The sequence below is a fragment of the Citrobacter sp. SX206 genome (assembly GCF_024181025.1).
Lineage (GTDB): Bacteria > Pseudomonadota > Gammaproteobacteria > Enterobacterales > Enterobacteriaceae > Citrobacter > Citrobacter youngae.
In genome coordinates, this window is the sequence record NZ_CP049738.1 from 230,686 (window position 1) to 287,159 (window position 56,474).

56 protein-coding genes (2 of these 56 only partly in view) are annotated in these 56,474 nt (G+C 53.8%); 24 read left to right on the forward strand and 32 right to left on the reverse strand.

Annotation, left to right across the window (positions count from 1 at the left end; all coding sequences use genetic code 11):
- On the forward strand, positions 1 to 333 hold the 3' portion of the coding sequence (locus G8S19_RS01085) for an NAD(P)/FAD-dependent oxidoreductase (RefSeq protein ID WP_115642721.1). The gene continues 861 nt to the left of window position 1, outside the view; the window shows 333 of its 1,194 coding nt (coding positions 862-1,194); its start codon lies beyond the left edge, outside the window; the stop codon is at positions 331 to 333.
- A gap of 143 nt (positions 334 to 476) precedes the next feature.
- Positions 477 to 1,148, forward strand: a complete 672-nt coding sequence (locus G8S19_RS01090; RefSeq protein ID WP_048213623.1) for a FadR/GntR family transcriptional regulator — start codon at positions 477 to 479, stop codon at positions 1,146 to 1,148.
- 10 nt (positions 1,149 to 1,158) lie between these two features.
- On the opposite strand, the gene G8S19_RS01095 is transcribed toward G8S19_RS01090, so the two are convergent.
- The 4 genes from G8S19_RS01095 to G8S19_RS01110 all read right to left on the reverse strand — a co-directional run bounded on the left by G8S19_RS01095 (position 1,159) and on the right by G8S19_RS01110 (position 6,228).
- Positions 1,159 to 2,631, reverse strand: a complete 1,473-nt coding sequence (locus G8S19_RS01095) for a fructuronate reductase (RefSeq protein WP_048213622.1) — start codon at positions 2,629 to 2,631, stop codon at positions 1,159 to 1,161.
- Positions 2,632 to 2,736: 105 nt separating this feature from the next.
- Entirely contained in the window at positions 2,737 to 3,921 is a 1,185-nt protein-coding gene (uxuA, locus tag G8S19_RS01100) for a mannonate dehydratase (protein ID WP_048213621.1), read from the reverse strand.
- Between the two features lie 20 nt (positions 3,922 to 3,941).
- Entirely contained in the window at positions 3,942 to 4,967 is a 1,026-nt protein-coding gene (locus G8S19_RS01105; protein ID WP_101742790.1) for a zinc-binding dehydrogenase, read from the reverse strand.
- Positions 4,939 to 6,228, reverse strand: a complete 1,290-nt coding sequence (locus G8S19_RS01110) for an MFS transporter (RefSeq protein ID WP_048213619.1) — start codon at positions 6,226 to 6,228, stop codon at positions 4,939 to 4,941. Before G8S19_RS01110 ends, G8S19_RS01105 begins: the two co-directional genes overlap by 29 nt.
- A 728-nt stretch (positions 6,229 to 6,956) precedes the next feature.
- Here G8S19_RS01110 and G8S19_RS01115 point away from each other — a divergent pair.
- From G8S19_RS01115 to G8S19_RS01160, 10 genes are all read left to right on the forward strand, one after another.
- Positions 6,957 to 8,255, forward strand: a complete 1,299-nt coding sequence (locus G8S19_RS01115; protein WP_231591589.1) for an MFS transporter — start codon at positions 6,957 to 6,959, stop codon at positions 8,253 to 8,255.
- Positions 8,252 to 9,796 carry an FGGY family carbohydrate kinase gene (locus G8S19_RS01120; RefSeq protein ID WP_126320135.1) on the forward strand — a complete coding sequence of 515 codons (1,545 nt, stop codon included), beginning with the start codon at positions 8,252 to 8,254 and terminating at the stop codon, positions 9,794 to 9,796. Before G8S19_RS01115 ends, G8S19_RS01120 begins: the two co-directional genes overlap by 4 nt.
- Positions 9,793 to 11,472 carry a glycerol-3-phosphate dehydrogenase/oxidase gene (locus G8S19_RS01125; RefSeq protein WP_253685959.1) on the forward strand — a complete coding sequence of 560 codons (1,680 nt, stop codon included), beginning with the start codon at positions 9,793 to 9,795 and terminating at the stop codon, positions 11,470 to 11,472. The genes G8S19_RS01120 and G8S19_RS01125 overlap by 4 nt, the downstream gene beginning before the upstream one ends.
- Entirely contained in the window at positions 11,469 to 13,025 is a 1,557-nt protein-coding gene (locus G8S19_RS01130; protein ID WP_253685961.1) for an FAD-binding oxidoreductase, read from the forward strand. Before G8S19_RS01125 ends, G8S19_RS01130 begins: the two co-directional genes overlap by 4 nt.
- On the forward strand, positions 13,025 to 13,600 hold the full coding sequence (locus G8S19_RS01135) for a glycerol-3-phosphate responsive antiterminator (protein WP_048213614.1): 576 nt from the start codon (positions 13,025 to 13,027) through the stop codon (positions 13,598 to 13,600). The genes G8S19_RS01130 and G8S19_RS01135 overlap by 1 nt, the downstream gene beginning before the upstream one ends.
- Positions 13,601 to 13,618: 18 nt before the next feature.
- Entirely contained in the window at positions 13,619 to 13,933 is a 315-nt protein-coding gene (locus G8S19_RS01140; protein WP_048213613.1) for a putative quinol monooxygenase, read from the forward strand.
- Between the two features lie 33 nt (positions 13,934 to 13,966).
- The gene (locus G8S19_RS01145; protein WP_061068771.1) at positions 13,967 to 15,133 is read left to right on the forward strand and encodes an iron-containing alcohol dehydrogenase; all 1,167 of its coding nucleotides are present in this window, start codon (positions 13,967 to 13,969) and stop codon (positions 15,131 to 15,133) included.
- A 362-nt stretch (positions 15,134 to 15,495) separates the two neighbouring features.
- Positions 15,496 to 16,563: an HlyD family secretion protein gene (locus G8S19_RS01150; RefSeq protein WP_253685963.1), complete on the forward strand. Its 1,068-nt coding sequence runs from the start codon at positions 15,496 to 15,498 to the stop codon at positions 16,561 to 16,563.
- A complete protein-coding gene (rbbA, locus tag G8S19_RS01155; protein ID WP_253685965.1) occupies positions 16,560 to 19,307 on the forward strand; it encodes a ribosome-associated ATPase/putative transporter RbbA in 2,748 nt (915 codons plus the stop codon). The genes G8S19_RS01150 and rbbA overlap by 4 nt, the downstream gene beginning before the upstream one ends.
- A complete protein-coding gene (locus tag G8S19_RS01160; RefSeq protein ID WP_048213609.1) occupies positions 19,307 to 20,431 on the forward strand; it encodes an ABC transporter permease in 1,125 nt (374 codons plus the stop codon). Before rbbA ends, G8S19_RS01160 begins: the two co-directional genes overlap by 1 nt.
- Positions 20,432 to 20,528: 97 nt before the next feature.
- Here the strand turns inward: G8S19_RS01160 and nikR are convergent, their stop codons facing one another.
- The 21 genes from nikR to G8S19_RS01265 form a co-directional block, all read right to left on the reverse strand.
- A complete protein-coding gene (gene nikR / locus G8S19_RS01165; protein ID WP_005121550.1) occupies positions 20,529 to 20,930 on the reverse strand; it encodes a nickel-responsive transcriptional regulator NikR in 402 nt (133 codons plus the stop codon).
- Positions 20,931 to 20,979: 49 nt separating this feature from the next.
- The gene (gene acpT / locus G8S19_RS01170; protein ID WP_048213608.1) at positions 20,980 to 21,558 is read right to left on the reverse strand and encodes a 4'-phosphopantetheinyl transferase AcpT; all 579 of its coding nucleotides are present in this window, start codon (positions 21,556 to 21,558) and stop codon (positions 20,980 to 20,982) included.
- A gap of 1 nt (position 21,559) precedes the next feature.
- Positions 21,560 to 22,789 carry a beta-ketoacyl-ACP synthase gene (locus G8S19_RS01175; protein ID WP_048213607.1) on the reverse strand — a complete coding sequence of 410 codons (1,230 nt, stop codon included), beginning with the start codon at positions 22,787 to 22,789 and terminating at the stop codon, positions 21,560 to 21,562.
- Entirely contained in the window at positions 22,786 to 23,517 is a 732-nt protein-coding gene (locus tag G8S19_RS01180; RefSeq protein ID WP_048213606.1) for a 3-ketoacyl-ACP reductase FabG2, read from the reverse strand. Before G8S19_RS01180 ends, G8S19_RS01175 begins: the two co-directional genes overlap by 4 nt.
- Complete coding sequence (locus G8S19_RS01185; RefSeq protein ID WP_048213605.1) at positions 23,514 to 23,990, reverse strand: 3-hydroxy-fatty acyl-ACP dehydratase; 477 nt, start codon at positions 23,988 to 23,990, stop codon at positions 23,514 to 23,516. Before G8S19_RS01185 ends, G8S19_RS01180 begins: the two co-directional genes overlap by 4 nt.
- On the reverse strand, positions 23,987 to 25,156 hold the full coding sequence (locus G8S19_RS01190; protein ID WP_124021974.1) for a beta-ketoacyl-[acyl-carrier-protein] synthase family protein: 1,170 nt from the start codon (positions 25,154 to 25,156) through the stop codon (positions 23,987 to 23,989). The genes G8S19_RS01185 and G8S19_RS01190 overlap by 4 nt, the downstream gene beginning before the upstream one ends.
- 1 nt (position 25,157) lies before the next feature.
- Positions 25,158 to 25,769, reverse strand: coding sequence for a DUF3261 domain-containing protein (locus G8S19_RS01195; protein ID WP_071887398.1), 612 nt, complete (start codon positions 25,767 to 25,769; stop codon positions 25,158 to 25,160).
- Positions 25,766 to 28,084, reverse strand: a complete 2,319-nt coding sequence (locus G8S19_RS01200; protein WP_253685967.1) for an MMPL family transporter — start codon at positions 28,082 to 28,084, stop codon at positions 25,766 to 25,768. Before G8S19_RS01200 ends, G8S19_RS01195 begins: the two co-directional genes overlap by 4 nt.
- The gene (locus G8S19_RS01205) at positions 28,053 to 28,658 is read right to left on the reverse strand and encodes an outer membrane lipoprotein carrier protein LolA (RefSeq protein WP_048213602.1); all 606 of its coding nucleotides are present in this window, start codon (positions 28,656 to 28,658) and stop codon (positions 28,053 to 28,055) included. Before G8S19_RS01205 ends, G8S19_RS01200 begins: the two co-directional genes overlap by 32 nt.
- Positions 28,655 to 29,077, reverse strand: a complete 423-nt coding sequence (locus G8S19_RS01210) for a thioesterase family protein (RefSeq protein WP_137346470.1) — start codon at positions 29,075 to 29,077, stop codon at positions 28,655 to 28,657. Before G8S19_RS01210 ends, G8S19_RS01205 begins: the two co-directional genes overlap by 4 nt.
- A gap of 3 nt (positions 29,078 to 29,080) precedes the next feature.
- A complete protein-coding gene (locus tag G8S19_RS01215; protein ID WP_061068762.1) occupies positions 29,081 to 30,772 on the reverse strand; it encodes a glycosyltransferase in 1,692 nt (563 codons plus the stop codon).
- Positions 30,763 to 31,116 (reverse strand): beta-hydroxyacyl-ACP dehydratase, encoded by a 354-nt coding sequence (locus G8S19_RS01220; protein WP_048213599.1) that lies wholly within the window; start codon positions 31,114 to 31,116, stop codon positions 30,763 to 30,765. The genes G8S19_RS01215 and G8S19_RS01220 overlap by 10 nt, the downstream gene beginning before the upstream one ends.
- Positions 31,103 to 32,464, reverse strand: a complete 1,362-nt coding sequence (locus G8S19_RS01225; protein ID WP_253685969.1) for an AMP-binding protein — start codon at positions 32,462 to 32,464, stop codon at positions 31,103 to 31,105. The genes G8S19_RS01220 and G8S19_RS01225 overlap by 14 nt, the downstream gene beginning before the upstream one ends.
- A complete protein-coding gene (locus tag G8S19_RS01230; protein ID WP_048213597.1) occupies positions 32,461 to 33,042 on the reverse strand; it encodes a hypothetical protein in 582 nt (193 codons plus the stop codon). Before G8S19_RS01230 ends, G8S19_RS01225 begins: the two co-directional genes overlap by 4 nt.
- A gap of 6 nt (positions 33,043 to 33,048) precedes the next feature.
- Positions 33,049 to 33,300 (reverse strand): acyl carrier protein, encoded by a 252-nt coding sequence (locus G8S19_RS01235; protein WP_005121566.1) that lies wholly within the window; start codon positions 33,298 to 33,300, stop codon positions 33,049 to 33,051.
- A 12-nt stretch (positions 33,301 to 33,312) separates the two neighbouring features.
- Positions 33,313 to 33,570 carry a phosphopantetheine-binding protein gene (locus G8S19_RS01240; RefSeq protein ID WP_048213596.1) on the reverse strand — a complete coding sequence of 86 codons (258 nt, stop codon included), beginning with the start codon at positions 33,568 to 33,570 and terminating at the stop codon, positions 33,313 to 33,315.
- Positions 33,551 to 34,366: a 1-acyl-sn-glycerol-3-phosphate acyltransferase gene (locus tag G8S19_RS01245; protein WP_061068760.1), complete on the reverse strand. Its 816-nt coding sequence runs from the start codon at positions 34,364 to 34,366 to the stop codon at positions 33,551 to 33,553. Before G8S19_RS01245 ends, G8S19_RS01240 begins: the two co-directional genes overlap by 20 nt.
- Positions 34,363 to 35,085, reverse strand: coding sequence for a beta-ketoacyl synthase chain length factor (locus G8S19_RS01250; RefSeq protein WP_048213594.1), 723 nt, complete (start codon positions 35,083 to 35,085; stop codon positions 34,363 to 34,365). Before G8S19_RS01250 ends, G8S19_RS01245 begins: the two co-directional genes overlap by 4 nt.
- 40 nt (positions 35,086 to 35,125) lie before the next feature.
- The gene (locus G8S19_RS01255; RefSeq protein WP_040231691.1) at positions 35,126 to 36,187 is read right to left on the reverse strand and encodes a class I SAM-dependent methyltransferase; all 1,062 of its coding nucleotides are present in this window, start codon (positions 36,185 to 36,187) and stop codon (positions 35,126 to 35,128) included.
- 68 nt (positions 36,188 to 36,255) lie between these two features.
- On the reverse strand, positions 36,256 to 36,633 hold the full coding sequence (locus G8S19_RS01260; RefSeq protein ID WP_122973906.1) for a hypothetical protein: 378 nt from the start codon (positions 36,631 to 36,633) through the stop codon (positions 36,256 to 36,258).
- 471 nt (positions 36,634 to 37,104) lie between these two features.
- A complete protein-coding gene (locus tag G8S19_RS01265) occupies positions 37,105 to 38,151 on the reverse strand; it encodes an AI-2E family transporter (RefSeq protein WP_048213592.1) in 1,047 nt (348 codons plus the stop codon).
- A gap of 133 nt (positions 38,152 to 38,284) precedes the next feature.
- Between G8S19_RS01265 and G8S19_RS01270 the strand changes: the two genes are divergently transcribed.
- Entirely contained in the window at positions 38,285 to 39,502 is a 1,218-nt protein-coding gene (locus G8S19_RS01270) for an MFS transporter (protein ID WP_003827545.1), read from the forward strand.
- Between the two features lie 3 nt (positions 39,503 to 39,505).
- On the opposite strand, the gene G8S19_RS01275 is transcribed toward G8S19_RS01270, so the two are convergent.
- Entirely contained in the window at positions 39,506 to 40,063 is a 558-nt protein-coding gene (locus tag G8S19_RS01275; RefSeq protein WP_003837816.1) for a DcrB family lipoprotein, read from the reverse strand.
- 72 nt (positions 40,064 to 40,135) lie between these two features.
- The gene (locus tag G8S19_RS01280; RefSeq protein ID WP_003837818.1) at positions 40,136 to 40,801 is read right to left on the reverse strand and encodes a 7-cyano-7-deazaguanine/7-aminomethyl-7-deazaguanine transporter; all 666 of its coding nucleotides are present in this window, start codon (positions 40,799 to 40,801) and stop codon (positions 40,136 to 40,138) included.
- Positions 40,802 to 40,969: 168 nt separating this feature from the next.
- Between G8S19_RS01280 and tusA the strand changes: the two genes are divergently transcribed.
- The gene (gene tusA / locus G8S19_RS01285; protein ID WP_003023404.1) at positions 40,970 to 41,215 is read left to right on the forward strand and encodes a sulfurtransferase TusA; all 246 of its coding nucleotides are present in this window, start codon (positions 40,970 to 40,972) and stop codon (positions 41,213 to 41,215) included.
- 93 nt (positions 41,216 to 41,308) lie between these two features.
- Here tusA and zntA read toward each other — a convergent pair whose 3' ends face one another.
- Positions 41,309 to 43,507 carry a Zn(II)/Cd(II)/Pb(II) translocating P-type ATPase ZntA gene (gene zntA, locus G8S19_RS01290; RefSeq protein WP_124021971.1) on the reverse strand — a complete coding sequence of 733 codons (2,199 nt, stop codon included), beginning with the start codon at positions 43,505 to 43,507 and terminating at the stop codon, positions 41,309 to 41,311.
- Between the two features lie 74 nt (positions 43,508 to 43,581).
- Positions 43,582 to 44,208 carry a lysoplasmalogenase gene (locus G8S19_RS01295; protein WP_124021970.1) on the reverse strand — a complete coding sequence of 209 codons (627 nt, stop codon included), beginning with the start codon at positions 44,206 to 44,208 and terminating at the stop codon, positions 43,582 to 43,584.
- 141 nt (positions 44,209 to 44,349) lie between these two features.
- Here G8S19_RS01295 and G8S19_RS01300 point away from each other — a divergent pair, with 141 nt between their 5' ends.
- Entirely contained in the window at positions 44,350 to 44,709 is a 360-nt protein-coding gene (locus tag G8S19_RS01300; protein ID WP_048213589.1) for a DUF2500 domain-containing protein, read from the forward strand.
- 100 nt (positions 44,710 to 44,809) lie between these two features.
- Here G8S19_RS01300 and G8S19_RS01305 read toward each other — a convergent pair whose 3' ends face one another.
- Positions 44,810 to 45,085: a DUF1145 family protein gene (locus G8S19_RS01305; RefSeq protein WP_048213588.1), complete on the reverse strand. Its 276-nt coding sequence runs from the start codon at positions 45,083 to 45,085 to the stop codon at positions 44,810 to 44,812.
- Entirely contained in the window at positions 45,075 to 45,671 is a 597-nt protein-coding gene (rsmD, locus tag G8S19_RS01310; protein WP_253685971.1) for a 16S rRNA (guanine(966)-N(2))-methyltransferase, read from the reverse strand. The genes G8S19_RS01305 and rsmD overlap by 11 nt, the downstream gene beginning before the upstream one ends.
- A 151-nt stretch (positions 45,672 to 45,822) precedes the next feature.
- Between rsmD and ftsY the strand changes: the two genes are divergently transcribed.
- The 5 genes from ftsY (at position 45,823) to livJ (ending at position 51,554) form a co-directional block, all read left to right on the forward strand.
- Positions 45,823 to 47,349 carry a signal recognition particle-docking protein FtsY gene (gene ftsY / locus G8S19_RS01315; RefSeq protein ID WP_124021968.1) on the forward strand — a complete coding sequence of 509 codons (1,527 nt, stop codon included), beginning with the start codon at positions 45,823 to 45,825 and terminating at the stop codon, positions 47,347 to 47,349.
- Positions 47,350 to 47,351: 2 nt separating this feature from the next.
- The gene (gene ftsE, locus G8S19_RS01320; protein WP_006687468.1) at positions 47,352 to 48,020 is read left to right on the forward strand and encodes a cell division ATP-binding protein FtsE; all 669 of its coding nucleotides are present in this window, start codon (positions 47,352 to 47,354) and stop codon (positions 48,018 to 48,020) included.
- Positions 48,013 to 49,071: a permease-like cell division protein FtsX gene (ftsX, locus tag G8S19_RS01325; RefSeq protein WP_253685973.1), complete on the forward strand. Its 1,059-nt coding sequence runs from the start codon at positions 48,013 to 48,015 to the stop codon at positions 49,069 to 49,071. Before ftsE ends, ftsX begins: the two co-directional genes overlap by 8 nt.
- A 253-nt stretch (positions 49,072 to 49,324) precedes the next feature.
- A complete protein-coding gene (rpoH, locus tag G8S19_RS01330) occupies positions 49,325 to 50,179 on the forward strand; it encodes an RNA polymerase sigma factor RpoH (protein WP_003023425.1) in 855 nt (284 codons plus the stop codon).
- A 271-nt stretch (positions 50,180 to 50,450) separates the two neighbouring features.
- Complete coding sequence (gene livJ, locus G8S19_RS01335) at positions 50,451 to 51,554, forward strand: branched chain amino acid ABC transporter substrate-binding protein LivJ (protein ID WP_140168316.1); 1,104 nt, start codon at positions 50,451 to 50,453, stop codon at positions 51,552 to 51,554.
- A gap of 158 nt (positions 51,555 to 51,712) precedes the next feature.
- Here the strand turns inward: livJ and panM are convergent, their stop codons facing one another.
- The gene (gene panM / locus G8S19_RS01340) at positions 51,713 to 52,096 is read right to left on the reverse strand and encodes an aspartate 1-decarboxylase autocleavage activator PanM (RefSeq protein WP_124021978.1); all 384 of its coding nucleotides are present in this window, start codon (positions 52,094 to 52,096) and stop codon (positions 51,713 to 51,715) included.
- A 423-nt stretch (positions 52,097 to 52,519) separates the two neighbouring features.
- On the opposite strand from panM, the gene livK reads away from it, so the two are divergent.
- The 4 genes from livK to livG all read left to right on the forward strand — a co-directional run.
- Positions 52,520 to 53,629, forward strand: a complete 1,110-nt coding sequence (livK, locus tag G8S19_RS01345) for a high-affinity branched-chain amino acid ABC transporter substrate-binding protein LivK (protein WP_061068756.1) — start codon at positions 52,520 to 52,522, stop codon at positions 53,627 to 53,629.
- Between the two features lie 61 nt (positions 53,630 to 53,690).
- On the forward strand, positions 53,691 to 54,617 hold the full coding sequence (livH, locus tag G8S19_RS01350; RefSeq protein ID WP_003023435.1) for a high-affinity branched-chain amino acid ABC transporter permease LivH: 927 nt from the start codon (positions 53,691 to 53,693) through the stop codon (positions 54,615 to 54,617).
- Positions 54,614 to 55,891, forward strand: a complete 1,278-nt coding sequence (gene livM, locus G8S19_RS01355) for a branched chain amino acid ABC transporter permease LivM (protein ID WP_253685975.1) — start codon at positions 54,614 to 54,616, stop codon at positions 55,889 to 55,891. Before livH ends, livM begins: the two co-directional genes overlap by 4 nt.
- A protein-coding gene (gene livG, locus G8S19_RS01360; protein ID WP_061068754.1) for a high-affinity branched-chain amino acid ABC transporter ATP-binding protein LivG crosses the window boundary here: on the forward strand, positions 55,888 to 56,474 show its 5' portion. The gene runs 181 nt beyond the window's last position; 587 of the gene's 768 nt are visible here — the first part of the coding sequence; its start codon is at positions 55,888 to 55,890; its stop codon lies beyond the right edge, outside the window. The genes livM and livG overlap by 4 nt, the downstream gene beginning before the upstream one ends.

Here is a 56,474-nt window from a genome sequence, read left to right on the forward strand (position 1 = left end):
CCGAAACGTCTGGTGGAATGCCTGCAGCAATTAGGGCAAATCCCGGATGTGACGCTGAAACAACTTAACGTGCGCGATCAGCAATCGCTGGTCGAAACGCTGACCGAATGGCGGGTGCAGCCGAACGGTACCGAAGGGTATCGCACAGCGGAAGTCACGCTGGGAGGCGTGGATACCAACGAACTGTCTTCGCGCACGATGGAAGCCCGCAAAGTGCCAGGGCTGTACTTTATTGGTGAAGTGATGGATGTCACCGGCTGGTTGGGTGGGTATAACTTCCAGTGGGCGTGGTCGAGCGCCTGGGCATGTGCACAGGATTTGGTGTCTGAATAAGTGAAAGACTCTGTCTGCACATAATAAGAAAAAATATCATAGTGATGTGTGATACATGAACTGACTCTGACGTGCGTTTCTTAACTCCAGGAATGATATGATAAATCAGTTAAAAATCGCACAGATAAGAGAACGGGAGACACATGGTTATTCCTGAGGTAAAACAGGAGCGGCTCTATCAAAAGATAGCCAATCTCATCATTAAGCTCATCAATGATGGTATTTTTCCGCCGGGAAGCTTCTTACCACCCGAACGTGAGCTGGCGAAGCAACTCGGTGTAAGTCGCGCATCGCTCAGAGAAGCGCTGATTGTGCTGGAGATTTCCGGATGGATCACCATCCAGTCAGGTAATGGTGTGATTGTTGCTGATAAAAAGCATTCCACCAGTGATTATACGATTGAAGAAATCCTCTATTCGCGTGAGTTGGTCGACAGCCATTGTGCGCGCCTTGCTGCTCAGGCCGGGAAAGAAGATCTAATTAGCCAGCTTGAAGCACTGCATCTCAGCATGGAAAAGGCCATTAGCGAAAACAATGTGCATGGTTTTTATTCCCTCGATAAGCAATTCCATCTAACAGTATCAGAAGCCAGCCAGAACCGCGTACTGCTTGATATGTCGCGAATGCTGTGGGAGCAGCGCGTTAACATCCCGTATGCCGGACTGGACAAACGTTCCGGCAATCGGGATGTATTAACCAGCATGAATACACAGCATAAAGCGATTGTGGATGCGATCCGCCAGGCTGATGCTGACGGTGCTTACCAAAAATCGCTGGAACATCTGGCCTATGTCAGACAGATCGTGGGTCTTTAATAACACCACGCTATTGGCTCAGAGCGGCTACCGCTGCACGTGCGCCTACGCTGTGCAATTGCTGACAGGCAGCGGTTACGCGTTCGATAAAGTCTGTGTTCTCGCAAAGGTCTCGCCCAAAGATAGTGTCAATTGCTAACAGCGCCCGGACACGTTCTTCTATTGATGGATACTGTTGATAAATAGCCTGATACTGTGCTGACAGCGGATCTATCACCTCAATCGGATGACCTTGTTCATCCACACCGCTGATGTAGCGCATCCAACCGGCGACTCCCAACATCAGATGGCGAGCATCTTCGCCTTTTTTCAGATGGAGTCGAATGGGGTCCAGCAAGCGTTGTGGTAGTTTCTGGCTGCCATCCATCGCAATTTGCCAGGTTCGGTGCTTCAGTGATGGATTAGTAAAGCGCGCAATCAGCAGCTCTGCATAAGCCGCAAGGTCTGTTCCTTCCGGCATTGACAGTGTCGGCGCTTGTTCATTGAGCATCAAAGCACGCGCAGCGTTGCGATACGCCGGGTTGGTCATCGTATCGGCAATCGTTTCATAACCGCCCAGATAACCAAGGTAGGCCAGGAAAGAGTGGCTGCCGTTGAGCATGCGTAACTTCATCATCTCAAATGGCACCACATCTGCTACAAACTGTACGCCCACGCGATCCCAGTCCGGGCGTCCATTGACAAAGTTATCTTCAATCACCCACTGACGGAACGGCTCACAGGCAATGGCACAGGGATCATCTACCCCCAGCTGTTCTGCGATTTGCGCTAACGTCTCTTCTGTCGCTGCCGGAACGATGCGGTCTACCATCGTGCATGGGAACGTTGCCTGTTCGGCAATCCACTCAGCCAGTTGCGGATCGCGCTCGGCGGCTAAACCCAGGACAGCGGTTTTTGCGACGTGGCCATTTTCTCGTACGTTATCGCAGGACAGCACAGTAAAAGCCTTCAATCCCTGCTGACGGCGTAGCGCGAGGGCTTCGACGATATAACCCATTGCTGATTTGGGGGACTGTGGGTGAGCAATGTCGTGCTGGATAAACGGATGATTCAGATCCAGCTCGCCGCTGGCGGCATCTGTGCAATATCCTTTTTCGGTGATGGTCAGCGAAACGATGGCCGTTTCGGGACGTGCCATTGCGTGGATAATGGCTTCACAGCCGTCAAATTCAGGATGCAGCGCTTCTTTCATCGCGCCAATGATTTTAAGCTCTGTCGTTTGTGCTCCGCGCTCGGCAACGGTGTACAGCAGATCCTGCGCCTTCAGGTTTTGAATCAGTGTGGCATCGTTTCCGGGCATCAGGTTGACCTCACAGATACCCCAGTCGCTGTCACTGCTTTCCAGCAAATGATGTGTATAGAGCGCCTGATGAGCGCGGTGAAAAGCGCCGCAACCAAGATGTACGATGCGCGAAACGAGGCGTGAACGATCCCAGCGTGGTCGTGGGGTGGAAATCTGGGCGGTGGCGAGATTCTTGTCCATGACAAACTCCTGTCATTGATGATCTTCTTTGATAATGCGCTATCAAAGACCGGTCCTGACTGAAAGTGAAAAACCGCATGGCAGGGATACCATGCGGCAATGTGGTTACTGATTGAAGAAGGCGCGTTGGATAGCCAGTTCAACGCCGCGTACTTCAGCCAGGCCCTTAAGGCGACCAATAGCGGAATACCCTGGGTTGGTTTTCTTTTTCAGATCATCAAGCATTTGATGACCATGGTCTGGTCGCATGGGGATAAGTGAGGCGTTGCCTTCAGCTTTACGTCGCTGTTCTTCTTCGACTATCGCTTTCACTACGCTGTACATATCGACATCCCCGGAGAGATGTGCCGCCTCATGGAAGGTTTTGGGATTCTCTTCACGTTGTGTGGAACGCAGGTGCGTAAAGTAAATCCGTGGGCCGAACTGTTTGATCATATCAACCAGATCGTTGTCTGCGCGTACGCCGTAAGAGCCTGTACACATCGTAAAACCGTTGGCTGTACTGTTTACGGTATCCACCATCCACTGCATATCTTCTACAGTAGAAACGATGCGCGGCAGGCCAAGAATTGGGCGCGGTGGATCGTCCGGATGAACCGCCATACGTACACCCACTTCTTCCGCTACCGGAATAATGGCTTTCAGGAACCAGGCGAAATTTTCCCGTAAGGCCGCTTTGTCGATATCTTTATAGGTTGCAAGGTGGCTACGGAATTGGTCCAGCGTATAGCCTTCCTCAGCACCTGGCAGACCTGCAATGATATTTCGCGTCAGCCGAGCTTTGTCCTCTTCGCTCATATTCACAAAACGCTGGTGCGCCTGTGCAATTTCCTCTGCGCTGTAGTCCGCTTCCGCACCGGGACGCTTGAGGATATGCAGTTCAAAGGCGGCAAACTCAATCTGGTCAAAGCGCAGAGCCTTTGAACCGTCGGGTAGCACATATTCCAGGTCGGTACGGGTCCAGTCCAGAACCGGCATGAAGTTGTAGCATACGGTAAAGATGCCGCATTGGGCGAGATTACGCAGCGTCTGCTGGTAATTCTTGATCCACAGATCGTACTGGCCCGTGTGGGTCTTGATGTCTTCATGGATCGGCACGCTTTCCACGACCGACCAGACCAGACCGGCTTTTTCCACGATCGCTTTGCGTTTGAGAATTTCTTCTACGGACCAGACTTCACCGTTTGGAATATGGTGCAGCGCAGTTACCACACCCGTTGCACCGGCTTGACGAACATCGGACAACGACACGGGATCATTCGGGCCATACCAACGCCAGGTTTGTTCCATCGCTTTATCTCCTGGAAAAATTAATGAAAGGTCACATTGATCTTCAGATAGCGTTCCGGGTATTGATCGAGTTCCTTCACGGCGTCAGGCACATCATCAATATTCACCACCTTGCTGACGACATCCGCAGGATTAATGTTCAGCGTAGCCAGCATCTGTAACGCTTCTTCGAATTCGCCAGCACTGGTACGTGATCCGCGCAGATCCAACTCTTTAAACGTGATCAGGTTAGTGGGTAACGATGTCTCCTGTTTTGGCCAGCCGGTGAAAGCAATACGACCCGCAAACGAAGCAAGATCCAGCGTTTCGCGAATTGCACTGTTGGCACCAGATGCTTCGACGACAACCTGTGCCATCGTCCCCTGTGTGATATCTTTTATCGCCTCAACAACCTGGGTGTTCGACGGATTGATGACGTAAGGCACGCCCAGCGATTTTGCGTACTGAAGTCGTTCGTCCACGATATCGATCAGAATTGGCGTCGCACCGTAGCGCAATGCGCTCAATGCTGCCATCAGACCAATCGCACCGGCTCCAATAATGGCGATATGCTCCCCGGCCGTCAGTTTGGCGCGATGTAGCGCATGCAGTGCGATAGTCAGTGGTTCAGCCAACGGAGCCATCTCAGTGGCGACGTCATCCGGGATTTTGTGAATCAAATGCGCGGGGTGAGCAACCACCTCCTGCATCGCACCATCAATATGTACGCCAATTACCTTCAGGTTTTCACAGCAATTTGTTCTCCCCACTGAACAGGGGTAGCAATGGCCACAATAAATATAAGGATCAACAATAACGCGGTCACCTTCCTTAATATTTGCTGGCATGCCATTGCCTTGTTTAATAACAATACCAGTGACTTCATGTCCAATAATACGTGGATAGGTCACCAGGGGATTAGTGCCGCGAAATGCACCTATATCAGAGCCACATATTCCAGCAGCATCAACTTTTATTAATACTTCATTATCTTTCTTTTCTGGATAATCAACCCAACGGGTTTCAATTTCACCAGGTTTATTGATGTAGACAGCTTTGACTTTCATTTGTTTTTAATCCTTTATTTTTGACAAATACGAATACCAGACAGCTGGAAACAATCGCAATAGCACCAGCCAGATAGAATGCGTAATCATATTTACCGCTGAACTGAACAATAAATCCGGTGACCAGAGGGCCAATGATTCCGGAGATATTTGCCAGCCCATGCATGGCGCCACCGACGCTACCCACTTTATCTTTGTGTACGACATCCTGAATAACTGCCCAATAAATAGGTCCAGTTAAATACAACAGGAATAACGAGACTGACATCAATCCAACGGCACTGCCGATAGTGGTAACTGTTCCAGAAACCGCTACACAGATTGCCGCTCCAGCCAGGCAAACACCGAGAATGAGACGGCGAGAAAGCAGGGCATTGCCCGTTACCCGATAGATAAAGTCAGAGCATACGCCACCCAATACCATGCCGATTGCACCAATCACCCAGGGGATCACCGTTGCAATACTGATTTCTTTAATATCAAGGTGTAGCGAGTGGTTCAGATAGCTTGGGAACCAGGTCAGGAAGAAAAAGAGTATGTAGTTATAGCTGAAGAAGGCCAGCGTCGTTGCCCACACCATCGGCTGCTTCATGTAGTAGCCGAGAGAAGGCATCGCTTTACCGTCATCCGCTAAAATGATGTCATCATGGTTTTCAAAATCGACACGTTCTTCCGGGGCGAGGTGTTTACTTTTTGAGGGTTTATCACTGGCAATGAAATACCAAAGTAATACCCAGGCTAAACCAAACAGGAAAATAATACCGAACGCCGGACGCCAGCCTAATGAAAGAGCCAGCAGGCCAACTACCGGACCGGAAATTGCGCCACCCAACGGCGAGCCAGCGCTGAAAATACCGATGGCAGTGGCAGATTCTTTACGCGAAATCCAGTTATTGATAATTTTATTACCTGCAGCACTGACCGGCCCTTCAGCCATGCCGAATAATACGCGGACAGCCAGCATAGTCCATAATCCAGTAACCAGACTGGTCATCCCACAAAATACTGACCAGAGTAACGCGGCGACCAGAAATACTGTTTTGGGACCAAATCGGTCACTGGCCCAGCCACCGATAAAGTTAAACAGTGCATAACCAACAAAGAATGCGCTGAATATCATACCCATCTCAGCAGCATTGAATCCTAATTCCTTTTCGATGAGTGGAGCGGTGATCGACAATGCTGAACGATCCATATAGTTAAGCATGTAAACTATAAAAAGAAGAAAAACGATAAGCCATCCCATTGTTTTTCTTTTCATGATATATCCTCTTATTGTGGTCTAGCGGCCTGACCACAATATTTAAAACCTATTTTAAGATCACCATTCTTTTGATGCGAATGTGATCAACATAACGAAAAATTAGTGCTTTAAATAATCACGATCAAATGTGTGTTAGCGTATATTTATGAATTTTAAGGTTTTTGTTGTGAGCGGTAAAATTTAGGATAAAAGCGAACTTGGTATTCAACACCTATTTTGGATGGATATTGCAATAGCGTCGTACAGGGAGAACGGCGAACGTTCAGCGCAAATCAGGCGGCTACGTACAGTCACAGTGGTATCCCACCCGCTGAGAACAGAAAAATGGCTCATAACGACCTCATTTTGTAATTATTCATTAACATTTGGGCTACATGTCACAGAATCAACGACGAGACTAAAAGTCGCTTTGACACGCTTTGGGTTACCTTCTAGAGTGGAAAAATACAGATTTTAGATAAGAGACTATCTGTGAAATTAAGATGGTCTCTTATTGCATTTTTTTAGCTAATGGCGACCTTCTTCCGAATATTATGAAGGGGAAAGCCATGTCCGCATGTTCATTCTCAAATCCGATAAAAATCCGCGGTGTAGATGATGTCATTAATTGCATCGATGCCAGGGGAAAAATCAGTGGCAGAGCTGGCGTTATTTGGTGGTTGGCACTAGGCGGCCTTTTTCTTGATGCTTTTTCAAATTCAGCTCTCAGTGCTGGATTAAACCCAATGACCCGCAATTTAAATCTTACTGCGACCGAAGTTGCACTGCTTACCTCATTTTCATCCTGGGTCGCCATATTATTTAACCCGATTGGCGGCTGGATAGCCGATCGCTGGGGTCGTGTGCCACCGCTGATCATTGCCAAAATAATGGCGGTGATTGGTGCTTTGTTGGTGATGTCATCCTCCAGTTTTAGCACGATAATCGTGGGTCGCTTCTTTGTTGGCGTCTCTTACGGGATGGACTTTGCTGTGGCAATGGCCATGCTGGCAGAGTTCACGCCTGTGAAACTCAAAAGCCGTCTAAATACCTGGCAGGGTGTCTGGTATGTTGCCGTTTGTTTAAATTTGGTATTAGCGCTGATGTTTTACTCATGGGACGTAGGTGATGCCATCTGGCGTTATTCCATTGCTGTAACGGCGTTATGTGGAATCATCGTTCTGTTTTTCCAGTTCCGTTATTTAGTGGAAAGCCCGGTTTGGCTAGCAAGGAAATCCCGATTACCTGAAGCTATCGTTGCCATGAATAAAATATATGGTGAACAGTTTATTCTGGCGCCGAAAGCAGAACAGAAACCCGTTATTGGTCAGGCTGAAAAAGGCGCAAGAAATGTGCTGTTAATATTCCGTGGCGTCTATTTACCACGTACGATTCTGGCTTCGACCGTTCAAATCTGCCAGTCAATCCAATATTTCGGTGTGGGCTGGTATTTACCGGTTATTAGTGCTGCGATGTTTGGTAAAAATTTTGTTTACGCAACCTTATGTTCACTATTTTTTAACGTTTTCGGTATCGTCGGCGGTTTCTTATCTCCCGCGATTGGCCGCCGTCTGGGATTGCGCCGCTCCTCGGCGATCGGTTTTGCCGTGGCCTTCCTCGTGCTACTCACGCTGGGTCTGTTCAGTGACACTATGCCACTTTGGGCCTCTTTGCTGGTCCCTGCTCTGTTTATTCTTTGCCACTCTGGCGGACCTGGTGCAAACGGGAAAAGCCTGTCGTCACTCTCTTTTCGCAGTGAACTGCGGGCTGGCGCGAACGGCGTGGTCGGTGCGCTCGGGGCAATAGGTGCGGCGCTCGGGCTGTTTATTTTCCCGGTATTCCGTGATTTGTATGGCCTGCAAACGACCTTCCTGATCATGTCTGCCGTGCCGCTGTTTGCGAGCATTATCTGTTTTGTTATTCCGTGGGACCCCACTCGCACCACTATTCAGCCGGATAACGAGCCAGGTGCGCCGCAGTTCGAATCACCCCATTCACCTTATCCAGAGTCGATGACCCCAGAATCAAACAGGAGTACGAAATGAGTGAATACGAAGATGTCATTCTGGCTATCGATGAAGGTACATCGGGGACCCGTGCGGCAGTTGTTGCACAAAATAGCCAGGTTCACTGCCTGGAATACCAGCCGCTTCAGGTCAGCAGTCTGCGTCATGGTGTGGTGGAACAAGATGCTGATGAGGTCTTGCAGGCCACTATTGAGGTTTGTCGCAAAGCGATAGCTAACGCGCAATGCAACAAGATGCGCATTGTGGCGCTGGCGATTGCGACCCAACGCTCAACGGCAGTGCTGTGGGATGCGCAAACGGGTAAGGCATTAACTCCGGCGATGGTATGGCAGGATGCGCGTTTCACGGATGAACTGGCCCAGTTAGCCCCTGAATGGGATGCAAAACTGCTGCCGCGGATTGGGCGACCGGTTGGGATACGCTCTCCTTATCTTTGGGCGTCGCGCCATCTTGCCAATACGCCTGCGGTGGCGAAGGCGTATCAGGCTGGAACGCTGGTCTTTGGTACCGTTGATAGCTGGTTGCTTTGGCACTTGGCGCAGGAGAAAAAAAGTGTCACCACACCGACAAATGCCACCTCCGCTGGCGCGTATTGCCTCAAAGAGCATCACTATCATTTGCCATGGCTACAGACTCTGGGCTTCCCGGCGTCATTGCTGCCTGAATTACATGATGATGCCGATGACTTCGGCACCACTCATGAAGATATTCTGGGGATAAGCGTGCCGATCCTGGCCTGCGCAGGGGATCAGTTTGCAGGGGCTATTGGGCTGGGGTGTACCGAGCGAGGACAGGCTTTTTGTATGCATGGCACTGGCAGCTTTGTTGATTTAATGATGGGGCCAACGGTACCAACCTTGCAAAAGGGCTGTGAAAGTACGCTCACCATGACGGCGCGCCGCCAAAAAGGGCTTTCGCATTTCTCTGTCGAAACCTTTGTCCCCACTACCGGTTCGGCGCTCAACTGGGTGTGCGAAAAACTGCATTGGTTTGACTCACCCGAACAGATCAGCGAACTGGCCGCGCAGGCTAGCGACGCGGGGGGCGTGAGTTTTATTCCGGCGCTAACGGGGCTACGCGTACCCCATCTCCAGCCTCATGCCCGTGCGTCCCTGAACGGTATCTCAATCTCGACCACGCGCTCGCAGGTGGCCTACGCGATTCTGGAAGGGATTGCGCATTCGGTCGCGGCCTGTATTCGCGCAAATGAAGCGGCAACCGGGATCCCCACAAAAGAGTTGGTAGTCGGGGGAGGGTTATCCAATAGCGATACGTTATTGCAAATCCAGGCCGATCTTAGCGGTATTCCCGTGCGGCGAATGGCCGAAACGGCGCGGGCAAGCTTACGTGGCGTTGCGTTTTTGGCTGGTGCCGATGGGCTGCTGTGGGACTCGCTGTCGGATGCCTGCGCCATGCTAAAAACCGCGCGGCTATTTGAGCCGAAAATCAGTCATGACCTTCGCGAACAAAAAATTAACCGCTGGGCGATGCGTATTGCACTCGAAATGGAAGCCGCCGACAGCCTCACCTCAGCTAATCAGGAGCATACTTACTCATGAAGTTTTTCCCTTCGCGAAAGCCCAACAAAACCTGTAGTGAGATGTACGGTGCAGAGCCATTACGTCTTCAGCGCGCTGAACAACTGGATCGACTGGAAAGCGACACCTACGACATTCTGATTGTCGGTGGTGGCGTAACCGGAGCCTACGCGGCGTTGGATGCCAGTCTGCGTGGCTACCGGGTGGCGCTGATTGAGAAAAGTGACTTTGCCTCAGGCACGTCATCAAAGTCATCGAAAATGGTACACGGCGGTCTGCGCTATATCGAACAAGGGAATCTGGGGCTGGTTCGCCACTCTTTACTCGAACGCCAGCGTATGCGGAGGAATGCCCGTCATCTGGTGCAACGGTTACCCTTTTTATTCCCGGTACTCGATAAAAATGGCGTATTCGACAAGCGGATGTCTGCTGCATTTGAAAGCCTGCTCTGGACCTACGACCTTGCGGGAGGATGGCGGGAAGGCATCCTTCACCAAAAACTTACCCCTGCGGAAGTGCTGTCGCATTGCCCGACGCTCAAAGAAGAACAGCTATCCGGTGGTTTTATGTATTTCGATGCCCGTGTCGACGATGCCCGACTTACGTTGGCATTGGTGCGCACGGCGGCGTTTCATGGCGCGGTGGTGACCAACCATGCGGAAGTCATCGAAACCACGCGCGACCAGCACGGCAAAGTGAATGGGGCCATCGTCTATGCCGATGGCAGAGAAATTCAGGTCAACGCGCGGGTTGCCATCATGGCGACGGGCGTCTGGCTGCGTGACTGGAATGGGCTGAAAAAAGGTGACGCATCACCGCTGAATATCCGTCCTGCCAAGGGGGTACATGTTGCTATTCCGTGGATGAAGATCCGCAATGATTGCACGGTGACGATCCCGGTTGCCGGGCGCAGCCGCCGCGCGACGATCACCCGTTGGGGCAACGTTTCCTATTTGGGGACCACGGATGAGGATTATCAGGGCGATCTCAATGATGTTCACTGCAATCGCGCTGAATTGGACTTTCTGCTGGAAGGTGCGAATTCGGCATTGAAAACCGATCTCCGCCCGGAAGACGTGGTGGGTAGTATCGCCGGTTGCCGCCCTCTGGTGGGGACGGTGGGAGGCAAGACCGTTGAAATGAAACGTAATCATGAAATCACGGTTGCGGCAGATGGTCTGATTACGATTGTCGGCGGCAAGCTGACGACATCACGTCATATGGCAGAAGAGACCATCGATGCCGCCAGCAAAATACTCGGCCGTAAAAAGGCCTGCTCAACTAAAACCGCCTGGTTGCTGGGGGCGGCGGGCTATGACCCGCAGGCGATTCTGGCATCGGGCGGTTTGTCTGCGCACCTGGGGGAGCGCTACGGGACTGAAGCGCATTTTGTCAGTGACCTTATCCAGTCCAATCCCTTACTGGCAAAGCCAATTGTGGAAGGGCTTCCCTATACCGAAGCTGAAGTGGTGTATGCCGTGCGCCATGAACTCGCCAGCACCATTGATGATGTGTTATCGCGCCGAATTCGTGCCCGTCTGATGGCTCGTGATGCGTCAGCGAATGCTGCGCAACGCGTGGGGGAAATTCTGCAACAAGAGCTTAAGCTTCAGCCTGAACAGGTGGCCCGGCAGGTAGCCAGCTATCAGACGGCAATTAAACATGAAAAATCAACACTTATGGGGACATCCGAATGATCAGTAAAGAAGCGATTAAACGCGGTTACAACCGTGGAAATTATACTGTAGGTGCACACACGCGCCCGGCATGGGCGACGGATATCAAAAGCAGCGGTGGCGCGAAAGGGATGCAGATTGATCCGGTGGCGATGAGCGAAGCGACGTTTGATCGACTGCGGGTCATTGCAGATGAGGTGCTGACATCGGAATCTGATGTGATTACCTGGACCCGCGACTGGTGGGCCGGTTCGATGATTGCGGAAACCCAGGGCGCACCGGCCACGTCAAAAGGGGCGATTGTACGTGTCTCTACGGTAGAACAAATTCAGGATGTGATGCGTCTGGCGAATGCGTTGGCAATCCCGGTCACGGTTTCCGCCGGGCGCAGTAACGTCACTGGTGCCGCATTGCCGTTGCGGGGAGGCATTGTGCTGGACGTTTGCGAACTCAACAAACTTATCGACTTCGATCCACAAAGCCAGATTGTTGACGTTGAAGCCGGCATGTTCGGCGACATTTTTGAACAAACTATCCAAAAAGAGTACGGCATGACGATGGGCCACTGGCCGTCATCGTTTGGTATCAGTACCGTGGGCGGTTGGGTGGCCTGTCGTGGCGCGGGACAGCTGTCGACCCGCTACGGCAAAATTGAAGATATGATCTATGGGATGGATGTCGTCCTTGCCGATGGCCGCTTAATCACCGTGGGTGGCTATGCGCGTAGCGCAACGGGGCCTGATCTACAGCAGATGTTTATTGGTTCTGAAGGCACATTGGGTGTGATTGTCCGTGTGCGTTTGAAGCTTCATCGCCTGCCGGATTATGGCCGCGCCATCGCCTGGGGTTTTTCCAGCTTCGCCAGTGGACTGGAGGCATGTCGCGAAATCTTACAGCATGGGGCGAATCCGGCGGCACTGCGTTTGTACGATAACCTGGAAAGCGGCGTGCAGTTTGGTCTGCCAGAGACCAATGTCCTGTTGATTGCGGATGAGGGGGAGCCTGAGATTGTCGATGCAGTAATGGCTATCAGCGAACGTGTGTGCCAACGCGGCGGACAACAACTCGACGGCGAGGCTATTTTTGAACGCTGGCTGGACACCCGATATCTGACCGGAAAAAGTGCTGAAGGCTTTAAAAAGAGCCCGGGTCTGGTGGCGGATACGCTGGAAATGGTGGGACGTTGGCGCGATCTTAGCGACGTGTATGATGATGTGGTGGCCGCTATTAACGCCGTACCCGGCACGCTGGCCGGTTCGGCGCATCAGTCTCACGCCTATATCGACGGCGCATGCCTCTATTTCTCATTGCGCGGTGATGTGGCGATTGAGCAACGTGCGGCCTGGTATCGTGCGGCATGGGATGCAGCGAATGCGGTGCTAATTAAGCACAACACCTCCCTTAGCCACCATCATGGTGTTGGTCTCCTGCGTTCGCCTTATATGCAGGCTTCTTTAGGCGAATCGCTTTCCGTTCTGGCGGATATCAAATACGCGCTGGATCCGAAAAACATTCTTAACCCAGGCAAACTGGGGTTAAGCGTCGATCTTCCTTCACATCAGGCAGGTCAGTAATGATCAAAAATCTTGGCGTGCTCCTGGCACGCCAGCCCGTCATTATGGCGATTTACGGTATTGAGCAATTGAAAACCGCGCTGTCCAGCAAGGCGGAAGTTTGCATTATTGCCAATATTGACCTGATTAAGCTCCATCCGGTGATAGAACTGCTGTCGCAGGCGGGGAAGTACGTCATCGTGAATATCGACAGCTGCAATGGGCTGTCCCAGGATAAGGGCGGCATTGATTATGTGGCCGAAACGGGAGCGATGGGGTTGCTCTCGACGCGTTTGCAAACCGTACAGCGAGCGAAAAAGTGTGGACTGGTGACGATGCAGAAAATCTTTGTCACCGACCGTTCTACCTGGCTACGCAGCCTGAAAGCCGTAGAACAAAGCGAACCCGATTACGTGCAACTGATGCCCGCGCAGATGTTGCCGCTACTCTCACAGGCTGACCGTAATGTGTTGCCGCCAATAGTGGCATCAGGCTTCGTCTGTAACGAGGAACATGCTCAAACGGCGCTGTTACACGGCGCGATAGCCGTTTCGAGCAGTGATAGCGCGTTATGGGATATAGACCTTCACCGTTAGAACACCGGGAGCCCGACCATGGAGAATTCACAACTTTTTGTTATTGCACATTATTTTTCTCGTAAGGGAATGGGAGACAAGGTCAATGATGCGCTCAGACTGCTTGCCCAGGCCTCGCGTCAGGAGCCTGAAAACATCACCTATGAGTTTTTCCGTTCTACGGAAGACGGCGATCGCTTTGTGATTATTGAAACCTATCGTTGTCCTGAGGGTCTCGAACTTCATCGACAAACGGAGCATTTTCAACGTATTGGCGTTGGGATTATCAACCCGTTGCTTGAGCGTAAAGAGGTGAAAAGCTTTCTCACTCATGCCGATACACCGCGTAGTTAAAAGCTGGCCATTTTTACTACCAGGAGTACATCAATGAACAATGTCATGAAGGATTTTACGTTTTCAACTGTACCGGAAATTATCGTCGAGTGGGCAGGAGCATCACGAGCAGGGGAGATTATTCAGCCGCGATTTAGCGCGCGTCGCGTGTTGTTGGTGACCGACCCCGGACTGGTCAAAGCAGGGATTCTGCCGCCTGTTTTGCATAGCCTGCAAGAGGCAGGGTTTCAGGTGACGGTCTATGATCGGGTCCAACCCGATCCGCAGGAACGTCTTGTCCGGGAAGCCTTACAGGTTGCTCGTGATGACCATTGCGACATGGTCATTGGTCTGGGCGGCGGCTCCTCGCTGGATGTCGCGAAGCTGGTGGCCGTGTTAATCAACTCTGAGCAAGATCTGCAGGCGCTTTACGGTATTGGCAAAGTTTCCGGGCAGCGTCTGCCGCTGATTAACATCCCTACCACGGCAGGGACGGGCTCAGAAGTCACTAATATTTCGATTTTGACGACCAATGATGACAGCAAAATGGGGATTGTCGCACCACAGCTATATGGCGATTTGGTGCTGCTGGATGCGCAATTGACGCTTGGACTTCCTCCGGTTCATACGGCGGCGGCTGGCATCGACGCGATGGTGCATGCCATTGAGGCTTATACCGGTAAACATAAGAAGAACCCCATTTCGGATGCGCTGGCGCGGGAAGCATTACGCTTAATTAGCCGCCATCTGGTGACTGCCTGTCGTGATGGGAACAACCGTGAAGCGCGAGAAAATGTTCTGCTGGGCGCGATGCTGGCAGGCCAGGCTTTTGCCAATTCCCCAGTGGCCGCAGTGCATGCGCTGGCTTATCCCCTTGGCGCACGACACCATATTCCACATGGGTTGTCGAATGCGCTGATGCTGATTCCGGTGCTGCAGTTTAATGCGCCAGTCGCTGCGCCGTACTATGCCGAGCTGGCTGCTGTTATTGGCGAGGAGGTGTCGGGGAATATGGAGAAAGATGCCGCGATATTTATTGCTGCGATGGTACGCATTATTGCTGAATCGGGTGCACCGAAAAAGCTGCGTGATGTCGATATACCTGCTGAAACGCTGGCGATATTGGCTCAGGATGCCATGCAGCAGACTCGTCTTCTGGATAACAATCCTGTTCCGCTCACGGCAGATGATGCGTTGCGGCTATACCAACACGCGTTTTAAACAGAACACTCGCCAAAAGCTTGTCCGGCGAGTGGATTGCCGGACACTGTTTTGCCCGATGACATCGCGAGAACAACCGAATAGACATATCGAATCCAGGTGTTAGTATTCAATAGATAGCAGTTATGAGTATGCGTGTTTCATTTCCGGCCAGGAACGCTGATGATGACAACATTACTACCCGATTTCACAGCATTTTCGTCATTCACTTCCTTCGCGGTATGCGTTGCTATAACGCCTGTCCGCTCTTTGGCCATCGTTTATCATTCCTTCTCATCCCGGATGGAATCTCTCACTGAATAGCAGTTCAGTGGGTTTTGTGACACGCATCGTTTGATAACAGGGATTACGGCGGGTCGAATATGGATAAGATTAAGCGTCATCTGGTGTGGTGGGGCGCGGGTATTGTGGTAGTGGTTGCTGCAATAGCATGGTGGATGTTGCGTCCTGCGGGGATACCGGAAGGGTTTGCCGCCAGCAACGGCAGAATTGAAGCCACTGAAGTGGATATTGCCACCAAAATTGCCGGACGTATTGATACGATCCTCGTATCGGAAGGGCAGTTTGTCCGTCAGGGCGAGGTGCTGGCGAAAATGGATACCCGCGTGCTGCACGAGCAGCGGCTGGAAGCGGTCGCGCAAATCAAAGAAGCGGAAAGTGCGGTTGCGGCGGCACGGGCGTTGCTGGAACAACGGCAAAGTGAAATGCGCGCCGCGCAGTCGGTGGTAAAACAGCGCGAGGCGGAACTGCAGTCGGTCTCTAAACGTCACGTGCGCTCCCGTTCACTGTCCCAACGTGGTGCGGTGTCTGAGCAACAGCTGGATGACGACAGGGCTGCGGCAGAAAGTGCGCGCGCGGCGCTGGAATCTGCAAGGGCGCAGGTCTCTGCGGCAAAAGCCGCGATCGAAGCCGCCCGTACCAGCATTATTCAGGCGCAAACCCGCGTGGAAGCCGCGCAGGCCACCGAACGACGCATTGCGGCAGATATCGATGACAGCGAGCTGAAAGCCCCGCGCGATGGTCGCGTGCAGTACCGTGTCGCCGAACCGGGCGAGGTGCTTTCTGCGGGCGGGCGCGTGCTGAATATGGTCGATCTCAGCGATGTCTACATGACATTCTTCTTGCCGACCGAACAGGCTGGCCTGCTGAAGATTGGCGGTGAAGCTCGCCTGGTGCTGGATGCCGCGCCGGATCTGCGTATTCCGGCGACCATTAGCTTTGTGGCTAGCGTGGCGCAGTTCACGCCGAAAACGGTCGAAACCAGTGATGAACGGCTGAAGCTGATGTTTCGCGTCAAAGCGCGTATTCCACCAGAGCTGTTGCAGCAGCATCTGGAGTACGTGAAAACCGGTCTGCCGGGCATGGCCTGGGTGCGTCTGGATGAAAATCGCCCCTGGCCTGACGACCTGGTGGTGAGGTTGCCGCAATGACGCATCTGGCGCTGGTTCCCGTTCCTCCCGTGGCGCACCTTGACGGCGTGAGTCAGCATTACGGGACAACGGTCGCGCTGAACAATATCACGCTGGATATCCCCGCCCGCTGCATGGTGGGGCTGATTGGCCCGGATGGCGTCGGAAAATCGAGCCTGCTGTCGCTTATTTCCGGTGCGCGGGTGATTGAACAGGGCAACGTGATGGTGCTGGGTGGCGATATGCGCGACCCGAAGCATCGTCGTGATGTCTGCCCGCGTATTGCCTGGATGCCGCAAGGGCTGGGTAAAAACCTGTACCACACGCTGTCGGTGTATGAGAACGTCGACTTCTTTGCCCGGCTGTTTGGTCATGACAAAGCGGAACGCGAAGCGCGGATTACCGAGCTACTGAACAGCACCGGACTGGCGCCGTTTCGCGATCGTCCTGCCGGGAAACTCTCGGGTGGGATGAAGCAAAAGCTGGGGCTGTGCTGCGCGTTAATCCACGACCCGGAATTGCTCATTCTTGATGAACCCACCACCGGGGTAGACCCGCTGTCCCGCGCCCAGTTCTGGGATCTGATTAACAGCATTCGCCAGCGTCAGACCAATATGAGCGTGCTGGTCGCCACCGCCTATATGGAAGAAGCCGAGCGCTTTGACTGGCTGGTGGCGATGAACGCGGGTGAGGTATTGGCCACCGGCAGCGCCCAGCAGCTACGAGAACAAACCAACAGCGCCACGCTGGAGCAGGCGTTTATTGCGTTGTTACCTGAAGCGCAGCGTCAGGCGCACAAACCGGTGGTGATCCCGCCGTATCACGCTGAGCAGGAAGAGATTGCCATTGAGGCGAAAGACCTGACCATGCGCTTCGGCAAGTTTGTCGCCGTTGACCACGTTAACTTTCGTATTCCCCGCGGGGAGATCTTCGGCTTTCTCGGCTCCAACGGCTGCGGTAAATCCACCACCATGAAGATGCTCACCGGTCTGCTACCCGCAAGCGAAGGTGAGGCGTGGCTGTTTGGGCAAGCGGTTGACCCGAAGAATATCGATACCCGCCGCCGGGTAGGCTATATGTCGCAGGCGTTTTCGCTCTACAGCGAGCTGACCGTGCGGCAAAACCTTGAGCTACACGCGCGACTGTTCCATATCCCCGAAGCGGAAATCCCCGGGCGGGTACAAGAGATGAGCGAGCGCTTTTCGCTGACCGATGTCGAAGACACGTTGCCCGGTGCGCTGCCGTTGGGGATCCGTCAACGCCTGTCGCTGGCGGTGGCGGTGATCCATCGCCCTGAAATGCTCATTCTTGATGAGCCGACCTCCGGGGTCGATCCGGTGGCGAGGGACATGTTCTGGCAACTGATGGTCGATCTGTCGCGTCAGGATAAAGTCACCATTTTTATCTCCACCCACTTTATGAATGAAGCGGAGCGCTGCGACCGTATGTCGCTGATGCACGCCGGAAAAGTACTCGCCAGCGGCACGCCGCAGGAGCTGGTGAAACAGCGTGGTGCCGCCAGCCTGGAAGAGGCGTTTATCTCCTGGTTACAGGAAGCGGCAGGCCCGGCACCGGAAGCTCAGTTAGCGCCAGCCAATGTTCCGATAGCGCATGAAAACAGTCAGCCGCCGCGGCAGGGCTTTAGCCTGCGGCGCTTGTTCAGCTACAGCCGCCGTGAAGCGCTGGAGCTGCGGCGGGACCCGGTGCGTTCAACGCTGGCGCTGATGGGGACGGTGATCCTGATGCTGATCATGGGCTACGGCATCAGCATGGACGTGGAAAACCTGCGTTTTTCGGTGCTCGATCGTGACCAGACAGTCAGCAGCCAGGCGTGGACGCTGAATCTGGCGGGATCGCGCTATTTTATCGAACAGCCGCCGCTCACCAGTTATGACGAGCTGGACAAGCGAATGCGTTCGGGTGAAGTGGCGGTAGCAATAGAGATCCCGCCAAACTTTGGCCGCGATATCGCGCGTGGCACGCCGGTGAAGATTGGCGTCTGGGTCGATGGCGCAATGCCGAGCCGCGCTGAAACGGTCAGAGGTTACGTGCAGGCGATGCACCAGACCTGGCTGCAGGATGTGATGGCGCGTCAGCCCAATGCCAGTGGGCAAAACGGGCTGATGACCATTGAAACTCGCTATCGTTACAACCCGGATGTAAAGAGTCTGCCGGCGATTGTTCCGGCGGTTATCCCACTGCTGTTGATGATGATCCCTTCCATGCTCAGCGCACTCAGCGTAGTGCGCGAGAAAGAGCTCGGATCGATTATCAACCTGTACGTCACGCCCACGACCCGCAGTGAGTTTTTGCTCGGCAAACAGTTGCCTTACATCGTGCTGGGCATGCTGAACTTTCTGCTGCTGTGCGCGCTGTCGGTGTTTGTGTTCGGCGTGCCGCATAAGGGCAGCTTTATGACCCTGACGCTGGCCGCGCTGCTGTACGTCACCATTGCCACCGGGCTGGGGCTGTTAATCTCCACGTTTATGAAAAGCCAGATCGCCGCCATTTTTGGTACGGCGATTATCACGCTTATCCCGGCGACGCAGTTTTCCGGGATGATCGATCCGGTCGCCTCGCTCGAAGGGCCGGGCCGCTGGATTGGCGAAATCTACCCGACCAGTCATTTTTTGACCATTGCGCGTGGAACGTTCTCTAAAGCGTTGGATCTGACGGATCTCTGGCAGCTGTTTATGCCGCTGGCAATCGCCATTCCGGTGGTGATCGGTCTGAGCGTATTACTGCTGAAAAAACAGGAGGGGTGATGCGCCGATTACGCAATATTTATAACCTCGGCATCAAAGAGTTACGCAGCCTGCTGGGCGACAAAGCGATGCTGACGCTGATCGTCTTTGCCTTCACGATTTCGGTTTATTCTTCCGCGACCGTCCTGCCGGGTTCGCTGCATCTGGCGCCGATTGCTATTGCCGATATGGACCAGTCACAGCTGTCGAATCGGATTGTGAACAGCTTTTATCGCCCGTGGTTTTTACCGCCGGAGATGATCACCGCCGATGAGATGGATGCCGGGCTGGATGCCGGACGCTACACCTTCGCCGTGAACATTCCGCCTGATTTTCAGCGCGATGTGCTGGCAGGAAGACAGCCGGATATTCAGGTTAACGTCGATGCCACGCGGATGAGCCAGGCCTTTACCGGCAACAGCTATATCCAGAATATCATCAGCGGCGAGGTGAACAGCTTTGTGGCGCGTTACCGTGACAACAGTGAGCCGCCGGTGGCGCTGGAAATGCGCATGCGCTTTAACCCCAATCTGGAACCTGCCCGTTTTGGCGCGGTGATGGCAATCATCAACAACATTACCATGCTGGCGATTGTGCTCACCGGCTCGGCGCTAATTCGCGAACGTGAGCACGGGACCATTGAGCATCTGCTGGTGATGCCGGTAACGCCGTTTGAGATCATGATGGCAAAAATCTGGTCGATGGGGCTGGTGGTGCTGGTGGTTTCCGGTTTATCGCTGATGCTGATGGTAAAAGGTGTGCTTGGCGTACCCATTGAAGGTTCGATACCGCTGTTTATGCTGGGCGTGGCGCTGAGCCTGTTCGCGACCACCTCGATCGGTATTTTTATGGGCACGCTGGCGCGCTCCATGCCGCAACTGGGATTGCTGATGATTCTGGTGCTGTTGCCGTTACAGATGCTCTCCGGCGGCTCTACGCCGCGTGAAAGCATGCCGCAGGCCGTACAGGACATCATGCTGACGATGCCGACCACCCACTTTGTCAGCCTGGCGCAGGCGATTCTTTATCGTGGCGCAGGGTTCGGCATCGTCTGGCCGCAGTTTCTGACGTTGCTGGCGATTGGCAGTGCGTTCTTCCTGATAGCGCTGCTGCGCTTTAGAAAGACGATTGGCACGATGGCGTGAACATTATTGCCGGATGGCGGCTACGCCTTATCCGGCCTACAAACGAGAACGGGTGTAGGCCGGGTAAGCGAAGCGCCCCCGGCAACGAAACAGGTAATTACTCTTCTTTCGGCAGGCACTGCAAATGACCGTGGCGCACTCCGCGCTGGGAAATCACATCATCGGCAAAATGCTGAACATCGCCCATGTCGCCTTTTAGTACGGCGATTTCCAGGCAGTCGTCATGGTTGATGTGAACGTGTAGCGTAGCGACCGATAAATCATGGTGATGGTGCTGCGTCGAAACAATGCGGCTGGCCAAATCACGCTTCTCATGTTCATAAACATACGAGAGTACCGCGAAGCCCTGAGTGCCATGCTCCTGGGTCGTTTCCTGCGCCAGCGCACCACGCAAAATATCGCGAATCGCTTCAGAACGGTTGTTGTAACCACGGCGCTGGCTCAGGCTATCCAGCGTTTCCAGTAAATCGTCATCGAGAGTAATGGTGACTCGTTGCATCTGCAGTTAACCTTTCATGTCGCGCGTCGGCGCACAGGGAATGCGGGAGTTACAGCCTCTGCACGGCGTCGGCTGTCAGGGTAAATGGCGTTGGCGTGCACACGGCCAGACTCAGGGTTTCGAGCTGGCACTGGCTAACGGAGAGCGAGGATGTCAGTGTAGTGCTATCGACGCTGACAATTTGCCAGGCGCTGCCGCCACGCTGCTTAACGATGGCTTCTTTGCGCGTCCAGATGCGCCAGAAAGCCGCCAGTTGGTGTTCCGGATGTTCTGCTTCGATTTCGGCATGTTCCCCAAGACTGAACACCGTATTCGCCAGCGTCTTCCAGTTTTCGCGCGGGCGCACGACTTCAATATCGCAGCCCACTTCCCCTTCGTCGCTAAGCAGCAGAGCAATGTCATCACCGCTGTGGCTAAGATTGAACCACAGCGGCGTGTCGGCCGAAAAGGCCGGTTTTCCTTGCTCGCCGTAGACGATATCAGGCAATGGGGAAAGGGCATGGGAAAGCAGCACGCGGCCAGCCAACCAGCGTGCGCGGCGAGCACCCTGCGGTGCCTGCTCATAGAGCGCATGAGGCAGCACGCCGGTGCTTAAATCAGAAACTTTCCCTAGAACGATCCGGTACATATCACGGCCAACGTTTGATGATGATAGAAGTATTGATGCCGCCAAACGCAAAGTTATTGCTCTGCAAAAACTCGCAATCAATCTTGCGGGCTTCACCCATAATGTAATCCAGCGCGCCACAATTGGCATCTGGCTGACTCAAATTCAGCGTAGGCGCAAACCAGCCTTCACGCATCATTTGCAGACTCATCCAGGCCTCCAGTGCGCCACAAGCGCCAAGGGTATGCCCAAAATAGCTTTTAAGCGAGGATAGCGGCACATTATCACCATAAATTGCGGCAGTCGCCTGACTTTCTGCAATATCGCCACGATCGGTAGCGGTACCGTGCGCTGAAATATAGCCGATATCCCGGGCGCTAATACCGGCCATGCTCAGCGATTTTTCCATGCAAATCTGCATTGTCTCACGCTGTGGCTGGGTGATATGGGCAGCATCGCAGTTAGTGGCAAAGCCGACGATTTCACCGTAAATCGTTGCTCCGCGCGCTTTAGCGTGTTCCAACTCTTCCAGCACCAGCGTACCAGCACCTTCCCCGATGACCAGACCATCGCGTTTTTCATCGAATGGGGAGGGGGTGGTTTTCGGTTCGTCGTTGCGCTGGCTGGTGGCGAACAGCGTATCAAATACGGCGGCTTCGGAAGGGCACAGTTCTTCTGCACCGCCGGCAACCATCACCGTTTGATAACCGTGTCGGATGGCTTCCCATGCGTAACCAATTGCCTGGCTACCGGAGGTGCAGGCGCTGGATGTCGGGATGACTCGCCCACGCAGGCCGAAAAACAATCCAGTGTTAACAGCCGTGGTGTGCGGCATCATTTGCACGTAGGTCGTGCCGGTGATGTTATTGGTGTGCTTCTCGGTCAGCATGGTCGCGAACTCACTCACCGGCCCGGTGCTGCCTGTGGAGGAACCGTATGCTATTCCGGTTTCACCGTTGGTCAGTACCCGATCGCCAATCAGTCCGGCTTGTTCTAACGCCAGTTCTGATGCGCGAGTGGACATCAGCGACACGCGACCCATGGCGCGAATGCGCTTGCGGGTATAGTGTTCCGGCAGAGTGAAGTTATCGATCGGCGCACCCAACAGCGTGTGCAGTCCGTCATAAACCTGCCACTCCGGCATTTTGCGTACCGCATTTTCATACGCCAATAGCCTGGCTGAGACATCCTGCCAGTTTTCCCCAAAGGCGGTGACGCCGCCCATGCCTGTAATCACGACACGACGTGTCATAACATCCCTCCATTGATGGAAATCACCTGGCGAGTGACATAGCCCGCCACATCCGACATTAAATAACTGGCAAGCCCGGCCACTTCTTCAGCCTGACCTATCCGTTTCATGGGGATCATCGACATCGCCTCTTTCAATGCGGCTTCTTCCATCTCGATCATCCCGGTATCAATCAGTCCTGGTGCAATACAGTTTACGGTAATTTTGCGTTTTGCCAGTTCGATGGCCAGCGCTTTGGTGGCGCCAATAATACCGGCTTTTGCTGCACTGTAATTAACCTGACCGCGGTTGCCCATCACGCCGGATACCGAAGACAGTGTGATGATACGACCCCCCTGGCGTGCGCTAATCATCGGCATAATGCACGGATGAATGACGTTGTAAAAGCTGTCGAGGTTAGTGTGGATCACCGCATCCCAGTCGTTATCGCTGAGCGCAGGGAAGGCGGCATCACGCGTTACCCCGGCGTTGCTGACAATGCCGTACCATGCGCCGTTAACCTCAATATCGTGCTCCAGTACTTCACGGCATTGCTCGCGATTGGCAACGTCAAACGTCAACAGACGCCCTGCGCCGCCAGCGGCGAGGATAGCCTCCAGCGTGTCTTGTGCACCTTGTGCATCGCGATGATAGTGCACGCCGACCACAAAGCCGTCTGCCGCCAGTTGTCTGGCGATGGCGCGACCGATACCTTTGCTGGCACCCGTAACTAAAACTGAACGACTCATGTGGACGCTCCTTGTTGAAATAGCGTGTTAATTTCTTCTGTTGTCGGCTGGAAGGTGTTGACGCGACCGGTTGCCAGCGTCTTGTTGTCTGCCTGAATGACGCATTCAAAGCTACCGAATCGTGCATCCTGCATCAGCAATTTGACATGAATGCTCAGCCGCTTTCCGGCAGGCAGAACACCCGCAGCACAGACTAACTCGCGTGCGCCCAGCACCATACCTAATGCAATACTCGCCTGACCGTGTTGCTGTCGGTGCCAGCCAGACCAGACGCCAATGGTCTGCGCCATTAATTCCAGTGCGAACCAGCCGGGCAGATTGCCATCGGGGTCGAGGAAAGGGGCCAGTACGCTGTTTGCCGATACCGTCACGTGGCAGGTGGCGGTTTCGTCCGCCACACTGACGACCTCTTCAAGGAGCAGCATCGGCGCGTCATGCGGTAAATAATCGCCCGGTGATAAATAGTGGCTCATGAGATTCTCCCGAGCAGGATGCTGGCATTATTACCGCCGAAGGCGAACGAGTTAGATAAGATTACCGGGCGAGTCAGCGGCTGCGGTTGTTCAATGATGCCGCAGGGTGGCAATGTTTCATCGCGCGGCGACTGGCTAAAATCCTGCGGTGGCAGGGGCAGGTTGCGTTGCAGAATCAGCATACTGATTGCTGCTTCGGTGATCCCCGCCGCGCCCAGCGTGTGCCCGGTCAGGTGTTTGGTTGAACTGCATGGGACCGTGTCGCCAAATAGCGTGCTTACGACGTTGGACTCAATCTGATCGTTGAGCGGAGTGGCCGTTCCGTGCAGATTGATATAGCCCACGTGTTCCGGTGTCATTCCTGCGTCGTTAAGTGCCTGGCCTATGGCGCGAATGGCACCTTCTCCCTGCGGGTGGGGAGCCGAAATATGGTATGCATCGCTGGATTCGCCGACACCCAGCAGCGCAATGGGCTGTGGCTCGCGGGTTAATACCATCAATGCGGCGCCTTCGCCGATGGTGATCCCACTGCGGTCGCGGCCAAACGGCTGACATCGCGTTGGGGAGAGCGATTCCAGACTGTGGAAACCGTTGATGGGCATCCGACTTAGCGTATCGGCACCCCCGACAATGGCAATATCCACCAGACCAGATTCGATTAAGCGACGCCCGCTCATGATAGCCCGTGCACTGGACGAGCAGGCGGTTGAGAGCGTAAAGGCCGGGCCATCCAGCGCCAGCCAGTGGCTAAGAAAACGCGATGGATCGCCCAGTTCCTGCTGCGGGTAGCGCCAGTCGGTGCTCTCTTTGTCGTTGAGCATCAGATCAACGTGAACGTCACCTTCATTCAGACCGGAGGTGCTGGTGCCGAGAACGACAGCAATACGATCGCGGCCAAACCGGGCGATAGCGTCGTCTACCTGTGGCTGGATTTGTGCCAGTGCAGCCAGCAGTAGCTGGTTATTGCGCGAACGATGTGCGCTAAATTGCTGAGGGATCGCGGGCAGATCACCGTCAACGCCTGCTAATACGGCGGGTGGATGTCCTTGTAGCCAGTTCGCGCGCGGACGCATTCCCGGCGCTATGCCACGTGTGAGGTTGGCGGCGATTTCATCGGTGTTATTGCCCAACGCGTTAATCATGCCAACGGCAGAAATGTAGATCATCTCAGTCACCCAGGTATTGAATGGTGATGTGGTATTTAAATACGTGCTGCTCAATGCTGATCGGTTCGCGTTTTCCTTTGCGATTCAGATACGTGATTTCCGTGACCAGTTTGCCGCGGCTATTGCGCAGTTCACGTGTATCGCCCGTATCGACGAGCGTCCAGCCTTGAGGTAATTGCGGTTGCCAGGCGCTAATTGGCCAATGACTAAGCATCACGTCAGCCAGCACCTGGCTTGCGGGCGGCAGTTGCGGAACGATGATCGATTGTTCGGTGTGCAATCCTTTTTCATCGTAAGTCACGAGGAACAGGCGAATGCCAACTGATGACAACCCGGCCAGTGTGATTTTCTTATCATCAGCATTAAGCATGACCAACAGCGACTGCGTTTTGCCGTTAAAACTTCCGGTCAGCAGCTGTTGTGAATTCACCGCGGGAGAAATCCCCGGAGCAGGTAGCGTCACACGTGTTCCCGGCTCTAACCAGGCTTGCGGGCGGCCTTGCTGTTCCGGCTGTGTGTGGCTGCAACCGGCAAGAATCAGTGCGGCGAGCGCTATCATTAACGGCCTGATAAGGCGAATCCGCCACCCGGCAAAAAATGTCGATAACATCATCTTTTTTTCTTCTCTCTTTTCGTTGGCATCGCCAGCGGTGACAGCAAAAATGCAGTGAAAATACCGCTCACCAATACAATGCCAAAACTGCTGATTGCCTGAGTGGCGCTAAAGACCAGCATGCCGAGCGTCAGGAGCGTAGTCATCATCGCCAGTGTGATAGCCAGTAGCGACGTTAGTGGCGTACCGCGTGGATTACTGAAAAACAGCGTGTAGTTAATGCCAATCCCCAGCACCAGCACCAGTGCCAGCAGCGAGAACAGGTTGAGCGCGTGCCCACTCAGAGCCAGTACCGCCAGACCACAACCTAAAGACAGCACCGAGGGGACCAGGCTAATAAAGCCTTTACGCCAGCCAAGTCGAATGACGGCGCCACAGGCAATTACTGCCAGCGCAACGCATAGCAAGCCCGTCAGAATATGGCGATACAGCGCAAACAGAGTGTCAAAGCTGCTCTTACGATCCACCCACGCAACGCCGGAATATTTCGTGCTGAGCGTGTTTAAAGCATCACTTTGTTTCACCCCTTCAACGGGAACCAGCACGCTGCTTTCACCGTCTGCCAGCGACAGCCACAGTAAGCGCCAGCCTTCACTGGCCGGGCTGGAAAGCCAGGCATCGACGGTGACCGGCATAGCGCTAAGATCGGGTTTCACCGTTGTCAGCCCGGCGCTGTTTAAGGCTTTTGTGACGGCGGGCGCGGCATCTTTTAACAGGGTGAGATCCTGCTGCTGCCGGGCGAGCGAATTTAACGGAATAGTGCGATATCCGCTGAGTAATCCGTCTTTTTTTGCATCTTCCAGCGCGGGAGTAAAGGCTTCCAGTCGCTCCAGCGTTTGTTGAGCGGATTTGCCGTACACGACAAACCACTTCTGGTCGACGCTTTGCCCGGTCAGGGCGGTAATTGCTTTTTCCTGAGCGAGAATGTCCTGCGGCAGCGCCTGTAACTGGGAGATATCATCGTCTACGCGTAGCGTTGCCATGCCTGCCAACGAGAACAACGCGAGCGCCACCGGTAGGCCAACGGATAATTTCTTATTCCGCCGCCAGGCGGCAAGCCAGCGTAGCATGAGTACCATTGCCGGAACCGGGCGCACCGGCAACCTGTGACACAACCATGGGTGCCAGAAAATGACCGTCAGGCACGAGGCACTCAGACCCACCGCCGCGAATACCGCCATCTGGCGAATACCGGGGAAGGGGGCCAGCATCATAATCAGATAAGCCGCCACGGTAGTGAGCAGTGCCAGGAGCAGGGCATTGCGTACTTTGGCAAGGCTTTGCCATGGCGATGTTTCTGCACCGTGCACCATCCGCTCGGTCAAATAGTAGAGCGTATAATCGGCGGAAATACCGATGATGCTCATGCTCATCACCAGCGTCATCAGATGGAGTTCGCCAAAAATCAGCAACGTGACGACGGTTCCCGCCAGCGCGCCAATACCAATCGAAATCAGGCACAGCAGCAGCGGACGCAGCGAACGAAACACGGCCACGATGAGCAGGATCACCCCGATCACGGTCGCTATGCCGAGGGTCGAGATATCCTGTTTCGCCTGCTGGCTGGCGTAATCGCTGTAGAACAGCGTTCCGCGAGACAGTAATTGTGCCTGCGGATAGTGGGCTTTGAACTCACCTTCCAGCGTATTCAGCGTGGTGACCAATTGGTGCGTCTGTTGCATATCAAACGATGAGCCGGTCAGCTCGCCATGTAACAGATACCAGTAGTTGCCTTGCTCGTCCTGAGTGACCAGCCAGCCGTCCATCAGGCGTAAACGCTGGCCATTTTTGGCCATGGCCAACTGCGAGCCGCGCATCAGCATGAGGGGATCGTTTTGCAACTCTTTGCCGCTGACACCGGAGAATGCGGAGTAAAGCTGGGACAGGATCCACTGGGCCTGGGCTTCGCCGCCGTTTTGCAGACGAGCGCGGGTATCGTTATCTATCAGGCCGTTACGGTGTTTCCAGAAGAAAGCCCCCCATGCCTGCTGGCTGTCGGCGTCCATCGGGCCTTTCACCTGGGCCAGCGCGTGCGATTTTTGCAGCAGCGTCAGCCAGTCTTGCGCCGCCGACGGGTCCGGTTGCTTACCGGAACTCACCAGCCAGACCAGTTGCCGGTCGAGGCGCTGCATAAAGCCTTCGTTCAGGCTCGGGGGAATGTCGCCCATTGCCTGTTTTGGCAGCATGGCCAGCACGCTGCTATTGAGCCTGGCCTGCGGGAGTAGCGTCAACAAGACGCCCAGCATAATCAGGCAGGCGAGCCCCCATAACAGCGCGGGACGTTTACTGGGCGGCAAAGCGTTGGCGTTCATCATCGGTCAGTTGCGCTGGCGTCAGTTGGTGTTGGGAAAGCGCGATATCGGTGCGATCGCCCTGCTTGTCATTGAGCTGAATGCTCTCCAGGTAGGTCTTGCCGGCTAAATCAATCGTCGCGAAAATCTTATCCAGTGGCGTGGTGATTGGCGTCAGGCGTAACGTCCAGCGCCCCTCCCCTACGTCGGTAAAGGTCACGCGGAAGTTTTGCTCCAGCACCTTACGATCCGCCTGGAATAATGCACGTAGCAGATGATTGAACTGGAACATTTGCGGGTTGTTTTCGGCGGTGATGGTCTGCGGTGGCTGACCGTTAATCACCTGAACCATCCGCTTATCATCAAGCAACAGTTGCATCGGGAACGGCGCGGTTTGGTCCCACAACAGACCCTGGTCACGGGCGATCAGCATTTTGCCCTGAGACCGCAGCGGCTGCGGCAGATCTTTTATCGTCCGGGTTTGATCGAAATGGGCGCGAACGACCGGCTGTTCGGTAAAACGCTGTTGCAGGTCATCAAGCGTCAGGGCGCTGACAAAAGGGCTGATGAGCAGCACCAACAATGGCCATAATTTCATGGCGTCACTCCCATTCGTTCAAACAAAACATCCGGGCTGACAAAGCACAGCTCACGGCTTTTTTCGTCCACGGCGACCTGGATGGTATAGCCCGTTGTGGCGCGTTTTCCTGTTTCAGCATCGAAAATGTCGTAGTCGATACGCAGGCGATTTTCGAACTCTTTAATACGGGCACGCACACGGATACGCTGCTCGAAAGTCAGGGCGTTGCGATACTTCACCCGGGTGTCGACCACGGGCCACAAATAGCCGGACGCTTTCATCTGCCGATAACCGTAATTGAATTGGTTCAGCAGTGCCTCGCGGGCAATCTCGAAATAGCGGAAGTAGTTGCCATGCCACGCTACACCCATCATATCGACGTCGTGAAACGGAATAGTCAGCTCGACTTCAGCCGTAAAGCGGGGATCGTTAAGCACCCTTTACTCCTTGTCTTTGGTGTCCGGCAACTGCCAGAAATCGAAAAAGTTAAACCAGTCGAGTGGCGACTGAAGTGCATAGTGCTCAAGGCGTTCGGCGTAGCGATCGACGGTATTCTGTAATGCCTGTTGTCGGGTGGCACGCGGCAAGAGCAGAGGGTCAGCAAATGGTTCGCAGTGGATGCGTAGTTTCTCCTGCTGGCGCAGGGCGAAAATCAGATCCACCGGACAGCGTAAAATAGACGCAAGAATGAACGGGCCCTGTGGGAAGGGCGCAACTTGCCCCATAAAGCGGCTCCAGCAGACACGCCATTCGCCGCCACGTTGGGTAGTGACTGCGATGCGATCGCCAACGATGGCGATCCATTCGCCACGATCCAGTTTCTCTTTGAGCAGAATGGCGGTATCCGGGCCAATATCGTTCACCGGTAGCAGGTTTAACCCGGCCTGCGGGGCCATCTCTTCCATAATTTTTTTAAAGCGTTGGGCGTTATCGCTAAATACCAGCGCATTGATTGTTTTACTGCCCTGTAGCTGGGCGAGTGCCCGACAGGCTTCGACATCGCCCAAATGTGAGGCCAGCAGCAGTTTTCCTCGCGGGTCGCTGACATTTAGCGTCTCTTCTGCGCCTGGTGCAAAAACAACATCGCGGCCGAGGTGCAGTTCACCGCGCCAGCTGGCAATTTTATCCAGCATCGCGCCGCCAAAACGCAGGAAATGCTGATAACTGGTCAGGTTTGACGGTACTGGCATCCGGCGTGCGATCAGTTGCGCCCGTACGCGGCGAATCCAGCTCTGAGAGGCTTTTCGGGCAGTTGATGCGGTGAGCCAGTAAACGCCGACTACCGGATACAGTAGCAGGGAGAAGGCTTTGCGACCCAGTAAACGCCAGACCAGCAACATCAGACGCATTCCCCACAGCCCTTTGACTTCCTGCTGCTGCGCCCAGTGTGTTGATGAACGACGAAAAAGCAGGGAGGGGATGCGTGGCAACATGCCAAAAAACAGGCGAGTGTGCATTAATGAAATGCGCAGATTGTCTTTGAGCGCGTCAAAATGGGATAGCCCGTCCTGCGGATAGATGACTCGTGTGGGGATAAAATAGCTGGGGTTGCCTTGCCAGTAGAGACGCACCATTACTTCTGTATCAAAATCCATCCGTTTGCCGAGCGTCACGCGCTGTGCCAGTTGCAGTGTAGGTGTCACCGGATACACCCGGAAGCCGCACATGCTGTCTTTTAGCTGCATCGAGAGCGTTTCTATCCACACCCAGATGTGGGTTACCCAGCGTCCGTACAGGCGCGAGCGAGGGACAGAATCATCGTAAATCGGTTGCCCGGAAATGAGCGCTGCCGGATGTTCTTTTGCCAATGCAAGTAGTCTGGGAATATCTTCAATGGCATGCTGACCGTCGGCATCGACCTGCACGGCATGACTGAACCCGGCATCTGCCGCCGCCTGAATTCCGCTAATCACCGCCGCGCCTTTGCCTGCGTTGACCGGCAGGCGAATTAACGTCAGATTGCCGTATTCTGCCGCCAGGCGTGCCAGTTCATCTTGTGTGGTCTTGTCGCTGCCATCGTCCACCACAATGCAGGGGAGATTGAATGGCTGAAGACGATCCAATACGCCCGACATCATTGCGCCGTGGTTATAGCAGGGGATCAACACGCACGGGGAAAACGTCAGCGACATAACCGAATCTTCCCGCTGCTGGCGGTATGGCGCGCTTCACCGTCGTGGCGCTGATAACTAAAAGAGAGTATCTGACGTTCTTCCTGCCAGCTCAGACTCAGGGTGATGGTGGTTCCAGGCAATAGCGGTGACTGGAACTTCACGTTCTGAATACTGTGAAAACGCCAGCCAGGGACCAGCAACGTGGTGGCGTAATGCATCGCCCAATCCAGCTGTGCAACGCCTGGCAGTAGTGGCTGCACGGCAAAATGCCCGCTGAACCAAAACAGCGAAGGGTCGAGATGTAAAACAATCTCAGCCTGTTGAGGCTGTGCCTGATGGCGCTCGATTTCATGGGGTTTCATGAAATAACTCCTGTAATTGCGCATAGACACGCTTGTTCATACTGTTGACCGGAATCTCATCAATCACCCGCCAGTAGCGGGGAACGGCGACCGGCTCCAGCCAGGGCAACAGCGAACGTCGCCAGGTCAGTTCTTGCTGTTTTCCTCCGCATGCGAGCCAGCGTTGGTGGGTTTTGTCATCCAGTACCAGCAGGACGCCAACACCCTGGCGTCCCCCGCGCGAGACCGGCAATGCCGCGACATCACGGATACCGTCCAGTGCCAGCAAGCGTTGCTCCACTTCGCTGAGTGAAATGCGTTTCTCTTCAATCTTGACGACTCGCCCGCGCCTGCCCATCAGGCGAAACTGACCATTTTCGGTAAATTGCAGAATATCATCCAGCAACAGGCCATCATCAGCGGTAATTAGCGGTGAAAATACACGAAACGCGTCATTTTCTGGCTGAAATCTGACGCCGGGAAAAGGCCGCCATGCCACATCATCTTGATGGCGATAACGCCACGCAAGGATCCCGGTTTCAGTGCTGCCGTAGATCTCATCGGGCCAGACATTCAGCCAGTCAGCAGCCTGTGCAACGTCCTGCCAGGGCAGCATACCGCCCGCAGACAGAATCAGTTCGACCGGCGGCGGTGCCAGATGGTGGTCGAGGCGTTTCAGAAACGCCGGACTGCTGATAAACGCATACCGATGCTCATGGCTCAGCGCCGCCAGTTGTTCGGCATACCATAGCATTGCCGCGTGCAGCGGCAGACCTAAGGCCATCGGCAAGAAGATACGAAACGTCAGACCATACAGATGTTGCGGAACCACTGACGCGACCACCCGGCAACCTGCGAGACGATCGGCAAAGCGCGTCGCGAGCAATGCCGCTTCGCTATCCAGACGAGCGATCGGTTTGATCACGCGTTTCGGCTGGCCGGTCGAACCGGAAGTGAACAACTCCACAAAGGCGTCGCTGCGTATTGCCGGAAACGTGATGTCGTGGGTCACGGATGTCATGGCAGAACTGACCACCCGTAGCGTTCCCTGCCACTCCAGCGTTTTATCGCTCAGTACGCCGTCAAACAGCCTGTGCTGCTCGTTTAACAACGAAACGCGACAATGCCCTGGGATCACCGGCGTTTTGCCAGCATGTAGCGTGGCCAGCAGCGCGACGATAAATAAATAGCTGTTCTCGAAGCACAATGCCCAGCGCTCACCTTCCTGCTGCTGCAGGTATGTTATCAACTGGGCCACATCATGGCGCAGATGACCCAGCGTCCAGGTATGCTCTTCCTGCCACGCAACAGGGACGTCGTTCGGGCGTGGGTCACAGAGCCATTGCGCAAGTGTGAGGGGCTGCTTCATTGGGTATCTCGTTTTATCACCAGTTGGCGAACTAACCACTCGCCGGCCATCAATGTTCCCATCAGTAAATAGGAAACCATACCGTTCCAGGTCGTCCACAGGGTCATATCGCCATTCAGTGCGGTAAAGAGCGCAACGCTGCCGTTGATGATGAAAAAGGCGCACCAGATTTGTGTCACACGGCGTGTGTAGCGTACTCCTGCCTCGGGCAGATTTGGGTCGCGCAGCCGCGCCAGGCGTTCAACAATGGGCATCGCGGACCAAAGCGATCCGCCAAAAACCGACAGCATCACGGCGTTTACCACTACCGGATAAAACAGCAGCAACTGATGTGTTTTGAGCAGATAACTGGCAATGCACAACGTGATACCCGCAACCGCCACGACCTGTGTTACAACGCGCAACGGCCCCGCCTGTCGCCGGGTCTGGCGAAAGCGTAAAAAAAGGAGTAGCGCCATCAACGGTAGCAACCAGTGCAGACTGTTATGCGCAAGGCCAAACCAGATCAAAAACGGCCAGGCCAACAACAGTAGGCCTGTTAGCAGTTGTACGACTGGCAGCGAGCGAGTGCCCGACACGGTGAATTACGCTTCTTTGAGAAGGCGTTCTACCGCGTCGACGACATCTTGTACGGTGCGTACTGCTTTAAACTCTTCCGGTTTAATTTTCTTACCGGTTTTCTTTTGCAGATGCACGATCATGTCGACGGCGTCGATGCTGTCGAGTTCCAGATCTTCGTACAGGCGCGCCTCAGGCTTAATGTCCTGCGGGTCGACTTCAAACAGCTTGACCAGCAGTGAGGAGACTTCTTCGTAAATGGCTTTTTGTTCGGTCATAACGGACTATCCTCAGGCACGTTGCGCGTGAATGAACGATGCCAGCGTGGCGACGGAGAAGAAGTGCTGGCGCATTTCTTCGCTCTCTGCTGAGAGGACCACGCCATACTCGTTTTTTACCGCCAGCCCAAGCTCCAGGGCGTCGATTGAGTCCAGACCTAATCCATCGCCAAAGAGTGCCGCTTCGGTATCAATATCGTCAGCTGTCAGTTCGTCGAGATTCAATGTCGTTATAATGAGATTTTTGATTTCAAGATAAAGCGCTTGCATCATTAATTCCTGAAAGAGGTAAAGTACCTGGTTGTAATTGAAGCAAAAGATGCCGGTTCAACTGCCTTGCGGCCAGCGCCGGTTCTTGTGAATTTGCGTCGTAAAATTGGTCGATCTTAACCCGTTCGTGTACTGAAACGGTAAACATGGGCTTTATCGATGGGACGTCGTACCATTTGCTTTCTTTATCCAGCATTTGTTCGCTGCAGCTTATGGTTACGATGCGTAAATCGCTGCTGCAGCGTACGGCGATATTCGCCGCACCACGCTGTAACGTCATTTCCTCTCCGGGGCGTGTACGGGTTCCCTCGGGGAAAATTAAAATGGTATCGCCTTGTTCCAGACGTTGCTGGCACGCGGGTAACAGCGCATCAGCCTGACTGTTAATCAGATAATCTGCTGCCCGGACCACGCCGCCGAGAAACGGGTTTTTTAGTAATGCGCTTTTCACCAGACAGTCGGTTTCTGGCATGACCGAGGCCAGTAGCACGTAGTCAATGAGCGTCGGATGATTGGCGACGACCAGGCACCCTTGTTCGTTGCGTAAAATGTCTCGTCCTGCAATCTGGTAATCCAGCACGCCAAGTCGCTTCGCCACCGTTAAAAAGAGGCGAAAACTGGCAGCAATGCTGCGTCTGGCGATACGCCGACGTCGGGCTTTATCCCATACTGCGATGAGCAATACGTTAAACCAGACAGTAGAAAGGAGCAGTCCGCCGAGGCCAAACAGGGCAAAGCAAAAACCGGTCATCACCAGTCGCCATACCCAATTAAGCCGCAGGAAAATCGTGTTCATCCCTGACTCCACTGCCACTGTACGCGCTCGCCTGGGAGGGTAAACGCCGCGGTATCTTGCAAATAATGTTGTAAAAACAACAGGCTTTGTGGCAATGGCGTCTCACCTTGCGCGCAGTGTGGACGGGTTTCGCATTGCCAGCGATCACCGGATTCAATAACCAGCGCGACGGCAAACGGCCATGTCGGCATATCAGGCGGCAACTGTGGATGATAAAACTCGGGCAGAAAACCGTCGAAATCGACCATCAATACGCGCTGATATCCCGCCTGCAACAGCCCGATGACTTCGCATAGCCCCTGCTGGAACGTATCCCTGCCAGCGGAAAGTGAGGAGGAGACAATCGGCTTTTTCGCGGCGATGGTCAGGTTTCCCACTGCAGAATTATGCACAGAGAGGGCGAAATCGGTTGGTGAGAGAGCCTGCTCAGTCGCCAGGGCGTGCAGGATCCTGTAGTTACGCTCCAGTTCACCATGGCGGCTGGTGTACAACACGGCATCGATATCATGACGGCGTAGCATCGCCAGCCCGCAATCAACGGCCAGTTTGCTACCGGAGCTGAGGCGGCGAGCCGTCATCATCGGTAACTCGCTGAGTTTAGCCAATGGCGCGGTGGGATCGATGGCGTGCGAAAACCGTGACCATTCATGCCACTGTTCTGTTTCGCTTAATCCTGGCGCCTTGGCCTGCCAGTCGATAATGTTGAAAGCAAATTTCATCAACGCGTATCCGCGGTAAATCGGTTGTTCCGATTGTTTCTTATTTTTTCTTCTGACATATCAATAAAGTATGTCCAACACCTAAGTTGTCGTGGCGTTCATCTACCTGAAAACCTGCCTGATTCAGATAGTGATAAAACTTCTCTACGCTGTAGAAACGGCTGTTGCCATTCGCCATACAGGTAAAATAAAGCGAAGACGCATTCAGGCTAAATGAGGCCGCTTCAAATTTTTGGGCATCCCAAAACAGTTCCATAATGCACAGCTTCGCGCCCGGTTTCATCACCCGAGCAATGTTGCTCAGAATGGCGATAATTTGTTCCGGGGAAAAACAGTCCAGAAATTGGCTCATCCACCAGATATCTGCCTCTGCGGGTAAAGGCGAGTCGCTAAGCATATCCACAGCATGGAAATTTATGCGATGGGATAATCCCGTATTTTCGATATTTTCGCGGGCAAGTGCAATTTGTTGCGGCAAATCTAATAGAGTGACTGCAATATTGTCATCATGTTGACAACAACGTAATGCCCATTTCCCGGTATTTCCGCCGACATCGTACAGGGTTGCAGGGGCGCTGGCGAATACATATGGCAATGCGGCATCAAATGCGCCATCTGAATAGTAATGATCGAAAGCGAACCAACTTTCACGCGCAGCCAGGGGTAATTGCGACAGTGCAGGATAGATTGTTGGCCAGTCGCCAAAAATTTTTAATCCCGCGGGCTTCCCTTCTTTCAGCGCATTCTCCAGATAGAACAGTCCCTGATAACAAACATCCTGGGTGAAATCCATATTCACACGCGTCATCGTGTCATGTAAAAGGAAGTGGCCGACTTTAGCGAGGTAATAATATCCTTCTTTGTGGGTAATAATTCGCCCACTTAACCCCATATCCAACAGGATGCTGGCGGCATATTCGTTGATGGTGCTGTTTTCGGTAATTTCGTCGAGCGTGGCGCCGCGTTTACCTTGCTTGTCCAGCCAGGTGAGTACTCCCGCATTTCGCAGACACAACGCGGTTTGAAAAAGCATAGGGGCAAAGGCGATACGTTGTGCTTCAGTAATGGCATCCAGTGCGCTAAGCGAATCCTGTTCGTACATGTGGGGACAACCTGTTAAATGGCAGAGAGTAAGAGTATCGGGCCTTTTCGGCCCGACTTTAGGCGTAATTACAGATTGGCACCGGCTGACAGATTGAGCTGGATGTCTTTATCCAGATTGCGTACCCAGCGGTTGTAGTTTTTATGAATTTTTCCACCAGAAGCCTGCAGGTTAAGGCTGCTGTCGTATTTAATGTCATAGCTGGTGGCGGTATAGGTGATACGGACTTCAGCCACATGATCTCGGGTTTGTTGGCGTGCTTTAATGACACCAGGACCGGCTTCAGACATGACCCATTGGCGTTGAATGCCCGCTTTCAGAATGGCGGTTTTAACCTGATCCTGAGTGTGCCCCGCGCTTACGCTGGTGTGAACTTGATCGATCGGCGCAGTACGTGCACATCCCGCCAGCGCACCGACAACGGCAATGGCCGCAAACCACTTAATATACTGTTTCATTAAAACTCCCTCTCAAAGTACTGTTTATACGTGTTTAATAATAAGCTTCGAAATAATGATCACCCTGCAGCTCCCGTGATTTTGTTTAAGCTAAATCAGCATTTTATTTCACGTGTCCGATAGCAAGGCGATGAGGTTGCCGGATGGTAATATTCGGTGACTTTCTTCAACGGAAATTTTTCAGCGTAATCATCGGCGAGAAGTATAGATTTTTAGATAAAACGTATCAAATAAAATAACCTTTAAATATAGGCAGATAGTTTGAGTTAAATGCTGTGGGGGGATTCATTATTCTTATGTGGTTTGGCAAAGACATCCATACGTTGACTTATGTATTTTCTTTATTAAAAAATGAAATCCTTTTCACTCTTTATTTAAGATAAATTGCGATATATACCTGTATGGATATCAGTTTAACGGGCATATAAAAAGATAAAAACTACCTCGGTTGGTAGTTTTTCAGGGTAGCCGACTTTTGGGTCTGCCGGGACCCAGCAAAATGGCCAGTTTGCTGCCACCGGTGGTGGTTTCCATCCAGATTTTACACACGCTGGTTAACGGCACAGAGAGCAGCATGCCTACCGGGCCGAGCAGCCATCCCCATACCAACAGAGAGAGGAAGACGATTAGCGTCGATAATCCCAGGCGATGCCCCATCATGCGCGGCTCGAGGATATTGCCAATCACCATATGCACCACCAGAAACAGCGCGCCGACCAGTACGCATTCGTAAATGCCGTTGAACAGCAGCGCCTGAATCATGGGCGGCACGGCGGAAATAACCGAGCCTATATTGGGCACATAATTGAGCAGGAAGGCCAGCACGCCCCACATCAGAGCAAACTGAATCCCCATCAGCGCCAGTCCCAGCCAGACGATAGCGCCAGTCCATAGGCTGAGCAACGTTTTCAGTGCCAGATAGTGAGATACGCCCTTGAGCGCCCGATGCAGCCCTGCAATATGGATTTGTGGGTTGTTCAGCGCAAAGCGCAGCTTATAAGGAACATGGCGCACCTCAAACAGCATAAAGACGACCGTCATCACCAGCAGAACGACGCTGGCCATGGCGCCAGAGAGGCTGGTCATCAGTGTGGTGGTGAAGGTCATGAGTTTATCGGAATCGATACGTTGCAGGATGCGCTCTGGCGACATATGCAAATTCAGAAAGGGCACCATCTCTTGCAGATACAGGACTTTGCGCGTCAGCTCCTTATTGTATTTGGGTAGCATAGCCATGAATTCCGTGATCGAAGACGCCAGAACGCCGATCAGTGCCGTGAGGACGAACAGCATGACCACCACTACGAGCGTAATGGCAACCGGGCGGCGTACTCCCCGGCGAATAAACCAGGTGACCAGCGGATTCAACACAATGGCAAAAAAGAGAGCCAGCAGCAGTTGCACAATGATATCCGCCGCGGCATGAATACCGGCGAGGATCACCACCAGCGCGGCCAGTTTAAGTAAAATGTGCAAACCTGTTTTGTCAGGCTGAATGGTTGTCATGTCTTCTTCCTGTGTGCATTTTTGCATTAAGTGTAGCGGCTGGCTTGCTGCCGATATTCCTAATCTGGTTACTGATTTCTGGGCTGCAACATGGTAGAAATGAAACACTGTTGTGAATATGTGGTGACCCTCCATGCCCGAACCCGTCGCTGAACCGACGCTGAGCGGTTTACGCCTTAACCTGCGCATTGTCTCCGTGGTGATGTTTAACTTCGCCAGCTATCTGACCATCGGCCTGCCGCTCGCGGTATTGCCGGGCTACGTCCATGATGTGATGGGATTCAGCGCCTTTTGGGCTGGACTGGTCATCAGCCTGCAATATTTCGCTACGCTGCTGAGCCGTCCACATGCCGGTCGCTATGCCGATTTGCTGGGGCCGAAAAAGATTGTGGTATTCGGACTGTGCGGCTGTTTTTTAAGTGGTCTGGGCTATTTACTGGCGGGCTCAACGAACGGCTGGCCGTTGGCCAGTCTGCTGCTGCTATGCCTGGGTCGCGTGATCCTTGGGATCGGGCAAAGCTTTGCCGGGACTGGCTCTACGCTGTGGGGCGTAGGGGTTGTGGGTTCAATGCACATTGGACGGGTGATTTCATGGAACGGTATTGTCACTTATGGCGCGATGGCGATAGGCGCCCCGCTGGGCGTACTGTTTTATGCCTGGGGTGGCTTACAGGGGCTGGCGCTGACGGTAATGGGCGTGGCACTGCTGGCAATATTGCTGGCGCTCCCTCGTCCGGCGGTAAAGGCCAGCAAAGGCAAACCGTTGCCGTTTCGCGCGGTGCTCGGACGCGTCTGGTTGTACGGCATGGCGCTGGCGCTGGCCTCTGCCGGCTTTGGGGTGATCGCCACGTTTATTACCCTGTTTTACGACGCTAAAGGCTGGGACGGCGCGGCTTTCGCGCTGACGCTATTTAGCTGCACGTTTGTCGGTACTCGTCTGCTATTCCCAAATGGCATCAACCGGTTAGGCGGGCTGAATGTGGCGATGATCTGCTTTAGCGTCGAGATTGTTGGGTTGCTACTGGTCGGGATGGCTTCCATGCCGTGGATGGCGAAAATCGGCGTTCTGCTGGCTGGGGCCGGGTTCTCGCTGGTTTTCCCGGCGCTGGGCGTGGTGGCGGTAAAAGCGGTCCCACAGCAAAACCAGGGCGCTGCGCTGGCGACCTACACGGTATTTATGGATTTATCGCTGGGTGTTACCGGGCCGCTGGCTGGGCTGGTAATGACGTGGGCGGGCGTGCCGGTTATCTATCTGGCGGCAGCAGGGCTGGTGGCGGTGGCGTTATTGCTGACCTGGCGGTTAAAAAAACGGCCTCAGGTGGTGTCACCGGAGGCCGCGTCATCGTCTTAACCGTTACTGGATAACCAGCGTGTTAATGATGTTTTCTGCGGTAGTCTGCGCTTTTTGCTGATCGTCAGCAGGCAGCGTGATTTGCAGGGTCAGCAGTTGGTTATCCACTTTGCCCAACACCACAGAAGAGTAAGCGGTCTGGCCTTTAGCCGAGATGATGCTGTCTAACTGCTGCAGCGTGTGGCCTTTCAGCTCAATGGATTTATTGGTGACGACCTGCAACTGCGGGTCACGGCTACGCTGCTGATCTTCCAGACGTTTTGCCAGCACAGCCAGGTCTTCGTTGGTGTTGTCGCCAACAATCACAATCACTGCTTTCTGGCCGGTTGCGTCAGAATAGACGTGCATATTGTTCGCCTGAGTGCCCAGCTTGCCGCTCTGATCGGTCATATCCGCTGGCAGGGAAAAACTGAGTTTGCCGTCCAGCAGGCTGACCGGTTGTCCGCTGGCGCTACTTTCTGCGGCAGCACCCTCGGCTGGCGCTTTTGTATCGCTATTATCACAGGCTGCAAGCCCCATAACCAGCAGGCCAATACCGACATATTTAACCAGATTGCGCATTGACTTCTTCCTTTCGATAAACGGCCATAACGGCTCATTCGTCCATCTTATCACAACTCGGAAAATGAACCTTTAACTCGTCTGCAATGCAGCGATTTCGGATTTATCTGCCAGCCTTTTCAGCAACATATTCAGCAGCACGCCGTACATCGGCAGGAAGAAAATAATGCTGATCAGCACCTTGAAACAGTAATCGACCAGCGCGATTTCCATCCAGTGCTCGGCCATAAAGGCATCCGGGCTGCGCCAGAAAGCGATAAAGAAGAAGGCCAACGTATCGCTGATATTGCCAAATAGCGTGGATGCCGTCGGTGCCAGCCACCAACGACGGTTCTGGCGCAGGCGGTTAAAGACATGCACATCCAGAATTTGTCCCAGCGCGTAAGCCATAAAGCTGGCGGCGGCGATACGGGCAACAAACAGGTTAAAGTGCAGCAGTGCGCCAAATCCCTGCCACGATCCCATATAAAACAGGGACGAAACGACATAGGAGATCAGCAACGCGGGGATCATCACCGCAAAGATGATACGTCGAGCCAGCGGCGCGCCAAAAATACGCACGGTCAGGTCGGTCGCGAGGAAAATAAACGGAAAGCTAAACGCGCCCCATGTGGTATGGAAACCAAAAATGGAGATTGGAAGCTGCACCAGATAGTTGCTGGAGGTGATCACCAGCAGATGAAATAGCGATAGCCAGAACAACGCTTTTACGCGCTGAGTTTGTGTAAACGGAGTCATATTGTGACCTTTTTGTTGGATGGGGTGAGGGAACCCAATAAAAAACCGTCGCATGATACTGCTTTAAGAGCACATTGCAATGGTTGTTTTTCACGCAATCGTTAACCTGATTGGCTTACGCCACAACAGAGCGTAAAATAACGCCGTTTTTGTATGAATGAGACGACGATGAGCGACCTGTTTACTTCCCCCGACCATACTCTTGATGCCCAGGGACTGCGCTGCCCGGAACCGGTGATGATGGTGCGTAAAACCGTACGTGGCATGCAGGCCGGTGAAACACTGCTGATTGTCGCCGACGATCCGGCAACAACCCGCGATATTCCTGGCTTCTGTACCTTTATGGAGCATGAGCTGGTGGCTAAAGAGACCGACTCGCTGCCGTACCGCTATCTGCTGCGTAAAGGTCACTAGTTTTGTTTGCCGGATGGCGCTAACGCTTATCCGGCAAACAAAGAACGTGTAACCCGTAGGCCGGATAAGGCAACGCCGTCATCCGGCAAAAAACTATCCTTTACGTAACAACCGCAGCGCGTTAGCGGTCACCAGTACCGTTGCCCCTGTATCCGCCAGCACTGCCAGCCACAATCCGGTTATCCCGAGCAGCGTGGTGACGAGGAAAATCCCCTTCAGGCCCAACGCAATCGCAATGTTCTGGCGAATATTGGCGTGGGTGGCCCGCGCCAGTTGAATCATTTGTACCAGACCGCGCAGGCGGTTGTGGGTCAGGGCGGCATCAGCGGTCTCCAGCGCGACGTCGGTTCCGCTCCCCATGGCAATACCGATGGTGGCTGCTTTCATCGCCGGAGCGTCGTTGATGCCGTCGCCAACCATCGCCAGCGGCGACTGTTGGTTAAGATGGGAAACGGCCTGCACTTTATCTTCCGGCAATAGCCCCGCTTTGAATTCAAGGCCCAGTTCGCCGGCAATGGCGGCGGCCGCACGTGGGTTATCACCGGTCAGGATCACGCCTTTCACGCCAATCTGATCAAGCTCGGCGATAGCGCTGCGAGCGTCGTCGCGCAGCGTGTCCTGTAGGGCCAGCACGCCGAGTACAGTATCGTTACGCAGCACCAGCACCACCGTTTGGCCCGCGCTTTCCAGCTCGCTTATCTGCCCGGCAAAGGCATCAGCAGGCTGCTTACCGGCGGCGCAAATCAGCACGCGCTCGCCGTCGACCAGCGCTTCAATTCCAGAGCCAACCAGAGCCCGTTGCTCTCTTGCGACAGGAATAGTCAGTTCGCGTGTTTGTGCTTCCCGGACAATCGCTTGTGCCAGCGGGTGTGTCGCACCTTGCTCTACTGCTGCCGCCAGTGCCAGCAGTTCAGCCTCGCCAATACCGCTTGCCGGGTGAATCGCTGTGACGCGCGGTTTACCCACGGTCAGAGTACCCGTTTTATCAAACGCGACCTGCGTGACTCTTCCCAACTGTTCCAGCGCGGCCCCGCCTTTGATTAGCGCGCCACGACGCGCCGCGGCGGCAAGACCAGAGGTAATGGCTGCGGGGGTTGAAATTACCAGTGCACATGGGCAGCCAATCAGCAGCAGCGTCAGCCCTTTATAAATCCACTCCTGCCAGGATGCGGCAAACAGTAGCGGTGGTACAAGGGTAACCAGCAGCGCAACCGCCATAATGGCTGGGGTGTAAATCCGGCTGAAACGGTCAATAAAACGCTCAATGGGGGCGCGACGTTCATCCGCTTCTTCAATCAACTTCAAAATACGGTCAATGGCGCTGGCGCCCGGTTCGGAGAGCACTTCCAGCGTAACCAGACGATCCACGCTGGTGGCGCCTGCCGGGACTTTCTCGCCGGTGGCGCGTTCAACCGGGATCGATTCGCCGGTCAGGGCGCTTTCATCAAAACTGGCAAAGCCGGAGACCAGTTTGCCGTCGGCAGGTAAACGCCCACCCGCGGCCACTTCGATAACATCGCCAGGGCGGAGGCTATTAATAGCCACCTCTTCGCGCTCGCCGTTACGCAGGCGCGTGGCGGTTTCCGGTTTGAGCGCCATCAGCGCGCTAACCCCTTTACGGGCACGGCTGGCAGCCCATCCTTCCAGACGCTCGCCGATTAAAAACAGCAGCAGTACCATGGCGGCTTCCGCTGTCGCGCCGATAAACAGTGCGCCGATGGCGGCCACGCTCATTAATGTTTCAATGGCAAAGTAGCTGCCGGTTTTCATCAGACGCAGAGCCTGACGGGCAATGGGGTACAGACCGACCAGGGTGGTGGCGATAAACGCTATCTGACCGAAGGGATGATTGAACTGCTCCAGCCCCCAGCTAATCGCCATCATGATAATCAGCGAAATCAGTGGCAGATTTTCTTTAAACCGCGATTCGGGGGCTTCTTCTGGTGCCTGCTCATCACGCAGGGTATAGCCTGCTTTCTGCACCGCGTTTTCAACTTGCTGGCGGATATCGGAACCGGCGTCGACCACCAGTTTTTCGGTGGCAAACAGCACCTGGACCTGGTTGACGCCGCTGACCTGGCGGACCGCATTCTCTACTTTTCGGGCGCAGGCCGCGCAGTCCATGCCTGCCACTTTCCAGGAATAACGGGTACCTAGTACGGTATCGGATACGGGTGGCGTAGTGGAGCAAGTTCCTTCGCAGCAGCAGTCATCAGCCTTCTTTGGCGCAGGCGCTGGCTTGAAAGAAGAGAATTGTGGGGCTTTTTTGCCACTGGTATCAGGTGTCGACATGGCATCCTCCGGTTGATAATCATTTCGTATTAACCGGAGGATACACTCTGGAGTCGACTCCAGAGTCAAGCATTTTAAAGATACAACGAACGAACAATCAGGAAATGTCCGGCGAAGTAGCAGGCGGCGGCAATGGCATTATCGGCGCGGAAGCGGCGACGGTAATGGCTACCCAGCCAGACAATATTGCCGATGAACAGGAGCGATGCGCCCATAAATGCCGACAGCGCCGGAGCGGTCGGGCGGAAGAACCACAGTTCGCCAGCCATCCAGACCATCATCAGCGTGATGCCAATAAAGGTGCAGATAGCGACACGCAACTCTTCCAGGCGCGTCCAAATCACAGCAATCAGCAACGCACCTAACACCAGCAGCACCAGCGGTAAAGGCCAGAAGAACGACAGCGTCATTTGGCTGGCGAAGTAAATGGTATACAGCAGGTGTGACAGGAAGAATGCCCCCACTGCGTACAGCAGGCGTTGGCGCGGCAATAGCGTCAGCGCGTCGCCCAGCAGCGAAGCCAGCAAGCCGGCCAGTACCAGGTAACTGATAGCGTTAAACATTGGCGCCTGCCAGGCCAGCAGCGCCAGCAGGAGTAACGTCAGGGGTTTAAAGACCCAGCGTTGCCAGGCGGGCCCACGATAGGAAGCATCCACGAACAACCATGCGGAAAGGCAGACAGCGATAAACGACCAAAGCATCTTAGTTCCTTGAATTCGTTATTTTTTCGTAAGCGGGGTGCTCACGGCTCTACTGTCCAGTGTAGAGGTCGATACTGCCAGATGACAACACCATAACGGGCAATGTATGCTTATTTCCGCATTTTCTGATGGGTTAATAATATGAGCAAACCACCACTTTTTTTCATTGTTATCATTGTCTTAATCGTTGTCGCCGCGTCGTTTCGCTTTGTTCAGCAGCGACGTGAAAAAGCGGATAATGATGCCGCGCCGCTGGTGCAAAAGCAGGTGGTGGTGACGAATAAGCGGGAAAAGCCGCTAAACGACCGACGCTCCCGTCAACAGGAAGTGAGCCCAGCGGGCACCAGCATGCGCTATGAAGCCAGCTTCAAACCGCAAAGCGGCGGCCTGGAGCAGACGTTTCGTCTGGATGCTCAGCAGTACCATGCGCTAACGGTCGGGGATAAAGGCACGCTGAGCTACAAAGGTTCGCGTTTTGTTGATTTTACGGCTGAACGCTAAGGTTTCATTTGGCTGATGCCGGATGGCGGTTTACGCCTTATCCGGCCTCCTGGTTTTGTCGTCCCGGCTCGCTATGCGATACCAGGCAAAGTGAGCACCATTACTTCTTCAACTGGTCTTTAATCTTCTTCTGCCATACCAGCAGTTCAAATACGCCGAACAGAAAAATACGCACTTTCTCGCCGCTGGTCATTTGCGGGCCATCTTTCGGCATGGTTGATTTCAGCAGCGCCAACTGCATGCCGTGCATCAGCACCATAAACACCAGAGCCACATTTACGAAGATATTGAGCGGACGTGGGAAGGGTTGGAAAATATTCAGTAGTAAAAATGCCCAGACGCACAGCATCAGCAGGCGTCCCAGGTTAATCAACATCGTGTTCTCCTCGTGCTTCACGTTGGTACAGGCGATAGGCGACCTGTCCGGCAACTTTCTCACGGTATAGCGACCAGTTCACCGGAACCGGCGGCAAACCGTTTTCTACTTCGCTTTCAACGTAAATATACGCTTCATTTGCCAGCCAGCCATGAGTTTCCAGAAGTGTTAATGTTTCTTCCAGTAACCCTTTGCGAAACGGCGGATCCACAAATACCACGTTATGCGGCGTACCCGTCTGAGCCAAAAATGTCAGCGTATTGGTATTGACGACGCGGGCATGGGAGGCTTTCAGCGTGGCGAGATTCTTTTGTAGCTGCTGAGATACCGCGCGATCCATCTCCAGAAGCGTCGCATTTGCCGCATAGCGAGAGAGGGCTTCCAGCCCCAGCGCGCCGCTGCCGGCGAAGCAGTCCAGACAGTGAGCATCGACCATTACCGGGGCCAGCCAGTTAAACAACGTTTCGCGCACACGGTCGGTGGTCGGACGCAGGCCGGGGCTGTCCGGAACCGGGAGTTTACGGCCACGCCATTGTCCGCCAATAATGCGGAGCTGGCCGCTACCAGAGTGATTCGGTTTTTTCATTTCAATTATTGCTCAATCCGCTGCTGACGTGTCATTCCAGGCGGTGATGTGAGTTAAGTTAAGTGATAGACTATTTCATCATTTTTTTAGCTGCTATGTACATAGCGTTGACGCTGTGCCATGAAGCAACAGCGGGGGAGTGTAGTCGCAAATGGCGAAAGAGAAAAAACGTGGCTTTTTTTCCTGGCTGGGCTTTGGTCAAAAAGAGCAGGCACCGGAAAACGAGACAGAAGTAAAAAACGAAGAACAACAACCGGTTGCTGAAGAAACTACCGTCGTTGACGAACAGCCGCACGTCGAGGAAACCCGTAGCGAGGCGGAAACGCAAGCCTTTGCTGCTGAAGTCGTTGAAGTCACTGAACAGGTTGCGGAAATTGAGAAACTGCAGCCGGAAGAAGAACCTGTTGCCGAACAAGCGCAGCCGGAAATTGAGCCGGTTGTTGAACCCGTTGCTGAAACTGTAATGGAAACGCCAGCAGCGGTAGTTATCGAACGCGAAGAATTACCGCTGCCGGAAGAGGTGAAAGCCGAAGACGTTTCTGCCGAAGAGTGGCAGGCCGAAGCGGAAACCGTAGAAATCGTTGAGGCGGTTGAAGAAGAAGCCGAAAACGAACCGCAACTGACCGACGAAGAGCTGGAAGCGCAGGCGCTGGCCGCTGAGGCCGCTGAAGAAGCCGTCATAGTGGAGCCGCCAGAAGAACCTGCTGTAGAAGAATCGGCAGAAGAAGAGGTGGTTCAGGAGCAGGAAAAACCAACCAAAGAAGGTTTCTTTGCGCGCCTGAAGCGTAGCCTGCTGAAAACAAAAGAAAACCTCGGTTCCGGATTTATCAGTCTGTTCCGTGGTAAAAAGATCGACGATGATCTGTTTGAAGAGCTGGAAGAGCAGCTGCTGATCGCCGATGTGGGCGTAGAAACAACCCGCAAGATCATTGCAAATCTGACAGAAGGCGCCAGCCGCAAGCAGCTCAAAGATGCAGAAGCGTTGTACGGCCTGCTGAAAGATGAGATGGGTGAGATTCTGGCGAAGGTTGACGAACCACTGAATGTTGAGGGTAAGACGCCATTTGTTATCTTAATGGTTGGCGTTAACGGCGTGGGTAAAACCACCACTATCGGTAAGCTGGCGCGTCAGTTTGAGCAGCAGGGTAAATCGGTGATGCTGGCGGCGGGCGATACTTTCCGTGCGGCGGCGGTAGAACAGCTGCAGGTCTGGGGTCAGCGTAATAATATCCCGGTGATTGCTCAGCATACCGGCGCAGATTCTGCGTCCGTTATCTTTGACGCCATCCAGGCGGCGAAAGCGCGTAACGTAGACGTGCTGATCGCTGATACCGCAGGGCGTTTGCAGAACAAATCGCACCTGATGGAAGAATTGAAAAAAATCGTTCGCGTCATGAAGAAGCTGGACGAAGATGCGCCGCATGAAGTTATGCTGACTATCGACGCCAGCACCGGGCAGAATGCGATAAGCCAGGCCAAACTGTTCCATGAAGCGGTGGGCTTAACCGGTATCACTCTGACCAAGCTGGATGGTACGGCGAAGGGCGGGGTCATTTTCTCGGTTGCCGATCAGTTTGGCATCCCTATCCGCTATATCGGTGTGGGCGAACGTATCGAGGATTTACGTCCGTTTAAAGCGGGCGATTTTATAGAGGCACTTTTTGCCCGAGAGGATTAACAATGATTCGCTTTGAACATGTCAGCAAGGCCTATCTCGGTGGGAGACAAGCGCTGCAGGGAGTCACATTCCATATGCAGCCTGGCGAGATGGCGTTTCTGACCGGCCACTCCGGCGCGGGTAAAAGTACCCTGCTGAAGCTGATCTGTGGAATTGAACGGCCCAGTGCCGGGAAGATCTACTTTAGCGGGCACGACATCAGCCGTTTGAAAAACCGTGAAGTGCCGTTTCTGCGTCGCCAGATCGGCATGATTTTTCAGGATCACCACCTGTTGATGGACAGAACCGTCTTCGACAACGTGGCAATCCCACTGATCATTGCGGGTGCCAGCGGGGACGATATTCGTCGTCGCGTGTCAGCGGCGCTGGATAAGGTCGGGCTGTTGGACAAAGCGAAGAACTTCCCGATTCAACTCTCCGGCGGTGAACAGCAGCGTGTGGGCATCGCCCGCGCGGTGGTGAACAAGCCTGCGGTACTGCTGGCGGATGAACCGACGGGGAACCTGGATGACGCGCTGTCAGAAGGGATCCTGCGTCTGTTCGAAGAGTTTAATCGCGTCGGGGTAACGGTATTAATGGCGACGCACGATATTGGGCTGATCTCCCGTCGTTCTTATCGCCAGCTTGTCCTGAGTGACGGACACCTGCATGGAGGCCTGGCGCATGAATAGGCGTGACGCTATCAATCAAATCAAACAGTTCGGTGGACGACTGGATCGCTTTCGTAAATCGGGCGGCGCGCCGGGTGATGGCGGTCGCAACGCGCCAAAACGTGCGAAAGCGTCGCCAAAACCGAACTCGCGTAAAACCAACGTCTTTAACGAGCAGGTACGTTATGCGTTTCAGGGGGCGTTACAGGACCTGAAAAGTAAACCGTTGGCGACATTTCTGACGGTGATGGTTATCGCTATCTCACTGACGTTGCCAAGTGTTTGTTACATGGTCTACAAGAACGTGAACCAGGCGGCAAGCCAGTATTACCCGTCCCCGCAGATCACCGTATATCTGCAAAAAACGCTGGATGATGATGCGGCGGCACGTGTGGTGGGGCAGTTACAGGCCGAACAGGGCGTGGAGAAAGTGAATTACCTCTCCCGTGACGATGCGCTGGGCGAATTCCGTAACTGGTCTGGCTTTGGCGGCGCGCTGGATATGCTGGAAGAGAACCCGCTGCCCGCCGTGGCGGTGGTGATCCCGAAACTGGATTTCCAGGGTACGGAGTCGCTAAACACGCTGCATGACCGTATTGCACAAATCAACGGTATCGATGAAGTACGCATGGATGACAGCTGGTTTGCACGACTGGCGGCGTTAACGGGCCTGGTCGGACGCGTTTCCGCGATGATTGGCGTGTTGATGGTGGCGGCGGTCTTCCTCGTCATCGGTAACAGCGTGCGTCTGAGTATTTTTGCGCGTCGCGATACCATTAACGTACAGAAACTGATTGGTGCGACGGATGGATTTATCCTGCGTCCGTTCCTTTACGGCGGCGCGCTGCTGGGTTTTTCCGGCGCATTTCTTTCACTGATTTTGTCAGAAATTTTGGTGATGCGACTGTCATCAGCGGTGACTGAAGTGGCACAGGTTTTCGGAACGAAGTTTGATATCAACGGCTTATCATTTGATGAGTGCTTGCTACTCCTGCTGGTATGCTCAATGATTGGCTGGGTGGCAGCCTGGCTTGCCACGGTTCAACATTTACGCCACTTTACCCCCGATTAAAAAATCTCTGGTATAATCTTTCCCTGCACTGAGTAGTTCGCTCTGCAGGGAAAGAGCCCTGTTTTCTCTTCCCGGCGCATTCATCGTGATGTCACATTTTGTGCGTAATTTATACACATTACGACATGGAACTTGTGGATAAAATCACTGTCTGATAAAAGATTGAATGATATTCTCGTTGCTCATAAGCTCTGGCATGGTTGTTGCTATTGGTTTTTACCAACGCCAGATGACAAAGATTGAGAGGATTTGAATGACCAAAGAAATGCAAAATTTAGCTTTAGCCCCTGTTGGTAACCTGGAGTCTTACATCCGGGCTGCGAACGCGTGGCCGATGTTGTCGGCTGACGAGGAGCGGGCGCTGGCTGAAAAGCTGCATTACCAGGGCGATCTGGAAGCAGCTAAAACGCTGATCCTGTCTCACCTGCGCTTTGTTGTTCATGTTGCTCGTAACTACGCGGGCTATGGCCTGCCGCAGGCGGATCTGATTCAGGAAGGTAATATCGGCCTGATGAAAGCCGTGCGCCGTTTCAACCCGGAAGTGGGTGTGCGCCTGGTTTCCTTCGCCGTGCATTGGATCAAAGCCGAGATCCACGAATACGTTCTGCGTAACTGGCGTATCGTGAAAGTCGCGACCACTAAAGCGCAGCGTAAGCTGTTCTTTAACCTGCGCAAAACCAAGCAGCGTCTGGGCTGGTTTAACCAGGACGAAGTTGAAATGGTTGCTCGCGAGCTGGGTGTTTCCAGCAAAGACGTGCGCGAAATGGAATCCCGTATGGCGGCACAAGACATGACGTTTGACATGTCTTCAGACGATGAGTCTGACAGCCAGCCGATGGCCCCGGTGCTGTATCTGCAGGATAAATCTTCTAACTTTGCCGACGGCATTGAAGAAGACAACTGGGAAGATCAGGCCGCGAACAAACTGACCCACGCAATGGAAGGTCTGGACGAGCGTAGCCAGGACATCATTCGTGCCCGCTGGCTGGACGAAGACAACAAGTCGACGTTGCAGGAACTGGCCGATCGCTACGGCGTTTCCGCTGAACGTGTTCGTCAGCTTGAAAAGAACGCCATGAAAAAACTGCGTGCGGCGATCGAAGCGTAAACTTTCTGCCAAACTGAAAATGCTGATAAACCCTGGATGAAAATCCGGGGTTTTTTGTTTTTATCTCTCCTGCTCTCTCCTGACGTTCTATGCTTTTTGTCATCAAGTTGTTATCTGCATGTCAAATTTAGCTATTCCAAAATAATAAAAATCGGGTATGTTTTAGCAGAGTATGCTGCTAAAGCACGGGTGGCTATCCAATAATCGAAATAAAGTGCTGAACAACAACATCACAACACACGTAATAACCACAATAATGGGGATTGTCAGGATGAATATGAAGGGTAAAGCGTTATTGGCAGGATGTATCGCCCTGTCTTTGAGCAATATGGCGTTTGCTAAGGATATTAAAGTTGCTGTCGTCGGCGCGATGTCCGGTCCGGTAGCGCAGTATGGCGATCAGGAATTTACTGGCGCAGAGCAGGCGATTGCAGATATCAATGCCAAAGGCGGCGTGAAAGGCGACAAACTGGTCATGGTGAAATATGACGATGCCTGTGACCCGAAACAAGCGGTAGCGGTTGCTAACAAAGTGGTCAACGACGGGATTAAATACGTTATCGGCCACCTGTGTTCTTCCTCCACTCAGCCTGCGTCAGATATCTATGAAGACGAAGGCATTCTGATGATTACCCCAGCGGCAACGGCGCCAGAGCTGACCGCACGCGGCTATAACCTGGTGTTACGTACCACTGGTCTGGATTCCGATCAGGGCCCAACGGCCGCCAAATATATCGTTGAAAAAGTGAAGCCGAAGCGCATTGCGATCGTGCATGACAAACAGCAGTACGGTGAAGGCCTGGCGCGTTCCGTGCAGGACAACCTCAAGAAAGCTAACGCTGACGTGGTGTTCTTTGACGGGATCACCGCCGGTGAGAAAGATTTCTCTACGCTGGTGGCGCGTTTGAAGAAAGAGAACATCGATTTCGTTTACTACGGCGGTTACCATCCGGAAATGGGGCAGATTCTGCGCCAGTCTCGTGCCGCGGGTCTGAAAACTCAGTTTATGGGACCTGAAGGGGTAGCGAACGTGTCGCTGTCTAACATCGCGGGTGAGTCTGCAGAAGGCTTACTGGTAACGAAACCGAAGAACTACGATCAGGTTCCGGCAAACAAACCGATTGTGGATGCGATCAAAGCCAAGAAACAGGATCCGAGCGGTGCATTCGTATGGACCACCTACGCCGCGCTGCAATCCTTGCAGGCTGGTCTGAACCAGTCTGACGACCCGGCTGAAATTGCCAAATACCTGAAAGCAAACTCAGTGGAAACCGTAATGGGGCCTCTGTCATGGGATGCGAAGGGCGACCTGAAAGGCTTCGAATTTGGCGTGTTTGACTGGCATGCCAACGGGACGGCGACAGACGCCAAGTAATTTTCCCGGCGCCTTTTGCGCAGCAGGTGCGTTGGCTGTGTTATTCAACCCCGGTCACTTACTTATGTAAGCTCCCGGGGATTTCATAACTTGCCGCCTTCCTGCAACACAAAATTCTTGGGAAAATGCGAGTAATACAACTGGCTGGGGACTGTTTTTTAGCGCTTCTCCCAGCCATTTTCCTGGGCCGTAAACCCTAACGCCTGCATAAACGCGGCCATCACGCTGCGGTCTTCAACGCCGACGTCGGCCATCCACCATGAACTCACGTCAGGGTTTTCCCGGATCACTTCTTCGATCAAATACTGGCCCACACCACGACGACGGGTGATATCGCGTACACGTAAGGAATCCAGTGCACCTTGCGTACCGCTCAGGGTGACACGTACTGCGCCAAGCAGGCGCTCGTTAAAGCGCGCGGCGTAGATCCGGTGCGTTTCATCTACGCTTAACGATGAGGGGGAATATTCCGGCCAGATTTTGCCCAGATCAATCTGGTCCTGGTCGCTAAAGTTATCTAAACGAACGATGGTCAGCTTCATTAACAGCATGTCCAAATCACAAAAGATGGAATCAGTGTACCGAAATAATTCGTCCGGATGCTTTCTCTTTTTTATGTGAATAACCAGATTAATAATTTTGTAACAACAGTAATGACAGTTTGAAACCGTAGAGATTGAAAAACAGGCAGGATAATACCCTGGAATGCAGCATTTTATTCGGCTCTTTGTACCGTTATTTTATGCTGACAAACGTGCTTTTTTTTGTTTATCTATAGTGAAAAGCAGAATATTATCTTTTCTTAATCGACTGAAAAATAGAGATTTTAGCCTGATTTTGCTTAAATGACTGCGCTAAACCATTAATGAGACTGGTAAAAATAGTGCAGTTCAAAAAAAGCACAGACTGCTTTTTAACCACATAAATACAAAATATTAATTACGTCACGAATGGGGATTCAGGTAATGAAACGGAATGCGAAAACAATCATCGCAGGGGTGATAGCACTGGCAATGTCGCACGCTGTCATGGCGGAGGATATCAAGGTCGCTGTTGTTGGCGCGATGTCAGGTCCGGTCGCGCAGTGGGGCGATATGGAATTTAATGGCGCACGTCAGGCGATTAAAGATATCAATGCCAAAGGTGGGATCAAAGGCGACAAGCTGGTCGCCGTGGAATATGACGATGCCTGCGATCCGAAACAGGCTGTTGCGGTAGCGAACAAAATCGTCAACGACGGCATTCAGTACGTAATTGGCCACCTTTGTTCTTCATCGACTCAACCGGCATCAGATATTTACGAAGACGAAGGCATTCTGATGATTTCTCCGGGAGCGACTAACCCGGAGCTGACGCAGCGTGGTTACGCTCACATCATGCGTACCGCGGGTCTGGACTCCTCTCAGGGGCCGACTGCCGCGAAATACATCCTGGAGAAGGTGAAGCCGCAGCGTATCGCCATCATTCATGACAAACAGCAGTACGGTGAAGGCCTGGCGCGTTCGGTGCAGGACAGCCTGAAAGCAGGTAAAGCCAACATCGTTTTCTTTGACGGTATCACCGCCGGGGAAAAAGATTTCTCTGCGCTGATCGCTCGCCTGAAAAAAGAAAATATCGACTTTGTTTATTACGGCGGCTACTACCCGGAAATGGGGCAAATGCTGCGCCAGGCACGTTCCGTCGGGCTGAAAACCCAGTTTATGGGACCAGAGGGCGTCGGCAATGCGTCGCTGTCTAACATTGCCGGTGATGCCGCTGAAGGCATGCTGGTGACCATGCCAAAACGCTATGACCAGGATCCGGCGAATAAAGCTATCGTCGATGCGCTCAAAGCTGACAAGAAAGATCCAACTGGACCGTACGTGTGGATCACTTATGCAGCCGTCCAGTCATTGGCGACAGCAATGGATCGTAGCGGTAGCAAAGAACCGCTGGACCTGGTGAAAGATCTGAAAGCACACGGGGCTGATACCGTGATTGGGCCGCTGAAATGGGACGAAAAAGGCGATTTGAAGGGATTTGAGTTTGGTGTCTTCCAGTGGCATGCGGACGGTTCATCGACCGTCGCGAAGTAATACCTGAAGACGAGTTATCCCACCGCCCGTGTAAAACGGGCGGGTTAAGAAAGGTTACCTTATGTCCGAGCAGTTCCTCTATTTCTTGCAGCAGATGTTTAACGGCGTCACGCTGGGAAGCACCTACGCGCTGATCGCCATTGGCTACACGATGGTGTACGGCATTATCGGCATGATCAACTTCGCCCACGGCGAGGTGTATATGATCGGCAGTTATGTCTCCTTTATGATCATCGCCGCGCTAATGATGATGGGCATTGATTCCAGTTGGCTACTGGTCGCGGCGGGCTTCGTCGGCGCGATTGTGATTGCCAGCGCCTACGGCTGGAGCATTGAACGCGTGGCGTATCGACCCGTGCGCAGCTCTAAGCGCCTGATCGCGCTGATTTCCGCTATCGGGATGTCTATCTTCCTGCAAAACTACGTCAGCCTGACGGAAGGTTCGCGCGATGTGGCACTGCCCAGCCTGTTTAATGGCCAGTGGACCGTTGGCAGTAGCGAAAACTTCTCTGCTTCCATCACCACCATGCAGCTGGTTATCTGGATTGTAACCTTCCTGGCGATGCTGGCGCTGACGCTGTTTATCCGTTATTCCCGTATGGGGCGCGCCTGTCGTGCCTGCGCGGAAGACCTGAAAATGGCCAGCCTGCTCGGCATCAACACCGATCGCGTGATTGCGCTGACTTTTGTGATTGGCGCGGCAATGGCGGCGGTCGCAGGCGTGCTGCTCGGTCAGTTCTATGGCGTAATTAATCCCTACATCGGCTTTATGGCCGGGATGAAGGCGTTTACCGCCGCGGTGCTTGGTGGCATCGGTAGCATCCCCGGGGCGATGATCGGCGGCCTGATTCTGGGCGTCGCGGAAGCGCTTTCCTCTGCTTATCTGAGTACTGAATACAAAGACGTGGTGTCGTTCGCGCTGCTGATTCTGGTGCTGCTGGTGATGCCGACCGGTATTCTGGGTCGCCCGGAGGTAGAGAAAGTATGAAACCGATGCATTTTGCAATGGCGCTGCTCTCTGCCGCCATGTTCTTCGTCCTGGCGGGCGTCTTTATGGGCGTTCAGTTAGAGTTGGACGGTACCAAGCTGGTGGTCGATACCGCCTCGGATATTCGCTGGCAGTGGGTGTTTATTGGTACTGGCGTGGTCTTCCTCTTCCAGTTGCTGCGTCCCGTTTTCCAGAAGAGCCTGAAGAGCGTCTCCGGGCCGAAGTTTATTCTGCCGGCGATTGACGGCTCCACCGTTAAACAGAAGCTGTTCCTGGTGGCGCTGTTGGTCATTGCTGTCGCATGGCCATTTATGGTGTCGCGCGGCACGGTGGATATCGCCACGCTGACGATGATTTATATCATCCTTGGCCTCGGCTTAAACGTGGTGGTGGGGCTTTCCGGCCTGCTGGTGCTGGGCTACGGCGGCTTCTACGCCATTGGCGCCTATACCTTCGCGCTGCTGAACCACTATTACGGCCTCGGCTTCTGGACCTGTTTGCCGCTGGCGGGACTGGTATCGGCGGCGGCAGGATTCCTGCTTGGCTTCCCGGTTCTGCGTCTGCGCGGCGACTACCTGGCAATAGTGACCTTAGGCTTTGGCGAAATCGTGCGTATCCTGTTGCTCAATAATACTGAAGTCACCGGTGGCCCGAACGGTATCAGCCAGATCCCGAAACCGACCTTTTTCGGTCTGGAGTTTAGCCGTACCGCCCGTGAAGGAGGCTGGGATACCTTCAGCAACTTCTTTAACGTCAAGTACGATCCCTCTGACCGCGTCATTTTCCTCTACCTGGTGGCGCTGCTGCTGGTGGTCTTCTCGCTGTTTGTCATCAACCGCCTGTTGCGTATGCCGCTGGGCCGTGCATGGGAAGCGTTGCGTGAAGATGAAATCGCCTGCCGTTCACTGGGCTTAAACCCTACGCGCATCAAGCTGACCGCCTTTACCATCAGCGCCGCGTTCGCCGGTTTTGCCGGTACGTTGTTTGCCGCGCGCCAGGGCTTTGTCAGCCCGGAATCCTTCACCTTTGCCGAGTCGGCCTTTGTGCTGGCGATTGTGGTACTGGGCGGAATGGGCTCACAGTTTGCGGTGATCCTGGCGGCCATCCTGCTGGTGGTGTCACGCGAGCTGATGCGTGATTTCAATGAATACAGCATGTTAATGCTGGGTGGTTTAATGGTACTGATGATGATCTGGCGTCCGCAGGGCTTGCTGCCGATGACCCGTCCACAGTTGAAGCTGAAAAACGGGGAAGCAAAAGGAGAGCAGGCATGAGTCAGCCATTATTATCGGTTAGCGGCCTGATGATGCGTTTTGGCGGCCTGCTGGCAGTCAACAATGTGTCTCTGGATTTGCATAAAAAAGAGATAGTCTCCCTGATTGGCCCGAACGGCGCGGGGAAAACCACGGTCTTCAACTGCCTGACCGGGTTCTATAAGCCGACCGGAGGGACGATTAAGCTGCGCGACCAGCACCTTGAAGGGCTGCCGGGCCAGCAAATTGCGCGTATGGGCGTGGTGCGTACCTTCCAGCACGTGCGTCTGTTTCGCGAAATGACGGTGATTGAAAATCTGCTGGTGGCGCAGCATCAGCAACTGAAAGCTGGGGTTTTCTCCGGGCTGCTAAAAACCCCTGCTTTTCGCCGCGCGCAGGATGAAGCGCTGGAGCGCGCCGCCACCTGGCTTGATCGTATCGGCCTGCTGCAGCATGCTAACCGGCAGGCGAGCAACCTGGCCTATGGCGACCAGCGCCGTCTTGAGATTATCCGTTGCATGGTCACTCAGCCGGAAATTCTGATGCTCGATGAACCTGCTGCGGGTCTTAACCCGAAAGAAACCAAAGAGCTGGATGAGCTGAT

Bases quoted from the DNA above. Each gene is read 5' to 3' on its own strand.
- G8S19_RS01090 (WP_048213623.1), top strand. From the start codon at position 477: ATGGTTATTCCTGAGGTAAAACAGGAGCGGCTCTATCAAAAGATAGCC.
- G8S19_RS01095 (WP_048213622.1), bottom strand. From the start codon at position 2,631: ATGGACAAGAATCTCGCCACCGCCCAGATTTCCACCCCACGACCACGC.
- uxuA (WP_048213621.1), bottom strand. From the start codon at position 3,921: ATGGAACAAACCTGGCGTTGGTATGGCCCGAATGATCCCGTGTCGTTG.
- G8S19_RS01105 (WP_101742790.1), bottom strand. From the start codon at position 4,967: ATGAAAGTCAAAGCTGTCTACATCAATAAACCTGGTGAAATTGAAACC.
- G8S19_RS01110 (WP_048213619.1), bottom strand. From the start codon at position 6,228: ATGAAAAGAAAAACAATGGGATGGCTTATCGTTTTTCTTCTTTTTATA.
- G8S19_RS01115 (WP_231591589.1), top strand. From the start codon at position 6,957: ATGACCCGCAATTTAAATCTTACTGCGACCGAAGTTGCACTGCTTACC.
- G8S19_RS01120 (WP_126320135.1), top strand. From the start codon at position 8,252: ATGAGTGAATACGAAGATGTCATTCTGGCTATCGATGAAGGTACATCG.
- G8S19_RS01125 (WP_253685959.1), top strand. From the start codon at position 9,793: ATGAAGTTTTTCCCTTCGCGAAAGCCCAACAAAACCTGTAGTGAGATG.
- G8S19_RS01130 (WP_253685961.1), top strand. From the start codon at position 11,469: ATGATCAGTAAAGAAGCGATTAAACGCGGTTACAACCGTGGAAATTAT.
- G8S19_RS01135 (WP_048213614.1), top strand. From the start codon at position 13,025: ATGATCAAAAATCTTGGCGTGCTCCTGGCACGCCAGCCCGTCATTATG.
- G8S19_RS01140 (WP_048213613.1), top strand. From the start codon at position 13,619: ATGGAGAATTCACAACTTTTTGTTATTGCACATTATTTTTCTCGTAAG.
- G8S19_RS01145 (WP_061068771.1), top strand. From the start codon at position 13,967: ATGAACAATGTCATGAAGGATTTTACGTTTTCAACTGTACCGGAAATT.
- G8S19_RS01150 (WP_253685963.1), top strand. From the start codon at position 15,496: ATGGATAAGATTAAGCGTCATCTGGTGTGGTGGGGCGCGGGTATTGTG.
- rbbA (WP_253685965.1), top strand. From the start codon at position 16,560: ATGACGCATCTGGCGCTGGTTCCCGTTCCTCCCGTGGCGCACCTTGAC.
- G8S19_RS01160 (WP_048213609.1), top strand. From the start codon at position 19,307: ATGCGCCGATTACGCAATATTTATAACCTCGGCATCAAAGAGTTACGC.
- nikR (WP_005121550.1), bottom strand. From the start codon at position 20,930: ATGCAACGAGTCACCATTACTCTCGATGACGATTTACTGGAAACGCTG.
- acpT (WP_048213608.1), bottom strand. From the start codon at position 21,558: ATGTACCGGATCGTTCTAGGGAAAGTTTCTGATTTAAGCACCGGCGTG.
- G8S19_RS01175 (WP_048213607.1), bottom strand. From the start codon at position 22,789: ATGACACGTCGTGTCGTGATTACAGGCATGGGCGGCGTCACCGCCTTT.
- G8S19_RS01180 (WP_048213606.1), bottom strand. From the start codon at position 23,517: ATGAGTCGTTCAGTTTTAGTTACGGGTGCCAGCAAAGGTATCGGTCGC.
- G8S19_RS01185 (WP_048213605.1), bottom strand. From the start codon at position 23,990: ATGAGCCACTATTTATCACCGGGCGATTATTTACCGCATGACGCGCCG.
- G8S19_RS01190 (WP_124021974.1), bottom strand. From the start codon at position 25,156: ATGATCTACATTTCTGCCGTTGGCATGATTAACGCGTTGGGCAATAAC.
- G8S19_RS01195 (WP_071887398.1), bottom strand. From the start codon at position 25,769: ATGATGTTATCGACATTTTTTGCCGGGTGGCGGATTCGCCTTATCAGG.
- G8S19_RS01200 (WP_253685967.1), bottom strand. From the start codon at position 28,084: ATGATGAACGCCAACGCTTTGCCGCCCAGTAAACGTCCCGCGCTGTTA.
- G8S19_RS01205 (WP_048213602.1), bottom strand. From the start codon at position 28,658: ATGAAATTATGGCCATTGTTGGTGCTGCTCATCAGCCCTTTTGTCAGC.
- G8S19_RS01215 (WP_061068762.1), bottom strand. From the start codon at position 30,772: ATGTCGCTGACGTTTTCCCCGTGCGTGTTGATCCCCTGCTATAACCAC.
- G8S19_RS01220 (WP_048213599.1), bottom strand. From the start codon at position 31,116: ATGAAACCCCATGAAATCGAGCGCCATCAGGCACAGCCTCAACAGGCT.
- G8S19_RS01225 (WP_253685969.1), bottom strand. From the start codon at position 32,464: ATGAAGCAGCCCCTCACACTTGCGCAATGGCTCTGTGACCCACGCCCG.
- G8S19_RS01235 (WP_005121566.1), bottom strand. From the start codon at position 33,300: ATGACCGAACAAAAAGCCATTTACGAAGAAGTCTCCTCACTGCTGGTC.
- G8S19_RS01240 (WP_048213596.1), bottom strand. From the start codon at position 33,570: ATGCAAGCGCTTTATCTTGAAATCAAAAATCTCATTATAACGACATTG.
- G8S19_RS01245 (WP_061068760.1), bottom strand. From the start codon at position 34,366: ATGAACACGATTTTCCTGCGGCTTAATTGGGTATGGCGACTGGTGATG.
- G8S19_RS01250 (WP_048213594.1), bottom strand. From the start codon at position 35,085: ATGAAATTTGCTTTCAACATTATCGACTGGCAGGCCAAGGCGCCAGGA.
- G8S19_RS01255 (WP_040231691.1), bottom strand. From the start codon at position 36,187: ATGTACGAACAGGATTCGCTTAGCGCACTGGATGCCATTACTGAAGCA.
- G8S19_RS01265 (WP_048213592.1), bottom strand. From the start codon at position 38,151: ATGACAACCATTCAGCCTGACAAAACAGGTTTGCACATTTTACTTAAA.
- G8S19_RS01270 (WP_003827545.1), top strand. From the start codon at position 38,285: ATGCCCGAACCCGTCGCTGAACCGACGCTGAGCGGTTTACGCCTTAAC.
- G8S19_RS01275 (WP_003837816.1), bottom strand. From the start codon at position 40,063: ATGCGCAATCTGGTTAAATATGTCGGTATTGGCCTGCTGGTTATGGGG.
- G8S19_RS01280 (WP_003837818.1), bottom strand. From the start codon at position 40,801: ATGACTCCGTTTACACAAACTCAGCGCGTAAAAGCGTTGTTCTGGCTA.
- tusA (WP_003023404.1), top strand. From the start codon at position 40,970: ATGAGCGACCTGTTTACTTCCCCCGACCATACTCTTGATGCCCAGGGA.
- zntA (WP_124021971.1), bottom strand. From the start codon at position 43,507: ATGTCGACACCTGATACCAGTGGCAAAAAAGCCCCACAATTCTCTTCT.
- G8S19_RS01295 (WP_124021970.1), bottom strand. From the start codon at position 44,208: ATGCTTTGGTCGTTTATCGCTGTCTGCCTTTCCGCATGGTTGTTCGTG.
- G8S19_RS01300 (WP_048213589.1), top strand. From the start codon at position 44,350: ATGAGCAAACCACCACTTTTTTTCATTGTTATCATTGTCTTAATCGTT.
- G8S19_RS01305 (WP_048213588.1), bottom strand. From the start codon at position 45,085: ATGTTGATTAACCTGGGACGCCTGCTGATGCTGTGCGTCTGGGCATTT.
- rsmD (WP_253685971.1), bottom strand. From the start codon at position 45,671: ATGAAAAAACCGAATCACTCTGGTAGCGGCCAGCTCCGCATTATTGGC.
- ftsY (WP_124021968.1), top strand. From the start codon at position 45,823: ATGGCGAAAGAGAAAAAACGTGGCTTTTTTTCCTGGCTGGGCTTTGGT.
- ftsE (WP_006687468.1), top strand. From the start codon at position 47,352: ATGATTCGCTTTGAACATGTCAGCAAGGCCTATCTCGGTGGGAGACAA.
- ftsX (WP_253685973.1), top strand. From the start codon at position 48,013: ATGAATAGGCGTGACGCTATCAATCAAATCAAACAGTTCGGTGGACGA.
- rpoH (WP_003023425.1), top strand. From the start codon at position 49,325: ATGACCAAAGAAATGCAAAATTTAGCTTTAGCCCCTGTTGGTAACCTG.
- livJ (WP_140168316.1), top strand. From the start codon at position 50,451: ATGAATATGAAGGGTAAAGCGTTATTGGCAGGATGTATCGCCCTGTCT.
- panM (WP_124021978.1), bottom strand. From the start codon at position 52,096: ATGAAGCTGACCATCGTTCGTTTAGATAACTTTAGCGACCAGGACCAG.
- livK (WP_061068756.1), top strand. From the start codon at position 52,520: ATGAAACGGAATGCGAAAACAATCATCGCAGGGGTGATAGCACTGGCA.
- livH (WP_003023435.1), top strand. From the start codon at position 53,691: ATGTCCGAGCAGTTCCTCTATTTCTTGCAGCAGATGTTTAACGGCGTC.
- livM (WP_253685975.1), top strand. From the start codon at position 54,614: ATGAAACCGATGCATTTTGCAATGGCGCTGCTCTCTGCCGCCATGTTC.